At 65.4% G+C, this 56,049-nt stretch carries 54 protein-coding genes, 2 tRNA genes, 1 other RNA gene and 1 pseudogene (2 of these 58 cut by a window edge); 24 read left to right on the top strand and 34 right to left on the bottom strand.

Going from position 1 to position 56,049, the window contains the following annotated elements; genetic code table 11:
• Positions 1–77, top strand: the 3' portion of a protein-coding gene (locus ACTU6U_RS11075) for a trimeric intracellular cation channel family protein (protein ID WP_443469240.1). It extends 556 nt beyond the left edge of the window; the window shows 77 of its 633 coding nt (coding positions 557–633); its start codon lies off the left edge, out of view; its stop codon occupies positions 75–77.
• Positions 74–451 carry a zinc-binding metallopeptidase family protein gene (locus ACTU6U_RS11080; protein WP_443469164.1) on the top strand — a complete coding sequence of 126 codons (378 nt, stop codon included), beginning with the start codon at positions 74–76 and terminating at the stop codon, positions 449–451. Before ACTU6U_RS11075 ends, ACTU6U_RS11080 begins: the two co-directional genes overlap by 4 nt.
• Before the next feature lie 398 nt (positions 452–849).
• Here ACTU6U_RS11080 and ACTU6U_RS11085 read toward each other — a convergent pair whose 3' ends face one another.
• From ACTU6U_RS11085 to ACTU6U_RS11130, 10 genes and pseudogenes are all read right to left on the bottom strand, one after another.
• Positions 850–1,506, bottom strand: coding sequence for an IMPACT family protein (locus tag ACTU6U_RS11085; protein WP_443469165.1), 657 nt, complete (start codon positions 1,504–1,506; stop codon positions 850–852).
• Positions 1,503–2,036: a DUF1697 domain-containing protein gene (locus ACTU6U_RS11090; RefSeq protein WP_443469166.1), complete on the bottom strand. Its 534-nt coding sequence runs from the start codon at positions 2,034–2,036 to the stop codon at positions 1,503–1,505. Before ACTU6U_RS11090 ends, ACTU6U_RS11085 begins: the two co-directional genes overlap by 4 nt.
• A gap of 27 nt (positions 2,037–2,063) precedes the next feature.
• Positions 2,064–2,138, bottom strand: a tRNA-Thr gene (locus ACTU6U_RS11095).
• A 60-nt stretch (positions 2,139–2,198) separates the two neighbouring features.
• Positions 2,199–3,764: an alpha/beta hydrolase gene (locus ACTU6U_RS11100; protein ID WP_443469167.1), complete on the bottom strand. Its 1,566-nt coding sequence runs from the start codon at positions 3,762–3,764 to the stop codon at positions 2,199–2,201.
• Positions 3,761–4,915 carry a DNA polymerase III subunit delta' gene (locus ACTU6U_RS11105; RefSeq protein WP_443469168.1) on the bottom strand — a complete coding sequence of 385 codons (1,155 nt, stop codon included), beginning with the start codon at positions 4,913–4,915 and terminating at the stop codon, positions 3,761–3,763. The genes ACTU6U_RS11100 and ACTU6U_RS11105 overlap by 4 nt, the downstream gene beginning before the upstream one ends.
• A 35-nt stretch (positions 4,916–4,950) precedes the next feature.
• On the bottom strand, positions 4,951–5,577 hold the full coding sequence (gene tmk / locus ACTU6U_RS11110) for a dTMP kinase (RefSeq protein WP_443469169.1): 627 nt from the start codon (positions 5,575–5,577) through the stop codon (positions 4,951–4,953).
• Positions 5,574–8,387 (bottom strand): type I DNA topoisomerase, encoded by a 2,814-nt coding sequence (gene topA, locus ACTU6U_RS11115; RefSeq protein WP_443469170.1) that lies wholly within the window; start codon positions 8,385–8,387, stop codon positions 5,574–5,576. The genes tmk and topA overlap by 4 nt, the downstream gene beginning before the upstream one ends.
• Before the next feature lie 90 nt (positions 8,388–8,477).
• Complete coding sequence (locus ACTU6U_RS11120) at positions 8,478–8,807, bottom strand: helicase (RefSeq protein ID WP_443469171.1); 330 nt, start codon at positions 8,805–8,807, stop codon at positions 8,478–8,480.
• Positions 8,807–9,160, bottom strand: coding sequence for a TadE family type IV pilus minor pilin (locus ACTU6U_RS11125; RefSeq protein ID WP_443469172.1), 354 nt, complete (start codon positions 9,158–9,160; stop codon positions 8,807–8,809). The genes ACTU6U_RS11120 and ACTU6U_RS11125 overlap by 1 nt, the downstream gene beginning before the upstream one ends.
• 10 nt (positions 9,161–9,170) lie before the next feature.
• A pseudogene (locus ACTU6U_RS11130) lies at positions 9,171–9,278 on the bottom strand (DUF4244 domain-containing protein); the annotation flags it as partial.
• Between ACTU6U_RS11130 and ACTU6U_RS11135 the strand changes: the two are divergent.
• On the top strand, positions 9,238–10,023 hold the full coding sequence (locus ACTU6U_RS11135; RefSeq protein ID WP_443469173.1) for a hypothetical protein: 786 nt from the start codon (positions 9,238–9,240) through the stop codon (positions 10,021–10,023). The pseudogene ACTU6U_RS11130 and the gene ACTU6U_RS11135 overlap by 41 nt on opposite strands.
• A 55-nt stretch (positions 10,024–10,078) precedes the next feature.
• Entirely contained in the window at positions 10,079–10,645 is a 567-nt protein-coding gene (locus ACTU6U_RS11140) for a hypothetical protein (RefSeq protein WP_443469174.1), read from the top strand.
• Positions 10,646–10,745: 100 nt separating this feature from the next.
• Here ACTU6U_RS11140 and ACTU6U_RS11145 read toward each other — a convergent pair whose 3' ends face one another.
• On the bottom strand, positions 10,746–11,240 hold the full coding sequence (locus ACTU6U_RS11145; RefSeq protein ID WP_443469175.1) for a hypothetical protein: 495 nt from the start codon (positions 11,238–11,240) through the stop codon (positions 10,746–10,748).
• Between the two features lie 29 nt (positions 11,241–11,269).
• Here ACTU6U_RS11145 and ACTU6U_RS11150 point away from each other — a divergent pair, with 29 nt between their 5' ends.
• Positions 11,270–11,431, top strand: a complete 162-nt coding sequence (locus tag ACTU6U_RS11150; RefSeq protein WP_443469176.1) for a TFIIB-type zinc ribbon-containing protein — start codon at positions 11,270–11,272, stop codon at positions 11,429–11,431.
• A 16-nt stretch (positions 11,432–11,447) separates the two neighbouring features.
• On the opposite strand, the gene ACTU6U_RS11155 is transcribed toward ACTU6U_RS11150, so the two are convergent.
• Together ACTU6U_RS11155 and ACTU6U_RS11160 are read right to left on the bottom strand one after the other, a co-directional pair.
• Positions 11,448–12,554 carry a hypothetical protein gene (locus tag ACTU6U_RS11155; RefSeq protein WP_443469177.1) on the bottom strand — a complete coding sequence of 369 codons (1,107 nt, stop codon included), beginning with the start codon at positions 12,552–12,554 and terminating at the stop codon, positions 11,448–11,450.
• Positions 12,555–12,685: 131 nt separating this feature from the next.
• Positions 12,686–12,958 (bottom strand): hypothetical protein, encoded by a 273-nt coding sequence (locus ACTU6U_RS11160; RefSeq protein ID WP_443469178.1) that lies wholly within the window; start codon positions 12,956–12,958, stop codon positions 12,686–12,688.
• A gap of 187 nt (positions 12,959–13,145) precedes the next feature.
• On the opposite strand from ACTU6U_RS11160, the gene ACTU6U_RS11165 reads away from it, so the two are divergent.
• From ACTU6U_RS11165 to ACTU6U_RS11210, 10 genes are all read left to right on the top strand, one after another.
• Positions 13,146–14,219 (top strand): adenine-specific methyltransferase EcoRI family protein, encoded by a 1,074-nt coding sequence (locus ACTU6U_RS11165; protein WP_443469179.1) that lies wholly within the window; start codon positions 13,146–13,148, stop codon positions 14,217–14,219.
• On the top strand, positions 14,216–15,316 hold the full coding sequence (locus ACTU6U_RS11170; protein ID WP_443469180.1) for an HNH endonuclease family protein: 1,101 nt from the start codon (positions 14,216–14,218) through the stop codon (positions 15,314–15,316). The genes ACTU6U_RS11165 and ACTU6U_RS11170 overlap by 4 nt, the downstream gene beginning before the upstream one ends.
• Positions 15,317–16,066: 750 nt before the next feature.
• On the top strand, positions 16,067–18,118 hold the full coding sequence (locus tag ACTU6U_RS11175; protein ID WP_443469181.1) for an AAA family ATPase: 2,052 nt from the start codon (positions 16,067–16,069) through the stop codon (positions 18,116–18,118).
• Positions 18,119–18,374: 256 nt separating this feature from the next.
• Complete coding sequence (locus ACTU6U_RS11180; protein WP_443469182.1) at positions 18,375–18,650, top strand: hypothetical protein; 276 nt, start codon at positions 18,375–18,377, stop codon at positions 18,648–18,650.
• Positions 18,651–19,248: 598 nt separating this feature from the next.
• Positions 19,249–19,566, top strand: coding sequence for a hypothetical protein (locus ACTU6U_RS11185; protein ID WP_443469183.1), 318 nt, complete (start codon positions 19,249–19,251; stop codon positions 19,564–19,566).
• Between the two features lie 67 nt (positions 19,567–19,633).
• Positions 19,634–19,975, top strand: a complete 342-nt coding sequence (locus tag ACTU6U_RS11190) for a hypothetical protein (protein WP_443469184.1) — start codon at positions 19,634–19,636, stop codon at positions 19,973–19,975.
• 168 nt (positions 19,976–20,143) lie between these two features.
• Complete coding sequence (locus ACTU6U_RS11195; protein ID WP_443469185.1) at positions 20,144–20,443, top strand: hypothetical protein; 300 nt, start codon at positions 20,144–20,146, stop codon at positions 20,441–20,443.
• Complete coding sequence (locus ACTU6U_RS11200) at positions 20,440–20,748, top strand: hypothetical protein (RefSeq protein WP_443469186.1); 309 nt, start codon at positions 20,440–20,442, stop codon at positions 20,746–20,748. Before ACTU6U_RS11195 ends, ACTU6U_RS11200 begins: the two co-directional genes overlap by 4 nt.
• Complete coding sequence (locus tag ACTU6U_RS11205; protein WP_443469187.1) at positions 20,741–21,052, top strand: NUMOD4 domain-containing protein; 312 nt, start codon at positions 20,741–20,743, stop codon at positions 21,050–21,052. Before ACTU6U_RS11200 ends, ACTU6U_RS11205 begins: the two co-directional genes overlap by 8 nt.
• Entirely contained in the window at positions 21,042–22,898 is a 1,857-nt protein-coding gene (locus ACTU6U_RS11210) for a recombinase family protein (protein ID WP_443469188.1), read from the top strand. Before ACTU6U_RS11205 ends, ACTU6U_RS11210 begins: the two co-directional genes overlap by 11 nt.
• Here ACTU6U_RS11210 and ACTU6U_RS11215 read toward each other — a convergent pair.
• A complete protein-coding gene (locus ACTU6U_RS11215; protein ID WP_443469189.1) occupies positions 22,858–23,757 on the bottom strand; it encodes a type II secretion system F family protein in 900 nt (299 codons plus the stop codon). The two genes, ACTU6U_RS11210 and ACTU6U_RS11215, sit on opposite strands and share 41 nt — an antisense overlap.
• Positions 23,751–24,755, bottom strand: a complete 1,005-nt coding sequence (locus ACTU6U_RS11220) for a TadA family conjugal transfer-associated ATPase (RefSeq protein WP_443469190.1) — start codon at positions 24,753–24,755, stop codon at positions 23,751–23,753. Before ACTU6U_RS11220 ends, ACTU6U_RS11215 begins: the two co-directional genes overlap by 7 nt.
• A 352-nt stretch (positions 24,756–25,107) precedes the next feature.
• On the opposite strand from ACTU6U_RS11220, the gene acs reads away from it, so the two are divergent.
• Positions 25,108–27,075, top strand: coding sequence for an acetate--CoA ligase (acs, locus tag ACTU6U_RS11225; protein ID WP_443469191.1), 1,968 nt, complete (start codon positions 25,108–25,110; stop codon positions 27,073–27,075).
• Between the two features lie 36 nt (positions 27,076–27,111).
• On the opposite strand, the gene ACTU6U_RS11230 is transcribed toward acs, so the two are convergent.
• The 3 genes from ACTU6U_RS11230 to sp36 all read right to left on the bottom strand — a co-directional run bounded on the left by ACTU6U_RS11230 (position 27,112) and on the right by sp36 (position 28,463).
• On the bottom strand, positions 27,112–27,720 hold the full coding sequence (locus ACTU6U_RS11230) for a TetR/AcrR family transcriptional regulator (RefSeq protein ID WP_443469192.1): 609 nt from the start codon (positions 27,718–27,720) through the stop codon (positions 27,112–27,114).
• A gap of 63 nt (positions 27,721–27,783) precedes the next feature.
• Entirely contained in the window at positions 27,784–28,242 is a 459-nt protein-coding gene (locus tag ACTU6U_RS11235) for a RidA family protein (RefSeq protein WP_443469193.1), read from the bottom strand.
• A complete protein-coding gene (sp36, locus tag ACTU6U_RS11240; RefSeq protein WP_443469194.1) occupies positions 28,239–28,463 on the bottom strand; it encodes a Sp36 family protein in 225 nt (74 codons plus the stop codon). Before sp36 ends, ACTU6U_RS11235 begins: the two co-directional genes overlap by 4 nt.
• A gap of 92 nt (positions 28,464–28,555) precedes the next feature.
• Between sp36 and ACTU6U_RS11245 the strand changes: the two genes are divergently transcribed.
• The 4 genes from ACTU6U_RS11245 (at position 28,556) to ACTU6U_RS11260 (ending at position 33,017) form a co-directional block, all read left to right on the top strand.
• Complete coding sequence (locus ACTU6U_RS11245; RefSeq protein WP_443469195.1) at positions 28,556–31,120, top strand: transglycosylase domain-containing protein; 2,565 nt, start codon at positions 28,556–28,558, stop codon at positions 31,118–31,120.
• Positions 31,117–32,061 carry a metallophosphoesterase gene (locus tag ACTU6U_RS11250; RefSeq protein ID WP_443469241.1) on the top strand — a complete coding sequence of 315 codons (945 nt, stop codon included), beginning with the start codon at positions 31,117–31,119 and terminating at the stop codon, positions 32,059–32,061. Before ACTU6U_RS11245 ends, ACTU6U_RS11250 begins: the two co-directional genes overlap by 4 nt.
• A gap of 61 nt (positions 32,062–32,122) precedes the next feature.
• A tRNA-Pro gene (locus ACTU6U_RS11255) sits at positions 32,123–32,199 on the top strand.
• A gap of 53 nt (positions 32,200–32,252) precedes the next feature.
• Positions 32,253–33,017 (top strand): HAD-IIB family hydrolase, encoded by a 765-nt coding sequence (locus ACTU6U_RS11260; protein ID WP_443469196.1) that lies wholly within the window; start codon positions 32,253–32,255, stop codon positions 33,015–33,017.
• Here the strand turns inward: ACTU6U_RS11260 and ACTU6U_RS11265 are convergent.
• From ACTU6U_RS11265 to ACTU6U_RS11290, 6 genes are all read right to left on the bottom strand, one after another.
• Positions 33,014–34,294 carry an alpha-hydroxy acid oxidase gene (locus ACTU6U_RS11265; RefSeq protein WP_443469197.1) on the bottom strand — a complete coding sequence of 427 codons (1,281 nt, stop codon included), beginning with the start codon at positions 34,292–34,294 and terminating at the stop codon, positions 33,014–33,016. The genes ACTU6U_RS11260 and ACTU6U_RS11265 overlap by 4 nt on opposite strands.
• A gap of 9 nt (positions 34,295–34,303) precedes the next feature.
• On the bottom strand, positions 34,304–35,029 hold the full coding sequence (locus ACTU6U_RS11270) for a FadR/GntR family transcriptional regulator (protein WP_443469198.1): 726 nt from the start codon (positions 35,027–35,029) through the stop codon (positions 34,304–34,306).
• A gap of 141 nt (positions 35,030–35,170) precedes the next feature.
• On the bottom strand, positions 35,171–35,824 hold the full coding sequence (locus ACTU6U_RS11275; protein WP_443469199.1) for a thymidine kinase: 654 nt from the start codon (positions 35,822–35,824) through the stop codon (positions 35,171–35,173).
• Positions 35,825–35,833: 9 nt separating this feature from the next.
• Complete coding sequence (mqo, locus tag ACTU6U_RS11280; protein WP_443469242.1) at positions 35,834–37,264, bottom strand: malate dehydrogenase (quinone); 1,431 nt, start codon at positions 37,262–37,264, stop codon at positions 35,834–35,836.
• A gap of 117 nt (positions 37,265–37,381) precedes the next feature.
• The gene (locus tag ACTU6U_RS11285; RefSeq protein ID WP_443469200.1) at positions 37,382–38,446 is read right to left on the bottom strand and encodes an aspartate-semialdehyde dehydrogenase; all 1,065 of its coding nucleotides are present in this window, start codon (positions 38,444–38,446) and stop codon (positions 37,382–37,384) included.
• A 132-nt stretch (positions 38,447–38,578) separates the two neighbouring features.
• A complete protein-coding gene (locus ACTU6U_RS11290; RefSeq protein ID WP_443469201.1) occupies positions 38,579–39,865 on the bottom strand; it encodes an aspartate kinase in 1,287 nt (428 codons plus the stop codon).
• Between the two features lie 58 nt (positions 39,866–39,923).
• Here ACTU6U_RS11290 and ACTU6U_RS11295 point away from each other — a divergent pair, with 58 nt between their 5' ends.
• Positions 39,924–40,061, top strand: coding sequence for a hypothetical protein (locus ACTU6U_RS11295; protein WP_443469202.1), 138 nt, complete (start codon positions 39,924–39,926; stop codon positions 40,059–40,061).
• A gap of 26 nt (positions 40,062–40,087) precedes the next feature.
• On the opposite strand, the gene ACTU6U_RS11300 is transcribed toward ACTU6U_RS11295, so the two are convergent.
• The 10 genes from ACTU6U_RS11300 to ffs all read right to left on the bottom strand — a co-directional run bounded on the left by ACTU6U_RS11300 (position 40,088) and on the right by ffs (position 51,932).
• Positions 40,088–41,011 (bottom strand): DMT family transporter, encoded by a 924-nt coding sequence (locus ACTU6U_RS11300; protein ID WP_443469203.1) that lies wholly within the window; start codon positions 41,009–41,011, stop codon positions 40,088–40,090.
• A gap of 34 nt (positions 41,012–41,045) precedes the next feature.
• The gene (gene recR, locus ACTU6U_RS11305; RefSeq protein WP_443469204.1) at positions 41,046–41,639 is read right to left on the bottom strand and encodes a recombination mediator RecR; all 594 of its coding nucleotides are present in this window, start codon (positions 41,637–41,639) and stop codon (positions 41,046–41,048) included.
• A complete protein-coding gene (locus ACTU6U_RS11310) occupies positions 41,639–43,753 on the bottom strand; it encodes a DNA polymerase III subunit gamma and tau (protein WP_443469205.1) in 2,115 nt (704 codons plus the stop codon). The genes recR and ACTU6U_RS11310 overlap by 1 nt, the downstream gene beginning before the upstream one ends.
• 76 nt (positions 43,754–43,829) lie before the next feature.
• Positions 43,830–46,313: a glycoside hydrolase family 65 protein gene (locus tag ACTU6U_RS11315; protein WP_443469206.1), complete on the bottom strand. Its 2,484-nt coding sequence runs from the start codon at positions 46,311–46,313 to the stop codon at positions 43,830–43,832.
• Entirely contained in the window at positions 46,310–47,071 is a 762-nt protein-coding gene (locus tag ACTU6U_RS11320; RefSeq protein ID WP_443469207.1) for an HAD family hydrolase, read from the bottom strand. Before ACTU6U_RS11320 ends, ACTU6U_RS11315 begins: the two co-directional genes overlap by 4 nt.
• Before the next feature lie 97 nt (positions 47,072–47,168).
• Positions 47,169–48,392, bottom strand: a complete 1,224-nt coding sequence (locus ACTU6U_RS11325) for an acetate/propionate family kinase (protein ID WP_443469208.1) — start codon at positions 48,390–48,392, stop codon at positions 47,169–47,171.
• Complete coding sequence (gene pta / locus ACTU6U_RS11330; protein ID WP_443469209.1) at positions 48,389–50,518, bottom strand: phosphate acetyltransferase; 2,130 nt, start codon at positions 50,516–50,518, stop codon at positions 48,389–48,391. Before pta ends, ACTU6U_RS11325 begins: the two co-directional genes overlap by 4 nt.
• Positions 50,519–50,573: 55 nt before the next feature.
• Positions 50,574–51,167, bottom strand: a complete 594-nt coding sequence (locus ACTU6U_RS11335; protein WP_443469210.1) for a hypothetical protein — start codon at positions 51,165–51,167, stop codon at positions 50,574–50,576.
• Positions 51,164–51,766 (bottom strand): rhomboid family intramembrane serine protease, encoded by a 603-nt coding sequence (locus ACTU6U_RS11340; protein WP_443469211.1) that lies wholly within the window; start codon positions 51,764–51,766, stop codon positions 51,164–51,166. Before ACTU6U_RS11340 ends, ACTU6U_RS11335 begins: the two co-directional genes overlap by 4 nt.
• A 69-nt stretch (positions 51,767–51,835) precedes the next feature.
• Positions 51,836–51,932: signal recognition particle sRNA small type (gene ffs, locus ACTU6U_RS11345), an RNA gene on the bottom strand.
• Between the two features lie 115 nt (positions 51,933–52,047).
• Here ffs and ACTU6U_RS11350 point away from each other — a divergent pair.
• The 3 genes in view from ACTU6U_RS11350 to ACTU6U_RS11360 are tightly spaced (at most 4 nt apart) and all read left to right on the top strand, a layout consistent with a single transcriptional unit that may run on beyond the window.
• Entirely contained in the window at positions 52,048–53,019 is a 972-nt protein-coding gene (locus ACTU6U_RS11350; protein ID WP_443469212.1) for an AAA family ATPase, read from the top strand.
• Between the two features lie 4 nt (positions 53,020–53,023).
• Positions 53,024–54,223, top strand: a complete 1,200-nt coding sequence (locus tag ACTU6U_RS11355; protein WP_443469213.1) for a DUF58 domain-containing protein — start codon at positions 53,024–53,026, stop codon at positions 54,221–54,223.
• Positions 54,210–56,049 carry the 5' portion of a transglutaminase TgpA family protein gene (locus ACTU6U_RS11360; RefSeq protein ID WP_443469214.1) on the top strand. The gene runs 410 nt beyond the window's last position, so 1,840 of the gene's 2,250 nt are visible here — the first part of the coding sequence; it begins with the start codon at positions 54,210–54,212; its stop codon lies off the right edge, out of view. The genes ACTU6U_RS11355 and ACTU6U_RS11360 overlap by 14 nt, the downstream gene beginning before the upstream one ends.

Raw genomic sequence — 56,049 nt, forward strand, 5'->3', positions numbered from 1 at the left:
GTCTGCTGTCGTTGCACTTCCATTGGCGCATTCCGCACGCCAAGGGTCAGCCGAAGAGAGGTCGGGTATCCGAATGAGCACCATCGCCGGCATCCTGCGAGGCGGCGACGGACCGGCAGAGGAGACCGGAGATGGGGCACGAGGGATGCTGGCGGACGGACTCGCCAACCTCATCCCGAAGCCCGACGTCGCCCTCGCGCAGCATGTCCTCCCCGGACCATCCGGCACGGTGCTGACGCGCCCTGGCCCCGTGCTCTCGAGCGCCGACGGAGCCACGGAGAACGACCTGGATGCCACGGCACGCATCGCTCGTGCATTCGCTGAGCATTTCGGCGCCGGTGCGCTGCCGATGGAACTGCAGACCGCGAGCAAGGACTTCAGCGATGTGCCCCGCGCGCTGGGTGTGCCGTACACGTACTGGTGGGTCGGAGTTGGTTCAGGAAGCGGCTAGACTCTGATGCGCGGGCCTCTAGCTCAGTTGGCAGAGCATCGGACTTCAACAAAAAATAGGAGCGCCTCGGGGGAAACTCCGAGGATGACACCACTCAAAGTCGGGGAACCCTTCCTGGGAAACCAGATGGCAATCCCGAGCCAAGCCGGTCGAAAGTCCGGAAGGTGTAGAGACTGGACGGGTGGCACCTACAGCGAAAGCCAAGGTGAAGGGACAGTCCAGACCACGAACGCCCTTTGGGCGGCGGCGAAAGTCGAAGTGGCATGTTAATCCGCGGGTCATGGGTTCGAGCCCCATGGGGCCCACCGCAAATCATTGTCTGACGTCGACGGTACTTTCGTGCCATGGATCTCCTGCGCCCTGAAGAGGCGCGGCGGACATCGTCCCAGCGCGCTCGCTCAGGATGCGCTGCGCGGCACGTCGACGATCTTCTCCACGCCCGTCGGGGTCGCCGTGACCGCGCCGGCTGATGCGGCGGCGATCTCCGCGCTCAGAGAAGGCACCGCAGTCGTCGGGGTCCACAGGACGAACGTTGCCTGGGCTCCGTACGTGGGTTCGCCGAGAATCGCATCGTGTACGGGCGCCCAATTGCGAAGGAGATTATCGAAGCGACCAGCATCCGCATGGCCCACCGCCATGGTCACTTCAGCGAGCACCCGTCTGTCGACGAGCTCCGCCAGATCCAATGCTTCGGACACGGCAGACGAATAGGCGCGCACCAGGCCACCGGCGCCGAGCTTGATGCCACCGAAGTACCGGGTGACGACCGCGACGACGTCAGTGAGCTCGCGCCGCCGCAGCACCTCGAGCATCGGAATCCCTGCCGTGCCTGACGGTTCCCCATCATCCGAAGAGCGCGCCCGCTCCCCCCGCACACCCGTCACCTGAGCCGAGCAGTTGTGTCTGGCATCCCAGGCGCGCTTCTTGACTGCGGCGCTCACCGTATCTGCGTCCTCGGGCGAGGCGACCGGGGCGATATGCGTGATGAAGCGCGACTTCTTGATCACCAGCTCATGGTCCACTGCTCGCGCAATCGTGGCCGGATACGCGGTCATGCCGTGAGCTCGACGAGCTTGCGCACGGTGCGGAGGTTTCGTGCGGTCCCGGAGACCCCCAGCGCGCGGTCGAAGACGGCTTTGGTCAGCTTGGACGCGTGCACGCCGTCGGCGCTGAAAGTGATCCACAGTTCACGTCCGATCAGCGCGAGCTTCTCCCCCGGCACGAGTCGCGTTTCGAGCGCCTCGACAGCTCCCGCATTCGGCTCGCCCTCGAGGAACATCGCATGCACGAGCCTCTCGATCCCACCCTCGAACGGACACGTCTTGAGCGCGGCGGCGAGCTCATCATGCGTGCGCGAGACGACAGGCGTCTCGACGCCGAACTCCGTGTGGATCAGCTCGCGTACGCGCGCACGCGCGGATGCAGCATCGGCGGGCGCATCGCAGATGATGTTCCCGCTCGCAATGTACGTCGAGACGTTCTGCAGGTCACTCTCGGAGGCGAGCACCTCGCGAAGGTCAGCCATCGGAACCCTGTTGTGGCCAGAAACATTCACAGCCCGCAACAGCAGGACACTGCGCATCATGCTTCGAGAGTACCTCGCGTGAAGAATTGGAGCCCCGAGTCAGGATTGAACTGACGGCCTTCCCATTACGAGTGGGATGCTCTACCACTGAGCTATCGGGGCGTGACCTGACGGGTCAGGCACGAGAATCGATATTACCCTGTCCGTGCCCTCACCGCGAAATCACTCGCACTTCAGATCAGCATCCGGAACCTCATCGTCGAGGAAGTAGGCGTCAACGGCGTTATCCACGCACACGTTGCCCTTGTTGTACCCCGTGTGCCCCTCGCCCACGCGGGTGATCAGCACACCCTCTTCGAGCTGCTCGGCGAGGGCTACCGACCACTCGTACGGCGTTGCCGGGTCGTTGGTCGTGCCGACGACCAGGATGGGGCCGGCCCCCGCGGCATGGATCTCCCCCCGGGTCCCGGTGGGCGGGTACGGCCATACTGCGCAGGAGTCAGGACCTGACCAGTACGGCGCGATCGTGGGGGCGCCCGCCGCCACCTTCGCGTCTGCCGCGTCTTGCGCTGACTGGTCGTCCTCTACCGGGTAGTCCATACAGTTGTAGGCGCGGAACGCCTCGCTGGAGTTGTCCAGGTAACTGCCGTCCTCGCGAGCGTTGTAGAAGTCGGCCAGAACGAAGGCGATGTACGGATCGCCTTGCAGCGCGCCGTCGAGCGCCTGAGTAAGGTAGCCCCAGCTGTCCTGCGAATAAAGGGCGGCGATGATGCCGGTCATCAGCGAGTCCGCACCGAGCATCCTGCCGTCATCGTTCTTCAACGGCGTCCGGTCGACCGCGGCCAGCAGCGCGCTGAGGTCTGCCATCGCTTCGTCGACTGTGCCGTTGAACGGACACGAACCGGAATCGAGACAGTTCTGCATGTAGGCGCGCAGCGCCGACTCGAAGCCGAGCGCCTGCGTCGTGCCGACATCGATGCCGGAAACTGCCGGGTCGATCGCACCGTCGAGCACCAGACGCCCCGTCTTCTGCGGATACAGCTCGGCATAGGTCGCGCCGAGGAAGGTGCCGTATGAATAGCCGAGGTAGTTCAGCTGCGTGTCGCCGAGCACCGCACGGATGAGGTCCATGTCGCGCGCGGAGTTCACCGTCGTGATGTAGGGAAGGATGCCGTCGCTGTTCGCCTCGCACGCTTCCGCGAAGGCGGTGTTGCGTTCGGTGAGTTCTGCTTCCCACTCGTCAGTACCGCGTGGAGAAGCCGGGATGTCGTACAGGTACGCATCCATCGCCGTGGCATCGAAGCAGGCGACAGCGGTCGAATCTCCGACACCCCGCGGATCGAAACCGATGACGTCGTAGTTCTCGGCGAGGTCTGCGCTGACCGCATAGCCGACGCTGTCGAGGATGAAATCGCGTCCGCTCGCGCCGGGTCCACCGGGGTTCGTCAACAACGATCCCATCGGCTGCCCAGCAGCCTGGTGGCGCACCACGGACAGTTCGATCGTGCCCTCGCTCGGGTTCTCCCAATCCAACGGGGCCGTGACATACGTGCAATCGAATGCCGCGCCACCGCGATCGCAGGCTGCCCAGTCGAGCGTCTGCTCATAGAACGGCAGAAGGTCGGCCGATACGCCATCGCTGTCGGGGGCGTTCGTGGCAGAAGGGCGAGGCGCTGCACCCTCGGGGATCATCGCGTACAAGCATCCGCTGAGCATCATGGATGCCGCAGCCAGACCCGCAGTGATCGTCACGAGCCGTCGCAGGCGAGAAGTCTGTCTGGTGTTCACGGTTTCCTCCCGCTCGCGACGGTCACGAGCAAACTCTCCAGAGCAAGCGTCGGTGCAACGTTGCGCTCCAGTGATTCACGGGTCTCGGCAAGATGGTCGAGCACGACCAGAGTACGTTGCACAGGCCATACGGTCGCGAGCGCGGTGAGATCTTCACTGAGTTCACGGTTGATGAGGTCATCGCCTCGTCCGTACTGCAGCATCACGACATCACGGAACATCGACTGCAAGTCGGTGAGCACACGGTCGATGCCATCGCGCAGACTGCGGGTGGCCCGCTTCTTCTGGTCGTCTTCGAGCGCTGAGATCTGCGTGCGCAGTGCCGGCGGCACTGCCTGCCCCTCTGCGATGCCGACAATGCGCAGCAGTGAGGCCCGTTCGGCGGCATCACGCTCTGCGGTGAGAGACTTCGCATCGTCTGTCGCGGCCTGGATGATCCCACCGGCGACCTCGACCGCACTGCCCACGCCGCGCACAGACAACACCGACCGCAGCGTCGTGTCACGACGGCGCCTGGCCGCGTCATCGGTCGCGAGGCGCTGCGCCATGCCGATGTGCCGCTGCGAGAGCCGCGCCGCCTGTTCAGCGATCGCGAGGTCGACACCCGTGCGCTCCACGATCAGTCGCGCCACATCGTCGACGTCGAGTTCCCGCAGTCGCAACGGGCGGACCCGCGAGCGAATGGTCGGCAGCAAGTCGGCTTCGCTCGGGGCACAGAGCACCCAGACGGTGTTCTCCGGCGGCTCTTCGAGTGCCTTCAGCAGCACGTTGGAGGTGCGCTCGACCATGCGGTCGGCATCTTCGACGACGATGACGCGATAGCGCCCTGCAGAGGGAGCGAAGTACGAGCGCTCGACGAGTGCGCGCGCCTCTTTGATCGTGATGATGACTTTGTCTGTGCGCAACGCCGTGACGTCGGGGTGAGTGCCGGCGAGCACCTGGCGCATGGTCTGTTCATCGTCGGGGCTATCGGCGATCAGCGCGGCCGCGAATGCATAGGCCAGCGTGGAACGACCAGAACCCGGTGGACCGGTGATCAACCAGGCATGTGAGAGCGACGCCGGATCGGACGCTGCCTGCCGAAGGGCAGTGACTGCATCATCCTGCCCCCAGACATCCGTCCAGGGGAACGGAGCGAGGGTCGCGGTCATGCACTCAGCCTAGCTGCCACCGCTGACACCGCCGCTCAGAGAATTATCGATACGCGGTCGCGGATCTGCTCGGCGATGCGCTCGGGAGACGCCGAGGCATCCAAGACGAGAAAACGTTCGGGCTCTGCCTTTGCGAGGGTCCGGAATGCCTCGCGGACGCGCGTGTGGAAGTCGAGCTTCTCGGCTTCCAGCCGGTCGAAGGGCTTGTCGGCCGAGTCGAGGCGCACGCGTGCCGCGGCAGGGTCGAGATCGAGCAGCAGAGTCAGGTCGGGCAGTGCGCCCTCGGTCGCCCAGAGAGAGAGATCGCGCACCTGAGAGCCGTCGAGCACGCGCCCTGCCCCCTGATAGGCGACCGAAGAATCGAGGTATCGGTCCTGCAGCACGATCTCGCCGCGATCCAGCGCAGGCTGCACCACAGTCGCGACATGATGCGCACGATCAGCGGCGTAGAGCAGCGCCTCGGCACGAGGAGCGATTTCGCCTCTGTGATGGAGGACGATGTCGCGGATCAGCTGGCCGACCTCACTCCCACCGGGTTCACGGGTGCGAAGCACCGTGTGACCGGTGCCTGCGAGCCAGGACTCGAGCAACCCGGCCTGAGTCGTCTTGCCCGAGCCATCGCCTCCCTCGAGAGTGATCCACAGCCCGGGCCGTGAGCTCACGCGTCCGCCTTCTTCTTCGCAGCGTTCGCAGCGCGCGTCGCCGCGGCCTTCTTCGCCGCAGCCGATCGGGCCGCAGCCTTCTCAGCATCCGTCTTCGGCGCGGCAGTCTTCTTGGCCGGAGCCTTTTTGGTAGCGGCCTTCTTCGCTGGAGCCTTCTTCGCACCGCGCTTGGTGGCAGGGCCCTTCGCACGCTTGTCGGCGAGCATCTGCACGGCGATCTCGAAGGTGATGTCCTCGGGCTTCTGCCCGCGCGGAATCGTCACGTTCGTCTCACCGTCGGTGACATACGGGCCGAACCTGCCGTCACGCACCCGGATCGGCTTGCCGCTGACCGGGTCGGCCTCGAACTCGGCGAGCGCGCTGGACGCACGACGCGAGCCTGCGCCGTACTTGGGCTGAGCGTAGATCGCGAGTGCCTGCTCGAGCGTGACGTCGAAGATCTGCTGCTCGCTTTCGAGCGAGCGAGAGTCGGTGCCCTTCTTCAGGTACGGACCGTATCGGCCGTTCTGCGCGGTGATCTCATCGCCGGACTCCGGATCGGCGCCGACCACGCGCGGCAGGCTCAGCAGTTGAAGTGCCGTGTCGAGATCGATCGTGTCGACCGACATCGAGCGGAACAGCGAGCCGGTGCGGGGCTTGGGAGCGTCCTTCTTGGCCGCCTTCTTCTTCTTCGGCGCCTCGACGACCTCACCGGTCTTCTCGTCGACGACGGGAGCGTCCTCCGGCAGGTTCTCCTGCACGTAGGGGCCGTACCGACCGTCCTTGACGACGATGACACGGCCGTTCTCGGGGTTCTCACCGAGCACCCGGTCTCCGGCGACGGGAGCGTCGATGAGCTCCTGAGCCTTCTGTGCGGTCAGCTCGTCGGGCGCCAGGTCCTCAGGAACGTTGACGATGCGTCCGCGCTCTTCAGGGTTGGCCGGGTCGACGACCTCGAGGTACGGACCGTACTTGCCGAAGCGAAGGGTCGCGGTGTCGGTGATCTTCGTCGAGTTCAACGCGCGGGCGTCGATCTCGCCGAGGTTGTCGACGACCTGCCGCAGGCCCACGTGCGCGTCAGAGCCGTAGTAGAACGACTTCAGCCACTCCACGCGCTTCTGCTCGCCGCGGGCGATGGCATCGAGGTCATCTTCCAGCGCTGCGGTGAAGTCGTAGTCGATGAGCTCAGCGAAATGCTCTTCGAGCAGACGCACGACGCTGAACGCCATCCAGGTCGGGACGAGCGCCTGGCCGCGCTTGGTGGCGTAGCCGCGATCGATGACGGTGCCGATGATGCTGGCGAACGTCGACGGACGCCCGATGCCGTGCTCTTCCAGAGCCTTGACCAGCGATGCTTCGGTGTAGCGGGGCTTCGGTGTGGTCTTGTGGCCCTTGGCCTCAGCATCCGACATCGCCAGCTCGTCGCCGACGGCGACGGCGGGCAGGGACTGATTGGTGGCAGCGTCGGCGTCGCTGCGCTTCTCGTCCTTGCCCTCTTCATAGGCGTCGAGGAAGCCCTTGAACGTGTAGACCGTTCCGGATGCCGTGAATTCGACGCTCTTGCTGTCCGCCTGGACCGCGATGGTCACGGTGGTCGTCTCATACTTCGCGTCTGCCATCTGGCTGGCGACGGTGCGCTTCCAGATCAGGTCGTACATCCGCAGCTCTTCGCGGTCGAGCTCGCCCGAGACCGACGAGGGCTTGCGGAAGTTGTCACCGGATGGGCGGATCGCCTCGTGAGCCTCCTGCGCGTTCTTGCTCTTGGACTTGTAGACACGGGGCTTCAGCGGCACAGCACTGTCGCCGTAGAGCGCAACGGCCTGGCTGCGCGCCGCCTGCACGGCCTGGGTGCTCAGGGCGACCGAGTCGGTTCGCATATAGGTGATGAAACCCTTTTCGTACAGGCGCTGAGCAACGCTCATGGCCTGCTTCGCACTCATCGAGAGCTTGCGACCTGCCTCCTGCTGCAGCGTCGAAGTCGTGAACGGCGCATAGGGGCTGCGCGTGCCAGGCTTTGCCTCGACCTTGGTGACGGTTCCGGCGCCTGCCGCATCGACCGCGTTGGCGAGGGCAGTGGCGTCCCTCTCGGAGAGGATGACGACGGCCTTCTTGAGCTTTCCGGTGTCGTCGAAGTCGGTGCCGCGGGCGAGCTGTCCGCCATCGACGCGCACCATGCGCACGCGGAAGGCGCTCCCGGATGAAGCGGATGCTTCGACATCCCAGTACTCGGCGTTCACGAACGCCATGCGCTCGCGCTCCCGCTCGACGATCATGCGGGTGGCAGCGGACTGCACACGTCCTGCGGACAGACCGGTCTTTACCTTGTACCAGAGCACAGGCGAGACATCCCAGCCGTAGAGCCGGTCGAGGATGCGCCTTGTCTCCTGCGCGTCGACGAGTGCGAGATCAAGCTCGCGGGTGTTGCCGACGGCGGCCTGAATGGCGTCCTTGGTGATCTCGTGGAACACCATGCGCTTGACGGGCACCTTGGGCTTGAGGGTCTCGAGCAGATGCCAGGCGATCGCCTCGCCCTCGCGGTCCTCATCAGTTGCGAGCAGGAGCTCGTCAGCGCTCTTCAGCGCGCGCTTGAGTTCGGCGACGGTCTTGGTCTTGCGATCAGAGACGACGTAGTAGGGGTCGAAGCCGTTATCGACGTCGATCGAGTACTTCCCGTAGGCCTGCTTGTCCGCAGCCGGGATGTCCTTCTTATCTGCGAGGTCGCGAATATGGCCGACAGAGCTGAGTACCTCGTAGCCATCGCCGAGGTACCCCTGAATCGACCGCATCTTCGTCGGAGACTCGACGATGACGAGCTTCTTGCCTTCAGCCAAGGGTGCGTCCTTTCTTCGAAGCACACCATACACACCACGGTCGTGGTGTGCTCACAGCATTGCCGCGAGCGGAGCCTCGGGGTGTCGCCGTCAGAATCCCTCGGGTGGCCCGGCACGGGCTCGGGAGACGGCAGCAAGTCCAGCGTACGCCGCCTCGACCCGAACAGTCGCCACAAAACCATCGATTGCGCATTCCACGAGCACGGTCCCGGATGCCGCGGCCGCTCTGGCGGCGAGCGCGCAGGGTGCCTCTTCGGTGATGATCGCACCGGAGGCGGCATCTGCCGCGGCCAGCGCCGCAGCATCCGCCGCCCCGGCTGCCCGCTGCGCCGTGACGGCTGCGCCGCCCGCAGTGGCGAGCCCCGCTGCGAGAGTCGCGGCGACGGCGAGGAGGCTGGCAGACAGCGCGGTCCCTGCCATCAGAGTCCCCCGGCGAGCGCGCAGCTGGATGCCGCGAGTGGGATGCTGATGAGTCGGCCGATCTGCGCATCGATCTGCGCGTGCACGCAGACGAACTCGCCCCGCGCTTCGCTGGACACGATCGCCTCGCCCACCGATGCCGCCACGGCGGCACGCGCTGCCCCTTCGCTCTCGCCGCGGCCGAGCAAGCGCGCAGCATCTGCGGCACCGTCCTGCAGCGACACGAGCTGTGCCGCAGCGCCCAGTGCGCCCGCACCCAGCAGCAGAGTGAGGATGACCGCGGGAAGCGCGAGGGCGAGTTCTGCGGCCACCGAGCCGCGCTCGGCATCGCCTCGCAAGCCAGCTTTCGGCATGGTCATGTCCTCATGAAACGGTCAGCGCCCGGCGAACGAGGTCGGTGAGAATACCGCGGACCTCGTCGGATCGCATGATGACGACCAGCAGGCCGGCAAAGGCAACCGCCGCCATCGTCCCCGTAAGCAGAGTTACGCGGGATTCTTACCTCCCTTCGAGTTCCAGATCGAGGAACGGAGGGTCGCATGAAGACCTGTACGAAGTGCGCCCAGACCGAGAGGGAACAGACGACATGAAACCTGGGAACGAAGAGGGCTACGCCGAGCGCCTCGCGCGCTTGGACGCCGACGCCGAGTACGACCGGTTGCTGACCGAGCAGCGCGAGCAGATCACCGCCGCGCGCCGGGACGGTACACCCGAGCCGCCATCATTCCGCCGCAAGGACGGCGAGGTGGTCTACAGCAAGAAGACCACAACGGAGGTTCGGCTCAGAGCCGCACAGCGAGCGGCCACTGCCGCCGAGATGAAGGCGCACCGCTACTCGTGGGAGACCATCGCGCAGACGCTTGGTTACAAGAACGCAGCCGTGGCACGCAAGTCGGTTGAACGGTACATCGACCGGCTCCCGCAGGAGTCGATGGAGTTGCTGCGGGCACAGGAGTTGGCGGACCTTGACCACGCGGAGGCGACGCTCGCCGACCGCATCGGGCAGGGCGACGTCCAGGCCATCGAGTCGATGTTGAAGATCAAACACCACCGAGCCCGCATCACCGGGTTGTACGACCGGACGTTGAGCGCGGCGGGCACTGAGATCGAGCTGGTGGTGGTGCAGACCACCCACGAGGTCGCGCGCATCGTGAAGGCCGACCCTGACATGCCCGTTGAGCAAATCATCGCGGCGATCTCGACGGCCACCAACTAGACCACCGCGCCGGGCGGTTTCTCCTCGGCACCACAACCAACGGAAGGAACACAAGATGGCAAAGTCAACACCCGCAGGGGTCGAGCGCGAGCTGGAGTCGGCGCTGGGCCGGTTCAAGGAGCGTGCGGCCTCGGTGAAGGACTCGCACCGCTCGGCGCGTCAGAAGATCCAGGACGACCCGATGCTGTCCGGCCTCGCGAAGCAGACCCGCATCGCTGACTTGGACAAGGAGACCAAGGGCAAACTCGATGCGATCAAGGGCGAGCAGGAGTCCAAGGTTCGCGACGTCCGCACTCGGCTGGAGCGGGAGCTGCTCGGGGATCAGCCTTCGGATGCTTCTAGTGTGCTCCTGCGTCGGGATGCGGCGGACCGTGCGCGCCGGATTTCCGATGAGGCCGACGCGCTCGCGGTGCTCGGTGACGCTGTCCGTGGTGGCGATGACTCCCTGGCGCACGCCGTCGGTAGCCGTGCCCGTCAGTCAGGGTGGGTTGACACGCTAGACGCGTACCGGGAAGCGCACCCGGGGTCCGCAGATTCGGCGGTAGCGCTCGCGTTCGTGGAGGGTCTGGCGAGCGACCCGGGCCAGAACCTCGCGAACGGCATCACCTACTCCGCGCCCTGAGCACCGCGCGTCTTCGGCGACCTGGAGCCCCGGCACCCCTCCCGGAGGGCGTCGGGGCTCCGTTGTGTCCAGGAGGGCCCCACCGGAGGCCGGGGCGGTCCTACTCCGCCGGTGCTGGTACCTCCGGACGGTGCCGGATGCGTGTCGCTGCCTCTTCCGTGGTCAGTTTGTCCCGCCTCCACAGCGCGAGAGTGTCGGCGGCGTTGTCCCTGTCGAGCTCGCGTTGGTTGTCACTCGGCTCATCCTTCGCCGTGGCCAGCTCGTAAGCGGCTTCGAGAGGTGCACTGTCCGCAACGTTTGCCGCCATCTGCGCAACCCGAATCGAGGTCAACAGCCGCGCGTTTGCCACGTGCGGAGTTTCAACTGCGAGGTTCGCCTTGGGCCCGTATGCGAACGGGAACGCCCTCACCGCTCCGTTTAGTCCGCCGAAATTCTGAATGACCTGACCGACCGCGTCGTCGAGGCCCTGTTTATAGGCGCGCTTCTTGTCCCGCCGTCCCAGATCCAGCGCGAATCCCCATGCGGCGAGCGCGCCCACGAGCGCACCACCAAGCGCGCCCCACATGGTGGCCCAAAATGTGTCCCAGAAGTCCATGCTCGAACCTTATCGAGTAGCCTCCTGGCATGGACGATCTATCCCGCCAGCGGCAATTACGGCTGGAGCGTGACGCACTCGCGATGGACGTGCCGAACTGTCCGGCGTGCCTGCACCAGATGGAGCCCGCCGAGGCGAATGGCGAGTACATATGGGAATGCCACGAATGTGGCGCGACGCGCTTTCCATGACTACGCGAGCTCGAATCTACTGGCGCAGGATGTCCATGTAGGTCGCCGTTGTCTCTCGCGACTCCCATGCCGCCTTGATGTGCTCAGCCAGTTTGTCCACGTCACGGACCACAGTGCTGGGCCAGAGATTTGGGCTGTAGTCTTCCACACGGAGCATGTGATCGACGTCGAAGATCGCTCCGGTGCCGGTCGCACGAACCAGCGCTGTAGGGAGACCCGAATGCAGGCGCATCCCGAGTTCAAACAACACGTTCGGGTTGTGTTCGGTGAGGTCCACCACCACGAGGTCGGCGTCCAGTAGTTCATTGACGATGGTTCGCTGAATTACGTCTGATCCTTGACGCTTGGCCGTTCGAACGATGAAGCCAGCCTTGACAATCGCTGGGCTAAGGACCGCGCTCATCACCTCGTCGAAGAACCCCTTGGGGTGCGCCGGGTCGCGCTCGCTAAACGGCATCGCGACGAAGCAGACCGGAGCGTCCCCGTTCTTCCGCTTGGGGGCCGCGACGACTTCCGTGCGGCCCGCGTCAACAGCCGCAGGTGCGCCCTCGACTTCGCCTTCGTCGTAGTCGACGAACCGACAGTTCTTCCGGAACAGGTCCACGAAGTCCGCCACGAGCGAGCGGTCAATCTCGTACACGTCGCTGAGCGTGTTGGAGAGGAAGGGTTCTTCGGGCAGGTTGTTCCCTTGATAGTGCTCGAAGACTTTACGGAAGAGGTCGACTTTGAAGAACGCTTCCCGTAGGGCGGGTTGGTAGTCAGCAGGGTCAGTTGGAGACACGATCCGTCGCCCGAGCGACGTCAGGCTGACTTCCGGGGTGTCGCGCGTGCCCTCAGTCATGCCGTAGTCGCGCGAAGCTGTCGTGAGATAGTAGAAGTTCCCGGACTTCGGGCCGAGCTTCACGGCGGTGGCGACCTCGCTCGGGGCCCACGGGTTGCTGCCGTTCTTCTCCTTGATTACAGACGGCACGCGGATAGCGTCTTCAAGCGTCTTACGCGGGAAATCACGCGGCACACTCGGCGCGCGCTTCCTCTTCGTAGAGCCGCCGCCCTCGTCGGCCTGTTCGGTCGCGTCGATGACTTCCGCCTCGTCGGGCTCGGTGAGATCGTCGTCGGTTGCCATCGTTCTACCCCCAGAAGTCATGTCCACGGATCAGTCCATGGGCTAAGCCTCAGTCTACGAGAAGTTGTCGACACTACGGAGGCAGAAATCTGCCGGTCGTCACGGCGTTTCCTGGTCGGGTTAACACACCCCTACAGGTTGCTCTTGAGCCAAGCGTTCAACTTGTCCGAGAGACCGTGTGTCGCCCAGCCCTGCCCGCCTACTGTGACCACCACTACGTCGTCGTTGGCGTCGATGTGTTGCTTGATCTTGTCGCGAAGCTGACCGGCGGTCAGCGACGTGTTGACGAAGAAGCTGCTCTTGAGCGGCTTCGCCCAGCCGTTGTGTGACTTCAGGTAATCAATCAGTTTCGTGTAGTCCTGACCAGACTTGTTGAGGTCGTAGTTGACCCAGTGAACCGCCATGTATGCCTCCTCGGGTACGCGGGAGCGGACGCTTCAGAGAATACGTGCGGCCACGGACATTGAACTGGTGAACTGCCACGCCTGCCTCGGTGTCGCGTGCAGCCAACGTCCGTGCCCGCCCGTAGGATCAAGACATCGCCGGGCCGACCCGTGCGCTTCTCTGAAGGAGTGATCAACCCTCGTGTCCTTGAACAGCAATCTCAGCGCCGCGAAGACCGCGAAAGAGGATGAGTTCTACACTCAGCTCTCCGACATCGAACGCGAGCTGAAGCACTACAAGAAGCACTTCGAAGGCAAGGTTGTCTACCTCAACTGTGACGACCCCAGGGTGAGCAACTTCTTCCACTACTTCAGCTACAACTTCGAGAAGCTCAAGCTGAAGAAGCTCATCGCAACGTGCTATAAGAACCAAGACGTCGACCTCTTCAGTCAGAACGACGCCGAAGAAGCGATCTACCTGGAGTACGAAGGCGACAAGAGCGGGAACGGCGTACCAGACCTCGAAGAGATCGGCATCAAGCCGCTGAAGGGTAACGGCGACTTCCGGAGCGCGGAGAGCATCGAGCTCCTGAAACAAGCGGATATCGTGATCACCAATCCGCCGTTCTCCCTCTTCCGCCAGTACATCGCCCAGCTGATGAAGTACGAGAAGCAGTTCCTGATCGTAGGCAACCAGAACGCGATCAGCTATAAGGAAATCTTCGCGCTCATCAAGAGCAACAAGCTCTGGCTCGGCAATCACAATGGCGACATGAGCTTCAAAGTGCCTGACTACTACGAGCCTCGCGCCACCCGATTCTGGGTAGACGAGGACGGGCAGAAATGGCGGAGCCTCGGCAACGCATGTTGGTTTACGAATCTTGACTTCAGTAAGCGCCACGAGGACCTGATCCTCTACAAGACGTACGCCGCGGAGGAGTACCCGACCTACGACAATTACGATGCCATCGAGGTGTCTAAGGTCGCGGACATCCCGGCAGACTACGACGGCGTGATGGGTGTACCACTCACATTCCTCGGCCAGTACAACCCCGACCAGTTCGAGATCCTCGGACTGAGCGGTACCGACTACCCGGTCACCAAACGCTATGGCAAGAAGGAACGCGTCGTGGACGGGAAGCGCCAGAAGTCCAACACGGGAACGTTGGGCTGTGTGGTTCGAACCGACTCGTTCGGTCCGGGGACTCACTTCGATGTTGGCTACCCCGTCAAGGGAATCTATCGACGACTGTTCATCCGCCGCAAAGGAGCGACTGCATGAAGATCGAACCGCGAGAGATTAGCGTCCGCGAACTCACAAAGGACTACGAGGACAACGACGAAGGCGGCGTGGTCGGATTCGGCGGGAAGCTCGACATCCGCCCGCCCTACCAGCGTGAGTTCGTTTACAAGGACAAGCAGCGAGACGCGGTGATCGACACTCTCGTCAAGGGTTACCCGCTGAACGTCATGTACTGGTCGGTGCGCGACAACGTGGAGGAAGACGACGAGCGCGCATACGAGGTCATGGACGGTCAGCAGCGCACTATCAGCGTCTGTCAGTACGTCGAAGGTGACTTCGCCTTTGATGGTCGTTACTTTCACAACCTCCAGGCCGACGAGAAGGAGCAGATCCTCGATTACAAATTGACTGTCTATCTCTGCTCTGGCACAGACAGCGAGAAGCTCGCGTGGTTCGAGACGATCAACATCGCTGGGGCTGAACTCAGTGAGCAGGAGCTCCGGAACGCGGTCTATTCGGGACCATGGGTCACGGACGCGAAGCGTTACTTCAGCAAGCGGAACTGCCCTGCACACGGCCTCGCCGAGAAGTACATGGCTGGAGAGTACATCCGCCAGAAGTACCTTGAAACCGTCGTCAAGTGGATCAATGGCGGCGACATCAAGGGTTACATGGCTACCCATCAGCACGACCCGAACGCGAACGAGCTTTGGCTTTACTTCCAAGCAGTAATTGCGTGGGTGAAGAGCACCTTCCCGACGTATCGAGCGGAGATGAAGGGGCAGCCGTGGGGTGAGTTGTACAACCAGTTCAAGGACAAGCCGCTCGACTCGGCGAAGCTCGAAGCCGAAGTCACTCTTCTCATGCTCGACAATGACGTGGAGCGTAAGCGCGGCATTTACAGCTACGTCCTCGACCGGCAGGAGCGCCACCTCAACATTCGCGCGTTCTCCGACAAGGACAAGCGCGAGGCCTTCGAACGCCAAAAGGGTGTCTGCGTGAAGTGTGGCGAGACGTTCGCCATCGAAGAGATGGAACCCGACCACATCACGCCGTGGAGCCAGGGTGGCAAGACGATCGCGGCGAACTGTCAGATGCTCTGCATCTTCGACAACCGGAGCAAGGGCGCAAAGTAGCGCGTTCCGCACGGGGACCGACGCCCCCATAGGAAACGGATCGATCAATAGCGAAACCTACTGGTCAGACAGTAAAATTGGATCTGTCGATCCGGCGTGTACCCCGGTAGACCTTGGGGCCCCCGGCGGATTCGCACCGCATCCGGGGGTCCCGCTCTGTTGAGGGGACCATCGCGACACGTCGGGAGGACTCAATAATTGACAGGTGAGGCTGGGTACTGTAATGTCCCCCCTGAAATTGAAGAGCGACACAGGATCAGGGCTAGCGAAGCCCCGATCTGAGCAGGGAAGTGGTACACAATGTCCCTGCCGGTGAGCAAAACCTACTAACGCGCACCGTATCCCAATGAGGGTGGAAGACCCGTCGAGTATCGACGGGAGGATGAGGTTTCGACCTCAGGCATCCCCTCCCCACCGCCCCGGCGGTGGGTCTGGATACGGGGTGCGTTTTGTCGTTCTTGGCACCCCCTTTCTAGAGGGAAGTGCACGGTGGCTATTACACCGATTACACACTGGGAAGCCGAACGGCTTCCTGATGAGGACATCGCAACCCTGTTGAGGTTGCTGTTCTCACCGATCGCCGACGCCGGGCAGGTGGCGGCGTGACAACCATTCACCGCGCGCAGCGGCTCCGCAGTCACCTGCCGGCAAGCTCGACGCCGACACCGCATTCTGGCTCACTGCCTGCAGCACCGCATGGATGTTCGGCATCGCCGTGGCCGCTCTCGCCGTTCAGGTGGTGAGCTTCTGATGGTTCGCCTCACTCCTGACATCGCGCAACGGCTGGAGACCCCAGACGACCCCGAGGTCATCACCAAAGCTCTCGGATGGGCCGACCGCGGGTGGCCAGTCTTCCCACTCCGTCACAACGACAAGACCCCCGCGATCCCCAGTGCACACAAGGGCCAGAAGGGTCCGAAATGCGACGGTCGCTGTGGCAAGCTCGGTCACGGCGTCCTCGACGCCTCGACTGACCCCGAGACGGTCCGGCGGCTGTTCGCCGCGTACCCGAACGCCAACATCGGTGGTGCGGCAACCGACCGAGTGGTCTTCGACTTCGACGTCCAACACGGGGCCGACCGCCTCGATGTGTTCCCGAAGTCCAGAGAGCACCTGAGCGGTCGCGGTAACGGGAACGCCCACCTGATCTACCGGGTCGGCGGCGACCTGGCCCGCATCGTCAAGCCAGGAGCCCACGTCCTCGGCAGAGGCATCGACATTCGCGCCACCCACGGCGCGTACGTGGTTTTGCCGCCATCGACCCACCCGGAGACGCTCAAGCCCTACATCGTGGCGGACGAGGCAGTGCCAGAGCACGTCCTGACCGACGACGAGCTGCGCGCGATCTTCGCCGCCTACGGCGTGCCGGTGCCAGGCGAGCGGAAGAGCCCCAGCGCGGGCTCTCCGTCGTCTTCCTTTGAGCTCCCAGCGGGTGGGGTGCGTCTCGGTGGCCCGACGATTGCCGACCTCCTCGGCAACCCGCCCGTGCGGCAGGAAGGCCAGACCAACGACTGGCTGACGAGGGTGGCCGGGCATTACGCCAACCAATACCGCGACAAGCGCGACCTCTACGAACTTCACGTTCGACGCGCAGCGGGGATGGTCGATTCCGGCTACGAGGACATCGAGACCGTCCTGGAGTCGATCTGGGGCAGTGAGCAGGCAAAGCCGATCCCCGAGGACGAGCGCCAGCAGCGAATCGCCGAGCGGGTGGAGTCAAAGCTCGTCGAACACGAAGCCAAGATCGCCTTCGGTCGAGCCCTCGCCGAGCTTGACCCCGCCGCACCATTCGACCTCGGCACGCTGGAAGAAGTACTCGCGCGCCCGGAGCGGGAACAGTTCCGGATCGAAGGGCTGATGCTCGCCGACGGGTTCACTTCGATCGTGGCGCAACGCAAGACCGGCAAGACCACGCTCAACCTGAACATGGCCGATGCGCTGATCTCAGGTCGTGACTTCCTCGGCAGGTTCCCGGTGACGCCCATCGACGGCACCGTGGCGATCCTCAACTACGAGGTGAGCGGCCACCAGCTCGGGCTCTGGGCTGACAAGGTGGGCGTCGATCGCAAACGACTCATCCTGGTGAATCTGCGCGGTCGTCGGAACCCGTTGGTGCACGAGCAGGACCGCGCCGGGCTCGTCGCCAAGCTGCGCGCCTACGACGTCGAGTCGCTGTTTGTCGACCCGTTCAGTCGGGCGTTCTATGGCGAGTCGCAGCAGGACAACACGCAGGTGCAGGCGTTCCTCAACGACCTGGACGTGTTTGCCCGCTCCGAGGTCGGCGCACGAGATGTGGTCCTCAACGTCCACGCAGGTTGGAACGGGAACCGGTCACGCGGTGCGTCCGCTCTGGAAGACCACCCGGACTCGATCGTCTGGCTTCGCAAGAACGAGGACGACGGCGACAACGGGCCGCGATTCCTCTCCGCACTCGGTCGCGATGTCGATGTGGACGAGGACCAGCTCGGGTTCGACCATTCAACACAGCGACTCAGCCTCACTGGGCTTGGGTCGCGCCAGCAGGCGAAGCGTGAGCAGAAGGTCGCCGACCTCGAACCACGCATCGCACGGATCGTGACAGCAGAGCCCGGCATCAACACGGCAGGGGTCACCGACGCGCTCCGACGGAGCGGCATCCCGTTTCAGAAGGGCGACGAGACGCGCACCCTTCGGGACATGCGCGAAGGCGGGCGTATCGGTTGGGCGAAGGGCCGGAACAATGCCCAGCGTTGGTACCCCTCTGGGCACCCGGACGCTGAGACGAAAGCCCCTCTCGCCGGTATCGCGCAGGAGGAGTTCTGATGCAATCTCCCCGGAATCTCCCCACGATTACCTCCCCGGAATCTCCCCGACCGGTTCTGGCCCGTCATGACGGGATCTCCCCGAATCTCCCCGAGCCTCCCCGACAGTCTCCCCACCCAATCTCCCCGACCCCCTTTAGGGGGCGGGGAGACGGGGAAACTCGCGGGGACACCCAGCCGGGGCAACCAGACGCAAACGCCAAAACAAACAACCTCTCACGTTTTCCCAACGTCTTCGCACGTAAGGAGCGCCTCTCATGAACGACATGACAGCAGTAGACACGGCGCAGGTACGCCGGATGGTGCCGCGCATCCGACGAATGCTTGCCGAGTCCTCGGAGGGGGTGGCCCGTGCGGCGCTCCGTCGCCGACTGAACAGCCGCGAGAAACACCTTTACGACGCCGCGCTCGACCTCCTGATCGCGGTGGGCGACGTCGTGGCCGAACCGACCACGGTGCACGGCGGCACCCGCTACAAGCTCACCGCCGCTGCCGAGTTGGAAGACGGACGACGGGAACGGAACGAACGATGAACAGTCAAGGCAGAGCACCCGTGGTCAAGTGCGGCATGTGCAGCAAGCCGATTCCCGCCAGCGCCTCGCACTACGTCATCGAGCACGACAGCGGCGGTTGGGACGTGTGGTGTTACCCCTGTGCGGCCAGTCCGACGGCTCACCAGAGGGTCGCGCCGAGGTGTGGGGACGCCGACCGGTGCGACATCTGGTTCCCGCACCCCGGTTTCAAGCTCGTCATGTGCGAGACGCGGGCGGCGTACCGCCGATATGTCCGCGAGCGTGGAGGTGTGGCGATGCAGGCATCTGCCCGTGGGCGCTCTCCGGGACTCGCGACACACAGACCCCCGGAAGTGCCCGCCGGAGCCCCCGAGGTCACGGGAGATGTCGCCGGGGGCTCACGGTGATCGCTTCCTGCCAGGCACTGGCACCGAGTCGACCTGATCGGGTTCCAAACGAGCAGCTGCGGATCTTGACCTGCCGTCACGATGCCTGCGTGACCGCCCGGAACGAGAAACACCAGGTCGTGCGAGCGTCCGACTGCGCAACAGCCGCCGCGCGTGCACCGCCGCGCCGTCCCGCGTTTGACAACCACCAACACCAACCAAGGAGAACAGACATGACCACCACCCACCCATACAAGACCGCAGTGCAGTTGCTGGCAGAGCACAACCCCGACCACGTGCAGGCGCGACTCCTGGAGACGAAGCAGAGGCGCAACCGCGCCGAGGCGGCCTTCGAAGGTGCGAAGCACTCCGCGATGGAGACCTTCATCTACGTACCGGGATCAGTCGCAGGCGAAGGCCCCTTCGCGGGGCTCAAACCTGGCGAACTTGAACTGCTCCGCGCGGCTCGTGTGGAGCGAGCTCAGCAGGCATGGGTTGAGTACCTCGACGCGACGTCCGACTTTGACTTCTGCAAAGCCAACTACGCCTGACCGGGCCCCGGTGCTGCCGCGCCGCCTGGGCTTTCGACCATCACCAACACCATTCAAGGAGAACAACATGACTACCAACAACAACGACATGACCGTCGACCAGTTCGAAGCCGAGGCTACGGACAGTGGGCACTACGACGTCGAAACCGCCGAGCTGGCTTACGCCGCCGCATGGAGCGAGTATGAGGCCGCACGTTCGCGCTTCATGGACATGATGCTCAACGGTGGCACCGAGGTTCCGCTCGACCAGCGGCTCGGCCTTGACGACATCACCGACACAGAGCGCGAGTTGATCCGTGCCGACCGCCTGATGCACGCTCAGTCTGCTTGGGGCCTGTTCCAAGAAGCCGAGGGCGACTACATGAACGCAGTTGATTTGGACGACGTGCCCGAGCAGCGCCTGCCCTGACCAATCCCGCCGGGGGTCGCCGAGTCTTCTTCGCCGATCCCCGGCACTGTCCACCGCAGACGCGCGACACGTCCGGACTGCATCACCGTCTTGACGCGATATATCTCGATACATTTTACTGGAAGCGAAGCCAGAAAACACCTGGTCAACCATCAGATCGGATACCCCATGAGCGCCAAGGCAACCGCCACCCAGATCCCCCTCAACACCTGCGCATGCGGCACCTGCCACGAGCAGGTCGGCCCCAAGGCGATTTACCGCCCCGGCCACGACGCCCGGCACGTCTCCGCGCTGCTGGGCGGGCTCATCAACCTGCACGCGGACGGCGGCAAGGTCACTAAGGCCCTGATCGCCACCGAAGCCCGGAACCTCCCGAGCGAACGCCTCCAGGCGAAGTTCATCCGCGCCGCCGAGCGCCTCGTGGCCAAGCAGGCCGACGCCGACGCCAAGGAGGCGAAGGTAGCGTGAATGCCGAAGACTTTTGGCCCGCGCATCTCGCCGTGCTCTCAAGAGTGCGTCGGGAGCGCCCCCGCACGTTCGAGGCAGTGAAAGCGATCCTCGACACCTTCTCTCCGCCGAGTCGGGGCGAAGCGTTCTTCCCGGACGGCGGTTTCGACAACCTTGCCGACGCGCTGCTCGCCGCCGGGTGGGGAGTCGAGTTCGACGAAGCCACCCACGCCTTCCGCGCCTGGCACCCCGGCGACCACGATGGGCTGATCTACGACCACGGCGACATCCGCAGGTGTTCGACGTCGGAGGCGACTCATGACTGAGTGGCGACCCGTCCCCGGCTACGAGGGGCTCTACGAGGTCTCGGACTCCGGGCGAATCCGCAACGCCCGCGCGACCCAAGGACGCCCCGCAGGCTACGTCCTGTCCACGCCCGTCAACCGGGTCACCGGATGCGCCGTCGTGCGCCTCTACGGACCCCAGGGCGGCAAGACACTGGCAGTGCATCGACTTGTGGCCCGCGCGTTCCACGGAGAGCCGCCCGCAGGAGCGAATGCCAAACACATCAACCGAATCAAGGCCGACAACCGCGCCGACAACCTCGAATGGCTACGTCATGAACGCTAAGCGCGCATCGGTCATCATCCGCGTGTCCACCGAGGAGCAGGTGGACGGCACGTCACTGGCCGACCAGGAACGCCTCTGCCTCGCGCTGATCGAGGGGCGCGGCTGGAAGTTCACCGGCAAGATCTACGCCGACCGTGGCGTGTCCGGCACCGCCGAAAACCGCCCCGGACTGACCGAAGCCCTCAAGGACGCCGCCAAGGGCGACTACGAAGTGCTCGTCGCGCTCAACATGACCCGCCTGTCCCGCAAGCTGCACATCAGCGCGAAGGTAATCGACGACCTCAACGAACTCGACGTAGCTTTCGTGTCCGTCCAGGAAGCTTTCATCGACACGACCACCTCGGCGGGGCGCGGCATGGCGGGAATCTTCTCATCGTTCGCCCAGATGGACCGCGACTCCATCGTCGAGAAAACAGCACGCGGTCAACGTGCCAAGGGTGAGGCCGGGCTGTGGCCCGGTGGCCACCCGCCGTTCGGCTGGCGACTCGAAGGCCACAAACGCACCGCGCACCCTGTCGCCGACGCGCGGGAACGTGAGGTGCTCGCCGAGGCATACCGGCTCCTGGTCACCCGGCGCTTGAACGCCTTCCAGGTAGCCGCGCGACTCAACGACGCCGGGATGAAGCCACGTAAGGCCGACGTCTGGAACCCCGAATCACTGCGCCGCGTCCTCGCCAACGAAACCATGTCGACCGGCGTTCTCGTGTGGGGTGCGCCGACGAGCGGCGGGCTGTACCCGAGGGCCCACAAGACCAAGGTCAAGCGTGACGGCACGCCCCGCTACGGCGACCCGATCCACCTGCAACTGCCGGAACCACCCTTCACCGCGTCCCAACATCGGGCGATCATTCGGGCGCTGTCGAGCCGGTCGAGCCGTGGCAAGGCGGCATCGCCGATCTCCCGCCCACTCACCGGTCAGGTGCGCGGCGAATGCGGCAAGCCGTATTACGGCGTGACGATCAAAGGCAAAGCCCCGGTGATGCGTTGCACCGGTCGTCGCCATCTGGCCGGTGACGCGAAGTGCACCTGCAAGCAGGTCGCATGGGAGCCCCTGGAATCCCGCGTGTGGGCGGCGGTGGTCGGGTTCCTGTCTGACCCGGCACGCCTTGAAGCCATGGCGCGGCAATACCTTGAACTGCCGACCGACGTGGGCGACGGCTCGCAGGATGCCACACTGCTCGCGGCGGTAGAACGGCAGATCGTGAAGCTGGAGCGCGCGCAATCGAACGCCGCACGGGAGGTGCTGCTGACCGATAACCCGGCCCCGATCCGCGAGGCGCTCGCGCAGGTCGAACGCGACCTGGTGGGGCTCAGGGAGCGCCGGGAGGGGTACCGGGCGCTGGCGTCGTCGGTGCAGGAGAAGGGCGAGGCGCTCCGCGACCTCGCAGCGCTGGCCGAGCGGGCACGCGGCAACCTGGACCAGCTGACCGAGGATCAGCGCCGCCAGGTGTACGACATCCTCCGGGTCCGCGTACAGATGACCGGTCCGATTGCGGGCGGCGTCGAACGTGTGGCGCAACCTGATGGTTTGAGCGTTTCAGGTGTCCTTGACCCTCGCCTGTGGGGCGAGGAAGGCCGCGACGGCGATTCGGGTGGAGGAAACCGCGACTCGGGCCCCCGCCCCCTGCCGAGCTTCCCCGTGCCGAGTAACTCGGAAGCGTCGGAGGATCGTCGTAATAGCGTATTCCGCCGTCGCGGCACCGGATTCGTCGGTGAACAGCGAGGCGGCACGCCGCGTCGTGAGGGTGGGGAGAGTGTTCATGTGTTCCTTCTTTCTTGTCGTTTTCTTCTTCGGGAGACCGTCGTCAGATCGGCAACGGCGTGGATGAGAGGACCGCGAGGATGAGCGGCGCGACGCCGAGCAGGAGAAAGGCGGGCAACGTGCAGACGCCGAGCGGGATCAGCAGATTCGAAGAGAGCTTCGCCGCGCGCATTCGGCCTTGCACCCGCGCATCATGGCGGTCCTGTGCCGCAGCGGCCCGCAGCAGTTCGCCCGCAGGCACACCAGCCGCACGAGAGAGTTCCAGCACCTCTCCCGTGCGCGCGCGACCGATCAGCCCCTGCGCCGGGCTGTCGTCGACCAGACGCAGAGAACGATCGATGGACGTGCCGCCGGAGAGCGCGACCGCCACCAGCTCTGCGTGCATTCCGGGACTGCCTGACGCAGGCCGCGCGCGGCGCAGCAGACGAGACGTCCACAGCCGCGCACAGAGCACGAGGAGCAGGCCTGTCACCAGGCAGCCCGTCCCGATCGGGTTGGTGACGAACACTCCCACTGTGTCGAACCCGAGCGCGAACCCGAGCAGCAGACCGGCGAACGGCATCCACAGCAGCAGACGCGCCGTCCCGGCGGGTTCGGCGAGTGCGATCTGAACGTCATCGGCTGCAGCGGCGGTATCCCGCATGGTTTCGGCGAGCGACCTGAGAACCTCGGCCAGGGGCGCGCCGACCGTCGACGCGACTTCCCATGCTGCGGCGACATCGCACCACGCCGCGCCTTCTGCTTCGATCGCCATCACCAGAGGCACGCCCTCGTCGCATCGGGCGACAACGCTTCGGGCGTGCTCGTCCCCGGAGTCCGCCAGATGCCGCCAGGCGTTCAGCGGCGCGGATCCTGCCTGCAGCAGCACGGCCAGCGTGCGGATCGAGACGGCTGCGGCCTCTGCTCCGCCGTCTCCCGTCGACCGCCTACGGAGCCTCACCACGGCCGCACCTCTTCGATATCGAGCCGATCGTTGTTCAGTCGGAAGCATCCCGCCTGAGCGAGCCGACGCACTCCGTCTGCGCCGCGGGCAAGATGCAGCACCACGGTGAACGCGCTCACCGCTTGGCGTGCGAGAGCGGTGGCATCCATCCCGGCGAGTGCACCCAGCGCTTCGAGCCGGGCCGGGACATCTGCAAGACCGCTGGCGTGCAGTGTTCCCGCACCCCCGTCATGCCCGGTGTTCAGCGCCGACAGAAGCTCGCGCACTTCTTCGCCGCGGCACTCCCCGACGACCAACCGGTCAGGGCGCATCCGCAGGGACTCCCGCACGAGCCGCGCGAGAGTGATGGAGCCAGCGCCCTCCAGATTCGACTGGCGCGTTTCCAGCGCGACATGGTGCGGATGTCTCGGACGAAGCTCTGCGACATCTTCGATCGTCACGATCCGTTCGCGCCCTGGCACCGCATGCAGCAGCGCCGACAGCAGGGTCGTCTTGCCCGTGCCCGTCCCGCCGGTGATGAGTATGTTCGCGCGCTCGACCACCAACCGCTCCAACCAGGCGCGTTGCGGAGCATCGAACGCTCCGAAGACTGCAAGGGCCTCCAGATCGATGGCACGTATCCGCGGAATGCGGATGGACAGCGCCGTCCCTCCCGTGGAAACCGGCGCGAGTACCGCATGAATGCGGATGCCGGATGCCAAGCGCACGTCCACACACGGCGACTGATCGTCGAGGTGACGGCCTCCCGCACCGATGAGCGCGACGGCAAGGTCGCGCACTTCCTTCTGCGAGGCGGCCCACGACGTGATGCGCTCCGCCCCTTCTCCTCTATCGATGAAGAGGCCACCGGCACCGTTGACGAAGACGTCTGTCACCTGCGGGTCGACGCAGTACTCGGCGAGGGGTCCCAACGCGCTGTCCACGTCCCTGGGCCCAGCCTCGCGGGAGTCCGACGCGAGCGAGCCCGCACGCGGCTGAATGATGAACGGCTGTGGCATCCCCCGACGCTATTGGCCGTGGCGTCCGCCCGATGGGTGTAAACCCACGTCCTGTGAGCAACTCACACGATCGCCGAAAGGTGGAGGACGACTGCCCGCAGGCACAGAAATGGGCGGCACCTCACGGGGGGAATGAGATGCCGCCCAATGACGCACCGCAGTCAGATGATCGGGTGCGCCCAGGCCGGAATGATTTTCGGCTGTCGTCGAGTGTACGAGGTGACGCCCGCTTCACAAAACCCACCGCACTACCTACTTTCGGCAGTATTGACGAGAGTGAGCGGAGGCTAGATTCACTCTGTCCGGGTCGTGCCGTGTGCATGACCCATTCCGCCGCAAAGGAGCGCACGCTATGAGCAGCCAGATCGACCATCTCCTCGATGAGACGCGGCAGTTCGCGCCGTCCGCAGAGTTCGCCGCCCACGCCGTCGCGAAGGCCGAGCTCTACGATCGCGCCAAGGCCGACCGTGAGGGGTTCTGGGGCGAGCAGGCCCGCGATCTGCTGCACTGGCACAAGCCGTTCACCGAAGTTCTGGACTGGTCGGCACCGCCGTTTGCCAAGTGGTTCGACGATGGAGAACTCAACGTCGCCTACAACTGTCTCGACCGCCATGTCGAAGCAGGCAATGGCGACCGCACAGCTCTCCTCTGGGAGGGCGAACCCGGTGACTCACGCCGCGTCACATACGCAGAGCTGACCGATGAGGTCAAGCGCACAGCCAATGTGCTCGAGGGCCTCGGCATCGGTGCCGGCGACCGCGTGGCGATCTACCTGCCCATGATTCCCGAGGCTGTCGTCTCGATGCTTGCGGTGGCGCGTCTCGGCGCGATCCACTCCGTCGTCTTCGGCGGGTTCAGCGCCGACAGCCTGCGCTCCCGCATCGACGATGCCGGAGCCAAGGTCGTCATCACTGCCGACGGCGGATACCGCAAAGGCCGGGTCTCCGCGCTCAAGCCGGCCGTGGACCAGGCGCTCAGCGACCGCGGCGACGGCGCACAGCAGACCGTCGAGCATGTTCTCGTCGTCAAGCGCGGCGAGAACGAGGTCGACTGGACGCCCGGCCGCGACCTCTGGTGGCACGATGTCGTGCCCGCGGCATCCGCCGACCATGAAGCGCAGGCGTTCCCCTCCGAGAACCCCCTGTTCATCCTCTATACCTCCGGCACGACCGGAAAGCCCAAGGGCATCCTGCACACCTCAGGCGGCTACCTCACACAGGTCGCGTACACGCACAAGAACGTCTTCGATCTGAAGCCCGAGACCGACGTGTTCTGGTGCACGGCTGACATCGGCTGGGTCACCGGCCACAGCTACGTCACGTACGGCCCGCTTGCGAACGGTGCAACCCAGGTTCTGTACGAGGGAACCCCGGACGCCCCGCATCCCGGTCGCTGGTGGGAGCTCATCGAGAAGTACAAGGTCTCGATCTTCTACACCGCACCGACCGCCATCCGCTCGTTCATGAAGTCGGGCCGGGCGATCCCGCAGAAGTTCGATCTCTCCTCGATCCGCCTGCTCGGGTCAGTCGGAGAGCCCATCAACCCCGAGGCGTGGATGTGGTACCGCGAAGTGATCGGTGACAACAAGGCTCCGATCGTCGACACGTGGTGGCAGACCGAGACCGGCGCGATCATGGTCTCCCCGCTTCCAGGGGTGACGGCCACCAAGCCAGGATCCGCGCAGGTTCCGGTTCCCGGCATCTCGCTCGACGTCGTCGACGAGTCAGGTCAAGAAGTCGGCAATGGCAACGGCGGCCTACTGGTGATCACGGACCCCTGGCCCGCCATGCTGCGTGGCATCTGGGGCGACCCGGAGCGCTACAAGGAGACGTACTGGGACAAGTTCGAAGACCAGGGCTACTATTTCGCCGGCGACGGCGCGCGCCTGGACTCAGACGGCGACCTGTGGCTGCTCGGACGTGTCGACGACGTGATGAACGTCTCCGGACACCGCCTGTCGACGGCCGAGATCGAATCCTCTCTCGTGGCGCACGAGTCGACCGCCGAGGCTGCTGTGGTCGGAGCATCCGATGAGACCACCGGCCAGGCCGTCGTCGCCTTCGTGATCATCAAGGAGAGCTACCTCGCCGCGCACGACGCCGCAGGCCTCGCCGCGCTGCTGCGCGGCTGGGTCGGCGAGCAGATCGGTGCGATCGCACGCCCGCGGGATGTCTACATCGTCGGCGAGCTGCCCAAGACCCGCTCGGGCAAGATCATGCGCCGCCTGCTGCGCGACGTCGCAGAGGGTCGTGAGGTCGGCGACACGACGACGCTGGCCGACACCGCGGTGATGAGCATCATCTCAGCTCAGGTGAAGTGAGCCCGCTCTCGCGCCTCCCGTGCGGAGGCGCGAGAGTCACTCTGCCAGGCGACTGACCTCGGCGAGCTGCATGCGGATCTTCTTGAACAGTTTCGGGTCGATCGGGAACTCCTCGCCCCCGTGTCGCTGCACCTCATCACCGAGTGCGATCGCGAGCCCGACCGTCAGCCGCGCTTCAGCGATGTGATCGGAGGCCGTCAGCCGCGCGTCGGACGGGTGCGCGTCGAGCCACGCGGTGATCACGTCGACCAGCCGACCTCGGCTGACGCCGCTCGTCCAGGACACGGAACTGGTGACTCCCGGTTCACGCGCGAACAACGCGAACCTGCGCCGGGTGAGGTCGTCTTCGGCCTGGCCGCGAACGGACTCCATCACGATGAGGGATGCTGCCACGACGAGATCCTCCGAATGCTTCGCGAGGATCCGTTCGGTCGCCTCCGGGTCGTATTCGAGGGCTCCACCGAAGATGGCCTGTCCGAGACTTGAGAAGTAGTTGAAGAAGGTGCTGCGCGACACCATCGCGGCATCGCACACGCGTTCCACCGTGACGGCCTGCACACCTTCTTCATAGGCGAGATCGACAGCGGCGCGCTCCATGGCGAGGCGCGCCGCGCGTCGCTTGCGCTCGCGCAGTCCGCCCGTCACGATTCCTCCTTCGCCGCTCTCCCGATCACCATACTCAGCCGAACTGCGGTCATGGTCCGCCGCTCAGGCGAGCGTGAAAGTGACTTCGACCTCGACGGGGCTGTCCAGCGGCAGCACTGCGACACCCACAGCCGCACGAGCGTGTCGTCCAGCATCCGCGAAGATCTCGCCGAGCACTTCGCTGGCACCGTTGATGACGCCGGGCTGTCCCGTGAACGACGGGTCGGATGCGACGAAACCGCCCACCCGCAGCACTCCGCCGATCTTCTCGAGTCCGCCGGCGGCATCGGCAGCAGCGGCCAATGCATTCAACGCGCAGGTGCGCGCATAGCCCTTGGCGTCTTCAGCGCTGACCTCTGCACCGACTTTTCCGGTCGCAGGCAGCGCGCCCGCCGCGAAGGGCAGCTGGCCAGAGGTGTAGACGAGTCCGCCGTGCACTGCGGCGGGGATGTATGCGGCCACGGGGGCTGCAACCTCGGGGAGCTCGATTCCAAGCTCTTCCAAACGCGTGGCGATGCTCATGCGGCACCTCCTTCGAACTGACGCGAAGCCTCGGCGGCAGCGGCGAGACCTGCACTGTTCGATCCGTCACCCGACGCGGGCCGCTTGAAGTAGGCCACAAGGCCGCCTTCGGGACCCTGCACCACCTGTACGAGCTCCCAGCCCTGCTTTCCCCAGTTATTGAGGATTGCAGCGGTGTTGTGGATCAGCAACGGGGTGGTCAGATACTCCCACGTGGTCATGGCTCTCCAGACGGTCTTGTCACGGATACCGAAGACGCTGACAACGTCGACGTCAAAGGCGGTATTCAGGGAACTCCCCTACGATCTAGCGTATGCCTCAGAAGAATCGCACGGCGACAGGTGTGCTCGGCGGTCTCCTCGGACTCGTCGGGCTCAGCGCCATCGCCGGCATCCTGGTGACTGCCACGGTGACCCCCGCGCTGGCCGTCGCAGGTGCCGCAGGATCCCAAGCCCTCGACCTGTTCGAGAAGCTGCCGTCGTACCTCGAGATCGACGCCCCCATGGAGCCGAGCACGATTTACGCGATCGGCGGCGACGGAAACCCCGTGCCACAGGCGACGTTCTTCGACCAGAACCGCACCCAGGTCACCTTCGACCAGGTCAATCCCGTGGTCTATGACGCGATCCTCTCCAGTGAGGACAAGGGCTTCTACGAGCACGGCGGCATCAACCTCGGCGCCACTGTCAAGGCCCTCGTAGACAACGTCCGCGGCACCTCCACGCGTGGTGCGTCAACGATCAGCCAGCAGTACGTCAAGAACGTTCTCGTGCAGCAGTGCGAGCAGGGCGTGCTTCCAGGAGCCGAGGACTACTCCGACAAGATCGCGCAGTGCTGGCTGGACGCCACCAATGCCACCGGCGCCGACGGCGTCGAGCGCAAGCTGCAGGAGATGCGCTACGCGATCCAGATCGAGAAGGACTACTCGAAGAACGAGATCCTGCTCGGATACCTAAACATCGCCAGCTTCGGCGGAACGGTATACGGCATCGAAGCCGCGGCGAACTACTACTTCAGCACCACCGCTGCGAACCTCACGGTCGCACAGGCCGCGACCCTCGCCGGCATCGTGCAGAACCCGAACACGTACCGCATCGACCGACCGGGCGGAACGCTGACCAACAGCGAGGGGGCCGCCGTCAACGGTGCTGACGACGGCTACAGCCTCACGCTTCAACGTCGTGACTACGTGCTCGGCCGCATGCTGACCGACGGAAAGATCACCCAGGCGCAGTTCGATGAAGCGGATGCTTCGCCGATCACACCCGCCATCACGCCGCCGTCGCAGGGCTGTACCGCAGCGAACAACAACGCGTACTTCTGCCAGTACGTCAAGACGGTCGTGCTCAGTGATCCGGCATTCGGCGACACCCCTCAGGAGCGCACTAAGGCCCTCTACCGCGACGGCCTGCAGATCTACACCACTCTCGACCTTCGCGTTCAGGACCCGGCAGTCGCCGCTCTGCGAGACCGCGTTCCGCCGAACTACGACAACCAGTACTTCGGTGCGGCTGGCGTCACCATCGAGCCGGCCACCGGCCGAATCCTCGCGATGACGCAGAACACGATCTTCCAGGAGACCGCGACCGACGACCAGGCCTACACGAGCCTCGTGTTCGCCTCAGACGCCGCGCACGGCGGTTCCGCTGGATTCCCGGTCGGGTCGTCCTACAAGATCTTCACCCTGATTGACTGGCTCGAGACGGGCCACTCCGTCAACGAGTCGATCAACGGCCGCAACCAGACGATGAAGATGAAAGCGTCCTGCACCGGCTCCAAGTGGGACTTCGACACTGAAGAGGTCGGAAACTTCAACGGCGTCTCCGGGTACACCGGCACCCCCATGCGCTTCACCCGCGACTCGTTGAACTCCGGATACTTCGCGATGGCATCCAAGCTCGACATCTGCGACATCAACAAGGTCGCCGACCGCATGGGAGTCACCCTCGGCAACGGCGGCAAGACGACGGATCAGAACGTTCCCTTCGACGTGCTGGGTTCGAAGTACATCTCGCCGCTCGACATGGCCGGCGCCTACGCCACGGTCGCGAACAAGGGCGTCTACTGCTCCCCGGTCGCGATCGACCGCGTGCTCAACCAGAAGGGCGAGGAACTCCCGGTTCCGACGACGTCCTGCTCGCAGGTGATCTCTCCCGAGGTCGCTGCCACCGCCGCCTACGCTCTCCAGGGCGTGATGGAGCGTGGCGGAACGGGTGCGGATGCCAACCCTTGGGACGGCACTCCCCTGCTCGGCAAGACCGGATCGCACAATGAGTACTCGACGATGATGATCGAGTCCAGCACCAAAGCCGCAACCGCCGTGTTCGTCGGCCGCTGGCAGGGTGACGCCAACATCTGGGGCGAATGGTTCAACGGCAACGAGCTGCAGAACATCCGTTACGACGTAGCCCGCGATATGCAGGCCGCAGCTGATGCCCTGCTCGGCGGCGGAGACGAATTCCCTGCCCCCGACCAGAACCTCATCCGCCGCGTGCTCGTGGATCTCCCTAGCGTGGTCGGACTGCCAGTGGAGGACGCGACCAGCACGCTGGAGCGCGCAGGTTTCTCGGTGAACGTCGGCGCTCCTGTCGACAGTGATCTCGCCCCTGGCATCGTCGCTGCACAGGACCCAGGTGCGGGTCAGGTCAGCGCGGGCACGAGCGTGACGATCTCGCCGAGCAACGGTCAGGCCGCAGCGCTGCCCGACGTGGTCGGCCAGAAGGCGAAAGCTGCCGTGGATGCTCTCCACGCGGCCGGATTCAACAATGTGAGCCAGCATCCTTCTTGCAATGCGGACGACGCGAAGATCGTCTCGATGTCGCCAGCCGCTGGTACCGCCGTGAACAAGACGGCGACCGTGGCCCTCACGTGCACGTGACGCCCAACCGCACACCCCACCCTGCCCTCATCGCGCTCGGCGCAGTGGGGGCAGTGGGGGCCGCGTGCGCCGTGTGGGGATTCGGAATCGAACGCTACCTGTTCACGGTCCGAGAGGTCACCGCTGCAGCGCTCCCGCCTGGTTCTGCACCGCTGCGCGTTCTGCACCTCTCAGACGCGCACATGGCCCCGTGGCAGCGTCGCAAGCAGGACTGGTTGGCATCGCTCGCCCCCCTCGAACCGGATCTCATCGTCAACACGGGTGACAATCTCGGCCATCGCGACGGGCTTGACGGCATCCGCCGGGCGTTCGAGCCCTTCGCCGGCATTCCCGGCGTGTTCGTCCACGGATCCAACGATGTGCACGGCCCCACGCCGCGCAATCCGTTTCGGTACTTCTCCGGGCCCTCTGCTCGACATGCAGAACCAGAACGACTCGACACCGATGCGCTCGACGCATTCCTCCGCGACGAGCTCGGCTGGGCAGATCTGAACAATGCCGCCGCACGGGTGCGTGTCGGCGATCGCGACGTCGACGTCTTCGGCGTCAACGATGCCCATCGCGATTGGGACGATCTGGACGTTCTCCCGACCGCCATCGCGGCCCTCGGCAGCAGGGATGCCGCAACTCCCCTGCTCGGTGTCACCCATGCCCCGTACCAGCGCGTGCTGAACCGGTTCACCGACCTCGGCGCACAGGCGATCTTCGGCGGGCACACGCACGGCGGGCAAGTCTGTCTGCCGTTCTACGGCGCACTGGTGGCGAACTGCGATATTCCGTTGAAGCAGGCCAAGGGTCTGAGCACGTGGAGTCACAGCGGACACAGCATCCCGCTCAATGTCAGCGCCGGTTGCGGCCACTCGATCTACGCGCCCGTCCGTTTCGCCTGCCGCCCAGAAGCCACTCTTCTGACTCTGACTGCACGGGACACGCCCACCTGATCTGAGCACTCCCCTCGATTCGGTGCAGCGAGTTTTTCCCTGTAGACTCAAACGGTTGCAACGGGGTGTGGCGCAGCTTGGTAGCGCGCTTCGTTCGGGACGAAGAGGCCGCAGGTTCAAATCCTGTCACCCCGACCAGTTGCAAGAAGGCCGCCCTCCGGGGCGGCCTTCTTCCATATCCTGGAGGAATCATGAGCATCCCCCGACTTGTCGCATTCGACCTGGACGATACGCTCGCGCCCTCCAAGAGTGCGATCTCTCCTCGCATCGCTGCCCACCTGCGCGCACTCCTGCGTGTCGTCGACGTCGCGATCATCTCCGGAGGCAACGAGACGCAGTTCCGCGCACAGGTGATCGCGCAGCTCGGTGACGCGAGTCCGACAGAACTCGCACGTCTGCACCTGCTGCCCACCTGCGGAACCCGCTACCTGCGCCACGACGGCTCTGACTTCACCGCGATCTACGCTCACGATCTCTCCGAAGAGGAGAAGTCCTCCGCCCTCGGCGCACTGCGCGAGGAGGCAGAGCGCCTCGGCCTGTGGGAGTCGAACCCATGGGGCGACATCCTCGAGGACCGCGGCTCGCAGATCACGTTCTCGGCGCTAGGCCAGCAGGCCCCTGGCGATGCGAAGCACGCATGGGATCCCTCCGGTGAGAAGCGCCTGCGCCTTCGCGATGCTGTCGCCGCCCGCGTCCCCGCTCTCGAGGTGCGCGCAGGAGGCTCAACCTCGATCGACATCACCCGCGCTGGCATCGACAAGGCTTACGGCATGACGGCTCTCGCCGAGCACACCGGTATCCCGCTCTCCGACATGCTGTTCTACGGCGACCGGCTCGACGTCGGCGGCAACGACTACCCGGTGCGCGCGCTCGGCGTCCGCTCGATCGCCGTCACCGGCTGGGAAGACACGGCCTCAGAGCTCGACGGTCTGCTGCCGACGCTGCAGCTCGTCTAGCGAGAGGCGACGTCCGCGGCGACCCTGGCGACCGGCGTCAGCCGCTGCAGCTGGGTGACGTGCGAGGGCTCGAGCTCGGCGAGTGAGGCAACGCCGAGCAGACGCATGGTCCTCTCGATCTCAGAGCGCAGGATCTCGATCGCGCGATCGACACCCTCTCGCCCGCCCGCCATCAGACCGTACAGGTATGCGCGGCCGATCAGAGTGAAGTCTGCGCCGAGTGCGACAGATGCGACGATGTCAGCGCCGTTCATGATTCCGGTGTCGATCATCACGGTGAATTCGTCGCCCACTGCCCGCCGCACCGATGGCAGAAGATGGAACGGGATCGGGGCGCGGTCGAGTTGACGGCCGCCGTGGTTCGAGAGGACGATGCCGTCGACGCCCTCATCGCGCAGGCGCACGGCATCCTCGACGTTCTGCACGCCCTTGATGACGATCTTCCCTGGCCATAGATCCCGGATGATGGCGAGGTCTTCGTAACTAATCGTGGGGTCCATTGCGGCATCGAGCAGCTCACCGACTGTTCCGCCAGTGGTGCTGAGAGATGCGAACTCAAGCGTGGGCGTTGTGAGGAAGTCGAACCACCACCACGGACGCGGAATCGCATTGATGATCGTGTTGAGAGTGAGCTGCGGCGGAATGCTGAAGCCGTTGCGCTTGTCGCGCAGCCGGGCGCCGGCGACCGGGGTGTCGACGGTGAAGTGCAGGGTGTCGAAGCCAGCGGCGGCTGCACGGCGAGTCAGTTCGTAGGAGATCTCGCGATCGCGCATGACATACAGCTGGAACCAGTTTCTCGGCGGAACCGATCCCTGAGGCTCTCGAAGGGTCGCCGCTTTCACACCTTCGATCGAGGTGGTGCCCAGCGTCGACAGGGTGAACGGGATGCCAGCGGCCGCTGCTGCTCCCGCACCCGCGATCTCCCCCTCGGTCTGCATCAGTCGCGTGAATCCGGTGGGCGCGATGCCGAACGGAAGCGCGCTGGGCCCGCCGAGGATCTCGACGCTCGTGTCGACGTCGGGTGCGGGCCTGAGGATACCGGGGTGAAACTCCACATCCTCGAACGCCTGCCGAGCGCGAGTGAGCGAGATCTCTCCCTCCGCAGAGCCGTCGGTGTAGTCGAAGGCTGCCTTCGGCGTGCGGCGCTTGGCGATCGTGCGCAGGTCGTTGATGGTGAGCGCACCCTGCAGGCGTCGCCTTCGCCCATTGAGCTCGGGCTTTTTGAACTTCATCAGTTCGAGGAGCTCTGCAGGATTCGGGAGCTGTCGCTGGACCATGAGTGCCTTTCAGTCGTTCTTGCCCGTGCTCGCGGTCATACCGCTCGCCCGGTAGTAAGTCGTGATGTGGTCGCGGACGCGACGGCGCGCAGCATCCGCATCTGCTGCCTCGAAAGCCGCGACGATGTCGCGATGTTCGGCGCGCAGGCGCGCCGTCATGGCATCCCAGCCATCGATCCGGGTAGAGGCGTCGAGCACATACGACTCGATCGCCGTACGCAACCCCGCCATCATCGCCGTGATCACGACGTTCCCGCTCGACTCCGCGAGAGACAGATGGAACTGCGCGTCAAGAGCAAGGAAGTCCTCGGCGCTCAGGTCATCGGCATCCATTGCGTCGAGGAGGCGACGCGGCTCAGACAGGTCCCTGATGTCGTTCGATGCGAGAGACGCCGCAACGGCATCCTCGAGCACGAGACGTGTCTGCACGACATCTGCCAGCGGGAAGGCCCGTGCGGCCACCTGCAGTCGCATGAGCACGGAGAGGCCGTCTGAGGGCGTAGCGATCACGATCGCCCCAGATGAGGGCCCGGAGCCGCTCGACGTGCGAATCAGCCCGATGATCTCCAGAACCCGGAACGCCTCGCGGACGCTCGAGCGCCCCACCCCCAGCTGGGCCGCGAGCTCGCGTTCTGAGGGGAGCCGGTCGCCGGGCCCGAGCCTGGCGTCGAGGAAGCACTGTTCGATGTGCTCAAGAACGAGCTGCCATGCTCGTTGCTCTGCGTTTGCGGACATGCGATGCTCCTGTGGTCAGACCACAGCGTACAACGTGTGGTCTGACCACGCAAGAAGGGTGCGCTTCGGCGTTCGAGTCGCGAAAGACGCCGCTTACGGACGCCCATACCGGCATAAATTGCGACCTGAAGGTGCGCTGGCTCAGCCCAGGCGTCCGCCGGACTCCTCGAGGTAGCAGTGCCCGCAGAGAGACTCGTAGGTGACCACGTCGGCCGGGGCTCCCCCAGCCGCTGCCTCATCGATCGCGACCTGGTCGCCGTCGAAGACGAAGCGCCCGCCGACGACACGGCCGTTGAACACCGCCTTGCGTCCGCAGCGGCAGATGGTCTTCATCTCTTCCAGCGAGTGCGAGATCGCCAGGAGCCGCGCCGAGCCGGGAAAAGCGTGGGTGCGGAAATCATTGCGGATGCCGAACGCTATCACTGGGATGCCGTCGTCCACCGCGATGCGGAACAGATCATCGACCTGACCGGCAGTGAGGAACTGCGCTTCGTCGATGAGCAGGCACGCGACATCGACGGGGTCCGCGGCGCTCGCGTCTTCGGCAGCGCTCTGCTGCACCCGCTGTCGTTCGCCATCGAAGAGCGCGCGGGCATCACCGCCCGAGGGGATCAGAAAGTCGACTTCCCGGGTCATGCCCAAGCGGCTCTCGATCTGCGAGGCACCCTTGGTGTCGATCTCAGGCTTGGCGAGCAGAACGCGCTGGCCCCGCTCCTCGTAGTTGTAGGCGACCTGCAGCAGTGCTGTGGACTTGCCGGAGTTCATCGCCCCGTAGCGGAAGTAGAGCTTCGCCACTGCCCTCGATCACCTCGAGATATCGAGGGCGGCAGCCGTCTGCGACATCGACTCATCAGCCACCGCTGGGTTGTCGTTGAGCGTCTGACCGTACGTGGGGATGAGGTCGCGCAGCGTGGGCTCCCAGCCCGAATACTGCTCGGGGAAGCACTTCTTGAGCAGTCCGAGCATGATCGGCACTGCCGTCGATGCGCCGGGGGATGCGCCGAGGAGGCCTGCGATCGAGCCATCAGCAGCAGAGACGACTTCAGTGCCGAACTGCAGCACGCCGCCCTTCTTGGCATCCTTCTTCATGACCTGTGCACGCTGGCCTGCCTGGATGATCGTCCAGTCCTCGTCCTTCGCCGTCGGCATGAAGATGCGCAGGCTGTCGACCTTCTTGCGGTGAGTCTTCGTCAGCTCGCCGAGGAGGTACGTGATCAGGTCGGGGTTCGCAAAGGCGACGCGCAGCATGGGCCACAGGTTGTGCGTGCGCACCTGGGAGACGATGTCGAGCATCGAGCCGTTCTTGAGGAACTTCGGACTGAACGTCGCGAAGGGTCCGAACAGCAGAGAGGACTCACCGTCGACGACGCGGGTATCGAGGTGCGGCACAGACATCGGCGGGGCGCCGACGGATGCCTGCGAGTAGACCTTCGCCTTGTGCTGAGCAACTACGGCGGGGTTCGAGGTCTTCAGGAACTGACCGCCGATCGGGAAGACGCCGTAGCCCTCGATTTCGGGGATTCCAGAGTTCTGCAGCAGTTTCAGAGCCCAACCGCCCGCACCGACGAAGACGAACTTCGCGTTGATGCTGCCTGGAGTGCGTCCGAGGCTGTTGCGGTACTTGATCTGCCAGCTGCCGTCCTTCTGCTTCTTGAGCGAGCGGACCTCGTGGTTGGTGCGCAGCTCGACCCCAGCATCCGACAGATGACCGAAGAGCTGGTGCGTGAGCGCGCCGAAATCGACATCGGTGCCCGCGGGCACCCGCGTGGCGGCGAAGGGCTCGCCCTTGCGTCGCTTCTGCATGAGCAACGGCGCCCACTGGTTGATGACACGCGAATCGTCGCTGTACTCGATACCCTCGAAAAGAGGTTCCTTCTTCAGAACCTCGTAACGGTCCTTGAGGTAGGCGACGTCCTTCTCACCGCGCACGAAGGTCATGTGCGGGGTGGCGTTGATGAACGTGGAGGGCGTATCGAGCACGCCCTTCTCGACCAGGGACGTCCAGAACTGACGACTCTGCTGGAACTGCTCGTTGATCGAGATCGCCTTGGCGGGGTCGAGCGGCCCATTCTCGTTCTTCGGCATGTAGTTCAGCTCGCAGAGCGCCGCATGACCGGTGCCCGCGTTGTTCCACGGGTTCGAGCTCTCCTGGCCGACATCGGAAAGCCGCTCGAAGGCGACGATCTTCCAATCCGGCTGCAATTCGTGCAGCAGAGTGCCGAGCGTGGCACTCATGATGCCACCACCGATGAGGACGACGTCGACGGATTCAGTCACCCGACCATCCTAGTTCGCCTATCGCGATCCCCCGAACCGGCGCTGGACGCCGCGTCCGCGCCGGTTTTCGAGGTATCAGGATGCGAGGCGCTCTGCGACGATCTCGGCGATCTGCACAGCGTTGAGCGCTGCACCCTTGCGAAGGTTGTCGTTGCTGACGAACAGCACGAGGCCCTTGTTCTCGGGCGCGGACTGATCGGCGCGGATGCGGCCGACGAAGCTCGGGTCCTTGCCTGCCGCATACAGCGGGGTCGGCACTTCTTCGAGGACGACGCCGGGCGCGGATGCCAGGATCTCACGAGCCTTCTCGGGTGTGATGTCGTCGCGGAACTCCGCGTGGATCGACAGCGAGTGGCCGGTGAAGACCGGCACGCGCACGCAGGTGCCTGCGACACGGAGGTCGGGCAGCTCGAGGATCTTGCGGCTCTCGTTTCGGAGCTTCTTCTCTTCGTCGGTCTCGTTGAGACCGTCATCGACGACAGCTCCCGCCAACGGGATGACGTCGAAGGCGATCGGGGCGACGTACTTGTCGGGCTCGGGGAAATCGACCGACGAGCCATCGTGAACCAGGCGCAGAGTGTCGCCCTGAGCGAGGACTCCCTCGACCTGACCGAGAAGTTCCTGGGCGCCTGCCAGTCCGGACCCTGAGACCGCCTGGTAGGTCGAGACGATGAGTCGCTCAAGCCCCGCGGCGACAGCGAGGGGTCCGAGGACCGGCATGATCGCCATGGTGGTGCAGTTCGGGTTCGCGATGATGCCGCGAGGGCGCTCATCGATCGCGTGCGGATTGACCTCGCTGACCACGAGCGGAATCTCGGGGTCGCCGCGCCATGCGCTGGAGTTGTCGATCACGACGGCTCCGGCCGCCGCGAAACGGTCTGCATACGCGCGGCTCGCGGTCGCACCCGCCGAGAACAGCGCGATCTCGATACCCGCTGGGTCAGCTGTCTCGACATCTTCGACGATGACCGAGGTGCCGCCGAAATCGATCGAGGTGCCCGCAGAGCGCGCCGACGAGAACAGCCGCAGCTCGCGGATCGGGAACGAGCGCTCAACAAGAATCTCGCGCATGACGGTGCCTACCTGGCCGGTGGCGCCGACAATGGCGACGGAGTGTCCGCTATCGGAGATGCGAGTCATAAGAGTGTCCTTGGCGTCGTGCAGTGATGCAAGCAAGACACAAGGCGCGACATCGGGGTGCGGATGCCGCGCCTGGCGTCGATGTCAGGGTTCCGGCGAGTCTACCGCTACCCGTGCTCCAGGGTCGAAACCTCAGCGACCGGTGCCCGCGTGGACGACGGCCTCGTCCTCGGAGTCCAGTTCGTACGCGGTGTGCACGATGCGCGCAGCGTCGGCAAGGTCGGTGTCGCGCAGCACGACCGAGATGCGGATCTCAGACGTCGAGATCATCTCGATGTTGATGCCGGCGGTCGACAGCGCTTCGAACAGCGTCGCTGAGACTCCGGAGTGCACGCGCATGCCCGCCCCGACCACCGAGAGCTTTCCGATCTGGTCGTCGTGGATGAGGCTGCCGAAGCCCACCTCGGCCTGTTCCGCGGCGAGCGCCTTGAGCGCTGCGGAAGCATCCGCCTTGGGAAGCGTGAACGAGATGTCGGCGCGGCCGGTCGCTGCAGCCGAGACATTCTGCACGATCATGTCGACGTTCGCACCGGACTTCGCCACGATCTTGAAGATCTCGGCGGCCTTGCCCGGCACATCGGGGACGCCGACAACGGTGATCTTGGCCTGGCCCTTGTCGGTGGCCACTCCTGCGACGATCGGTTCTTCCATGATTTCTCCCTCAGCTTCGCGCGGGTTCTTCATGCCCTCGCCCAGAACGTAGGTGCCTTCACTCGACGAGAACGTCGAGCGTGCGTGGATGAGCACGCCGTGGCGGCGTGCGAACTCGACGGCACGGATGTACAGAACCTTGGCACCGTTGGCCGCGAGCTCGAGCATCTCTTCACTCGAGACGTGATCGAGCTTCTGCGCGCGCGGGATCACGCGCGGGTCGGCCGTGTAGATGCCGTCGACGTCGCTGTAGATCTCGCAGACATCGGCGTTCAGCGCCGCTGCGAGAGCGACAGCCGTCGTGTCGGAGCCGCCGCGTCCGAGCGTCGTGATGTCGCGGGTGTCGCGGTTGAAGCCCTGGAAACCGGCGACGATGACGATCGCGCCCTCGTCGAGCGCTTCGCGCAGCCGGACCGGCGTGACATCGACGATCCGTGCCGACCCGTGGTGGTCGTCGGTGATCATTCCGGCCTGGCTGCCGGTGAACGAACGCGCATCGAACCCCATCGAGTGGATCGCCATGGCCAGCAGCGCCATCGAAATGCGCTCCCCGCTCGATAGCAGCATGTCCATCTCACGCGGAGCGGGGATGGGAGCGACCTCGTTCGCGAGCTCGAGCAGCTCGTCGGTCGTATCCCCCATCGCGCTCACTGCGACGACGACGTCGTGCCCTGCACGTCTGGTGTCGACAATGCGCTTGGCGACGCGTTTGATACTCTCAGCGTCGGCGACGGATGAGCCGCCGTATTTCTGCACAATGAGGGCCAAAGTCACTCCCGGGGATTTCGGGCATTTCCGCCCAAGCGCCATTGTACTTTCGACACGCATGCCCGCGCCCGCATGTGACCGCCGCGGCTCCTCAGAGCAGGCCGAGCCTGCGCGCTTCACTCGCCGTACCAGCGCCGACGCAGGGTTCGTCCTGCTGCTGCTCGCGCTGTCCTCCCGCATCCGCAAAGACAGCTGACCGGAGCTCAGGGCATCTGATCGGGCTCAGGGGGTCTGAACCGGAGGCATCGATTCTCTGCGCGTGCGCAGCCGGCCGCCGGTTGCGGCGAACCAGCATCCGAGGATGATCAGGGGGAAGCCGATCAGCAATCCGGGCGTGATCGGCTCGGAGAGGAAGATCGTGCCGAGCACGATCGCGACCACAGGATTCACGTAGGTGAACAGCGGCGCTCGCACCGGACCTACTTCACGGATCAGCGCGAAGAAGGCGACGAACGCGACCGCCGTGCAGATCACGCCGAGCAGGAGAAGCGATACACCAGAGCGAAGCGTGGGCAGTTCATGCTGGGTGAGCATCGCAGCGGGGAGGTAGCCGATTCCGATCGCGAGCAGGGCCAGCGTGATCGTTCCGATCGAGGGAACGTCTGCGAGTTTGTGGGCGATGATGAACGGCGCGATCGCGTAGAGCAGCGCGGTGAGCATGATCTCGCCGATCGCGAAGGCGCTGGCGGGCCCACTGGGAAAGAGGCCTGGGCCCACGACGACTATGGCGACACCCACGAATCCGAGTAGCAGCCCGCCGAGGCGCACCGGTGCGAGCGCCGTGCGGTCTCCGCGCGTGAGGGCGATGATCACGGCGAACAGCGGCACAGTCGCCACCAGGAGTCCGGTCAGGCCCGAGGGCAGCTGCGTCTCGGCGTGGCTGAGCAGCAGAAAGGGTCCCGCCATCTCGACCAGCCCGAACGTGAGTACCCACGGCCAGTGCTTCCACGCGGCCTTCAGCGCGCCGCTGCGGATCGCGAACGGCAGCAGCACGAGTGCGCCGAGCAGAGTACGGCCGGCAACGACAGCCGGCGGTGTGATCGATTGGACGGCTTCTTTGATGAACAGGTAGGTGATTCCCCAGACGATCGCCATGACGGCGAAGAGAATCCAGCCTTTCTTGCTGAAGCCTCCCTGGGCGCTCATGCCGTCACGACACTGCGACGAACGCGAGGGAACGTCACAGTGTGCGCCGCCCCTCGAATGCGCGACCGAGGGTGACTTCGTCGGCGTACTCCAGGTCGCCGCCGACGGGAAGACCTGATGCCAGGCGCGACACCGTGATCTGCATCGTGAGCAGCAGTCGGCTGAGGTAGCTTGCGGTTGCTTCGCCCTCGAGGTTGGGGTTGGTCGCGATGATGACCTCTTGCACTGTGCCATCGGCGAGCCGTGACATCAGCTGCGCGATGCGCAGATCATCGGGGCCGACACCGGCGATCGGGCTGATCGCTCCGCCGAGCACGTGGTAAAGGCCGCGGAACTCCCTGGTGCGCTCGATCGCCGAAACGTCTTTCGCGTCTTCTACGACACAGATCAGCGCAGGGTTGCGACGGGGGTCGCGACAGATGCCGCAGCGATCCTGCTCGGAGACGTTGCCGCAGATCTCACAGAACCGCACCCGTGCGCGGACGTCGGTGAGCAGCTCCGCAAGGCGTGCGACGTCGAAGGACGGCGTCTGCAGGATGTGGAACGTGATTCGCTGCGCTGATTTCGGGCCGATGCCGGGCAGGCGCCCGAATTCGTCGATGAGCTCTTGGACGATGCCGTCAAACATCAGGCGAACCTCGTCGGGGGCTCGTAGGGCTCTTCACGGACGAATGTCGCGCCGAGTACCTGGCGGACGACAGCTTCTCCGTAGCGCTGGACACCGCCGGGCGAGCGCCCTGTCACGGCAGGCGCCGAGTACGACCGCGCAGATGCCTGCGGAGCCGCAGCGGGTCGCGCTGCGGGAGCAGCGGAAGGGGCGGGAGCAGCGGAAGGCGGCGCCTGGTAGGGAGGCTCATCCTCTGGCGGTGCGTCATCATCGCTGGGAAGCGGCGCATCCTCGGTGTCGACGAGCCCATCCCGAGGAGCGACAGGGGCGGATGCTTCGACCTCTGCGGGCTCTTCATCGACGGGGAACTGCGGCTGCGGCGGGGCCGGAGTGGCAGCCTCCGGCATGGTCGGAATCGACGCGACCGCCCAGTCTGTGACGGGGCCAGCCGGCGCAGACTGCGCTGTCTTCTGCGGCTGCGGGGGCGCCGTGCGGACCGGGGCGGGAGCCGCTGCCTCGGATAAGGCCGCCGGCGGCAGCTGCGCCGGCCGGTACTTGACCTTCACGCCGAGCTCGCGCTCGATGGCCGCCCGCAGGTGATCAGAAGGGCCGTTGCCTGGAACGGCGCCCTTGAACTTCTTGAGGTCCTGCTCGCTGGTGAAGCCGACGGTGAGCACATCGGTGCTCGCGTCGAAGTCGAGCGGCTGTACGGCCGTCACCAACAGCCACGATGTGCGGCTGACACCCTCGAGGTGGGTGAGAACGGCAGACCACGCCGCGCGGATGCGGTCGATGTCGACGGGGCCGGTGGAGGCCGGAGTCTGGGCGACAGGAGCCGGAGCGGGAACCTCCACTGCCGCAGGCTCTGGCACCGGGGCTGATTCCGCAGTCGGAACCGGCTCTGCCGGGGGTGTTGGCTCTGCAACCGGTGCCGTGTCAGCGACGGCAGCCGGGGCCGGGGCGGCCGCCGCCGCGGATGCGGGCGCGGATGCCGCCGTGGATGCGGGCGCGGCGTGCACGGGGGCTGCGCCCTCCCCTGCGGCGCTCAGCACGCGGGCGATCATGAGTTCGAGGTGCAGACGCGGAGACGTGGCCCCGGTCATGTCATCCAGCGCGGCGCTGACGACATCAGCCGTGCGGGAGAGTCGTGCGGTGCCGAACGCCACTGCCTGAGCGCGCATGCGGGCGAGTTCGTCTTCGGCAAGACCCCGCAGCACGGCCGAAGCCCCATCGCCCACCGCGGCGATGACGATGAGGTCGCGAAGACGCTCGAGCAGGTCGTCGACGAATCGACGAGGGTCTTGACCGGTCTGCACGACGCGGTCGATCGCCGGGAACGCGGCTGCGGCATCTCCTGCGGCGAGCGCGTCGACGATCTCGTCGAGCAGCGCACCGTGCGTGTAGCCGAGCAGCGATACTGCTCGCTCATACGCGACGTGATCCCCATCAGAGCCTGCGATGAGCTGGTCGAGCAGCGACAGGGTGTCACGCGGTGACCCCCCACCTGCGCGAACGACCAGCGGCAGGACGCGCTGGGCGACTTTGACGCCCTCTTCGTCACAGAGTTTCTCGACGTATTCGAGCATCGCAGCCGGCGGAACCAGCCGGAACGGGTAGTGATGAGTGCGCGAGCGGATCGTGCCGAGAACCTTGTCGGGTTCAGTGGTCGCGAAGATGAACTTGACGTGCGCCGGAGGTTCTTCGACGAGCTTCAGCAGGGCGTTGAACCCCTGTGGCGTCACCATGTGCGCCTCGTCGAGAATGAAGATCTTGAAGCGATCACGGCTCGGGGCGAAGGTCGCGCGCTCGCGAAGATCGCGGGCATCGTCGACGCCGTTGTGGCTGGCGGCGTCGATCTCGACGACATCGAGGGAGCCTCCGCCAGAACGCGAGAGCTCCACGCAGCTCGGGCAGGTGCCGCACGGCGTATCGGTCGGGCCTTCTGCACAGTTCAGGCAGCGGGCGAGAATGCGAGCTGACGTGGTCTTTCCACACCCACGCGGGCCTGAGAAAAGGTACGCGTGCCCGACCCGGTCACCGCGCAGCGCAGTCATCAGAGGTTCGGTCACCTGCGACTGCCCGATCATCTCTCCGAAGGTTTCGGGGCGGTAGCGGCGATACAGGGCTGTGGTCACCTGAACAGCCTACGGCGTACCGCCGACAATGGCCTTCCCGGCGCAGGTCGCTGTGGACGCAGAGCAGCCGTGGGGATCAGTCCTCGACGAATCCGATGATCGGCATCGTGGTGGTCACCACGGGAAGCGATGCCGAGATCCGGGTTCCGTCATCACGCCGCGACTCCTCGATCTGCCCCAGCGTCGGGCGTCCAGGAGCCACGGGACCCTGATCTGCCAGCGGCACAGTGACCTCGGCATCCCTCGTCGCCACATATCCGACGCCGCGCACCGAGAACGGCACCGGCGCCCCCGTGCGCACCTGGACCCGCAACTCGCCCGGAGTGATCGTCACCTGCAGTGCAGAACCCTGCCACTGCAAGGGGAACGACAGCGATGGCCAGCTCACCGGAAGACGCGGGTCGAAGCTGAGTTCTCCTGCGTGATCACGCATGCCGCCGAATCCGGACACGAGCGCGCTCCAGACCCCGCCTGCCGAAGCCACGTGCACTCCGTCGGCGGCGTTGTGGTGCAGATCGCCGAGGTCGACGAACAGCGACTGCTCGAAGTACTCCCTGGCGAGGTCCTGATAGCCGACCTCTGCGGCCAGGATCGACTGCACAACAGCGGAGAGCGTGGAGTCTCCCGTCGTCAGCGGGTCGTAATAGTCGAAGTCGGCCTTCTTCTCAGCCGCGGTGAAATGGTTTCCCTGCAGGAAGAGCGCCAGCACCACGTCTGCTTGCTTGAGCACCTGGAACCGGTAGATCACCAGCGGGTGGAAGTGCAGCAGCAACGGCCGCTGATCATCCGGGGTGTTCTCGAGATCCCACAGCTCCCGCTCGAGGAACATCGCATCCTGCGGGTGGATGCCCAGGCTCTCGCTGAACGGGATGTGAATCGCCTCGGCCGCCCGGTCCCACGCATCCGGCTCTCCTGCATCCAGCCCTGTGCGCTCGACGATCCTGTCGTACGCCTGCGGATCATCCTTCTGGATCTCGCGCACGACGCGCGATGCATAGCGCAGGTTGTAGCGGGCCATCACGTTGGTGAACAGGTTGTCATTGACGACCGTGGTGTACTCGTCGGGCCCCGTCACGCCGTGGATATGGAAGCTCGCATCCCCGTTCGACCCGCGCCAAAAGCCGAGCGTCGCCCAGAGCCGAGCCGTCTCCACGAGGATGTCGGCGCCCTCGCTGCGCATGAAGTGCTCGTCACCGGTCGCTCGCACGTACTTGCCGAGCGCAAAGCTGACGTCGGCGTTGATGTGGTACTGCGCGGTGCCTGCGGCGTAATAGGCCGATGCCTCTTCGCCGTTGATGGTGCGCCACGGGAAAAGCGCTCCGGCTTCGTTGAGCTGGGCGGCACGACGCCGGGCAGCGGGAAGCATGAGCACCCGGGCGCGCAGGGCGTTTCGCGCCCACTGCGGGCTCGTGTACGTCAGGAACGGCAGCACATAGATCTCGGTGTCCCAGAAATAGTGCCCGCTGTACCCGGAGCCGGTGACGCCCTTGGCAGGCACCCCTGTGCCGTCTGCGCGGGCCGCGGCCTGAGCGAGCTGGAACAGACACCAGCGGATCGCCTGCTGCAGATCGTCGCGCTCTCCGATCACGACGTCAGAGCGCTCCCAGAACGCGTCAAGCCACTCTCGCTGACGCTCGAACTGGGCGGGAACGCCCTCGACAGCGGCACGGTCAAGAGACCGGCGGCACCGATCGACCAACTCGTGTGCCGGAACGCCGCGTGAGGTGTGATAGCTGACGAGCTTCGTGATCGCGATCGGGATGCCGGCCTTCGCCTGCACTCGGAAGACGTTCTTGGCGATGTCCGATTCGACGAGCGCACGAGCGCTGAACTCGTTGTCTGTCGTGATCATGTGATCTGCGACGACCGCGAGCGTCATCCCGGAATCGGCGACCTGGTACGAGAGCGCCGAGCGCAGACCGTCCTGCCAGAATTCTGCGGGCAGCAGCACGCGCTCGGTGATCTTCTCGGTCCTGCGCGGATCGAAGCCGGCCTTCTGCGTCGCCGTCGGCGCCCCGCCGTAGACATCTCCGCCGTCCTGACGGTTCAGGAGCTGGCAGCTCACCGTGACCGGAGCATCCGCGTTCTCGACCGTGATCTCCAGCCGAACGATGGCCAGGTGACGCTCTTCGAAGCTCACCATGCGCTCATCGCAGACGCGGATCCGCTTGCCCGAGGGCGTCTCCCAGGTGAAGCTGCGAGTGAGGACGCCGGTGCGCATGTCTAGCGTGCGCTCGTAATCACGCACCTCCGCCTCATCGAACGAGATCGGCTCATCATCGACGTAAATGCGCATGATCTTGGCATCGGGAGCGTTGACAATCGTCTGCCCCACCTCGGCGAAGCCATAGGCCTGCTCGGCGTGCCTGATCGGCCAGGTCTCATGCAGCCCGTTGATGAACGTGCCGTGCTCGTGCGCTCCGCGACCCTCGATGTGGTTTCCACGCAGACCGAGGTAGCCGTTTCCGACGGCGAAAAGCGTCTCCGAGACGCCATCTTGCGAGTAGCGCGTATCGGTGAGGCGCCAGGGGTCCACGGGAAAGCGTTCGCGATCGATCATGCGGTCTCCAGAGTGTCGTCGGGCGACGAGTCGAACAGCAGCTGGGCGAGGTCATCGACGATAACGGTGGCGCCGGCCTCGCGGAGAGCTGCAGGCCCCACCCCGCGATCGACGCCCACGACGGTGGTGAAGCCTGCGGCGACCGCAGAGGCGACACCGGCGAGCGCGTCTTCGATCGCGACACTCTCGGCAGGGTTCACGCCGAGAGCGAGAGCCCCGGCACGGAACATGTCGGCGGAAGGCTTCGATGCGAGGCCATCGCGTTCAGCGACGCGGCCATCGACAACGACGGTGAAGAAGTCGCGGATGCGAGCGATCCCGAGAACTTCCTCAGCGTTCTTCGAGCTCGAGACGACCCCCTGCGGGATACTGTGCTCCTGCAGCTGTTGAATCAGCGCGAGCGACCCGGGGTAAGGGGCGATGCCCTCTGCCTGCAGGGATGCTGCGAACGCTGCGTTCTTGCGGTTGCCGATACCGCAGATCGTCTCGACCTCGGGCGGATCGCTGATCTCTCCCCACGGGATCTCGACGTTTCGACTGTGCAGGAGGCTGGCAACGCCGTCATATCGCTTCTTGCCGTCGACGTACGCGTAGTAGTCGTCGTCGGTATACGGCGGGGTGATGCCCCACCGTGCGAACACAGCATCGAAGACCGCCTGCCACGCACGCATGTGTACCTCGGCCGTGGGGGTCAGGACACCGTCCAGATCGAACAGCACACCTTCGGCGCGGCGCAGGTCGGGCAAGCTCTCAGGCACTCAGCACTCCAGAGGTCGAGAAGGAGAATCGGTCCGGCATCTCTCCGTGCCGGTCTCCCAGCGTAGTCGCGGAATCTGGCCGCGGACACCCACCGATTCAGGCGAGGCTGTACGCCTGCCTGGCGATCTCGAGTTCTTCATCTGTCGGGACGACGAGGACCTCGACGGTGGAATCATCAGTCGAGATCCGGCGGATGCCGCCGCCGCGGGCTTCATTGCGCGCCGGATCGATCTCGATCCCGAAGAAGCCGAGGGTCGCCATGGCCTCCGCCCGCACTCGTGCGGCGTTCTCGCCGACTCCCGCGGTGAAGGAGATGACATCAACGCCGCCGAGCTGAGCGATGTACGCGCCCGCGTACGCGCGCAGTCGGTGAATGTAGACCTCGAACGCGAGCGTCGCCGCCTTTTCGCCCGCATCGACACCGGCGAGGATGTCGCGCATGTCGAGGCGTCCGGCCATTCCGAGGAGTCCGCTCTTCTTGTTCAGCAACTCATCGATCTCGCCTGTGCTCATCTGCGCGACGCGGCTCAGGTGCATGACGACGGCCGGGTCGATGTCGCCGGAGCGCGTGCCCATCACGAGCCCCTCCAGCGGGGTCAAGCCCATCGACGTCTCCACAGAGCGGCCGCCGTCAACGGCGGTGACCGATGCACCGTTGCCGAGGTGGAACACGATCTGCTTGAGAGCGGCGAGGGGCCGATCGAGGAAGATCGCTGCCTGCTCTGAGACGTGCTTGTGGCTCGTGCCGTGGAAGCCGTAGCGGCGGATGCGGTGCCGCTCGGCGATCTTGCGATCGATCGCGTACGTGTAGGCCGCGGGCGGGAGCGTCTGATGGAAGGCGGTGTCGAAGATCGCCACGTGCGGCACATCGGCGAAGGCGCGTCGTCCGGCGCGGATACCCGCGACCGCACCGGGGTTGTGCAGCGGTGCGAGGACCGAGAGATCCTCGATGTTGATCTCGATGAGGTCGTCGATCAGGGTCGGGGCGAAGAAGCGCGCACCGCCGTGGACGACGCGGTGACCGACAGCGACCGGCGGATGCTCCGCAAGCTGTGGGCCGTGCTCGGCGAACTGCTCGAGCATCACGGCCATCGCCGCATCATGATCGGGGATCGGCTGTTCACGGTGATAGGTGCTGTCGAGCACTGTCGGCGACGGCTCCCCCGGCTCAGCCACCCGGCGCACGGTGTGCGAGATCGCACTCGTGTCCTGACCGATCCGCTCGATCAGTCCTTCCCCGATGGGAACCTCGCGCTCCATGTCCATGAGGCTGTACTTCAGCGACGATGAACCGCTGTTGATGACGAGCACAACGCTCATGCGACACTTCCCTGGGCCTGGATCGCCGTGATGACGACGGTGTTGACGATGTCATCGACGAGCGCGCCGCGCGAGAGGTCGTTGATGGGCTTGTTGAGGCCCTGCAGCACGGGACCGATCGCCACGGCGCCCGCCGAGCGCTGCACGGCCTTGTAGGTGTTATTGCCCGTATTGAGGTCGGGGAAGATGAACACCGTGGCGCGGCCTGCCACTGCAGAGTCCGGCAGCTTGGCCGCCGCAACGGCAGCGTCCGCTGCGGCATCGTACTGAATCGGTCCTTCCACGAGCAGCTCTGGCACCCTCTCACGCACGAGAGTCGTCGCCTCGCGGACCTTGTCGACGTCAGCTCCGGAACCGGACTCCCCCGTCGAATACGACAGCATGGCCACTCGCGGATCGATTCCGAACTGTCGCGCTGTCTCTGCGGACGAGATCGCGATATCGGCGAGCTGGACACTCGTGGGGTCGGGCACGACTGCGCAGTCGCCGTAGACGAGCACCCGATCGGCGAGGGCCATCAGGAACACGCTGGAGACGACATCCACACCGGGCTTGGTCTTGATGATCTCGAAGGACGGCCGGATCGTGTGTGCGGTGGTGTGCGCCGCCCCGGACACCATGCCATCGGCGAGGCCGAGGTGCACCATCATCGTGCCGAAGTACGACACGTCGGTGACGGTGTCGGCCGCCTGCTGCACGGTGACGCCCTTGTGTGCGCGAAGCCGCGCGTACTCTTCGGCGAAGCGTTCCACGTACTCGGGGTCGGTCGGGCTGATGATGCACGCTGCAGTGATATCGACACCGAGCTCCGTCGCGCGGGCGTGGATCTCGGCCTCGTCTCCGAGGATCGTGAGATCCGCGGCATCCCTCGCGATCAGCGTGCCAGCGGCACGCAGAATGCGGTCATCCGTTCCCTCGGGCAGAACGATGTGCTTGCGATCTGCGCGAGCGCGCTCGATCAGCCCGTACGCGAACATCAGCGGTGTGACCACCGTGGACTCAGCGAGGCCCACCTGCGTGGTCAGCTCAGTGAGATCGACGTGGGTCTGAAACAGGCCGAGCGCGCGCTCGTAGCGGTTGCGGGAGTCGGCCGCGAGGCGGCCTCGTGCTCCCATCACCCGCACGGCGGTGTCGTACGTGCCGTGATCTGTGGCGATGATCGGCACTCGCGATGCGAGTCCGTCCAGCAGCCGCTCGATGGGCTCAGGGAGCGGGAACGGTCCATTGAGGATGATTCCGGCGATCGACGGGAAAGTTCCGGATGCATCGGCGAGAAGCAGCGCGAGCAGCACCTCGGTACGGTCGGCAGGCACCACGATCACGGCGTCTTCGGTGAGCCGGGGAAGGACGTTGACCATCGACATTCCGGCCACGACCACGCTCAGCACTTCTCGCGTGAGCAGATCGGGATCGCCCTTGATCAGCGTGCCGTCGACCGCCGCGATGACTCCGCGGATGGACGGTGCGACGAGCATCCGGTCTTCGGGAATCGCCCACACCGGCCTCGCCTGCTCGCGGTTCACACTGTCCTTGACGGCGCGGACCGCATCGATCGTCGCCGGCAGCGCATCGGGATCCGCCCTGTTGACGATGACGGCGAACAGCTCGGCGCGCTCAGTCTGCAGTTCCGCCAGGGCAAGGGCTGCGATCTGACCGACCGTCGCAGGAGTGCGCGCGGTGGAGGTGCCCAGCTGCTCGGCGCGAGCCTGCTGGTCTCGCCCGCCGAGCACGAGCAGCACGGGTGCGCCCAGGTTCGCGGCGATGCGCGCGTTGAATCCGAGCTCGGCGGGGCTTGCGACATCGGTGTAGTCGCTGCCGACGATCACGACGGAGTCGCACTGGGTCTCGACCGCTTTGAAGCGCGAGACGATCTTCGCCAGGGCCCGCTCCGGGTCATCGCGCAGCTCATCGTAGGTGACGCCGACGCAGTCGTCGTAGTCGAGGTGCACGCCGTCGTGAGCCAGGAGCAGCTCGAGCACGTAGTCGCGTTCCGCGGAGGATCGCGCAACCGGGCGGAAGACTCCCACCCGCGGTGTCGCGCGCATCAGCGCGTCGAGAACACCCAGCGCAATGGTGGACTTGCCGGAATGACCTTCGGCCGAGGTGATGTAGATGCTCCGTGCCACGATGTCAGTTTAGACGCGCGCCGCAATGATGCATCACTTCGGAGAGCGGAAGTAATCAGAGCGGGCAGACGCCGGAGAGTGCATCGACGATCTCGGCAGCATCCGTCTCGAACCGCGAGTAGTGGTCAGGGTCCGAATTGATCTGCACCCGGTGGATGGCCTGCGTCGGCTCCATTTCCTGCCAGCCGTCCACCCTGACCAGCCGCGCGTAGAAGAGTCCGGCAGCTGTCGCGGGATCCATCCGCTCCTGCGGGCTCCCCCACCAGTCCTGCTGCTGGAAAAGGCCGATGCTGCTGGTGCGCTCACCGTCGGGGTTCGTGACGCCCGACGTCTCCCAGTCCCCGTAGTCGATGTTGCGCAGGCTGCTCTCCCCCATCGCCGTCATGACTCCGAGGATCTGCCCGTCGCGCCCGATCCCCTGCGCCGTCGCCGTGCTCACGATCACGGCGGCATTGCGCAGCTGTTCGCCCTGCCATCCCGCGACGCCCGATTCCGGGAACGATGCGGGTTCCGATACACAGAGGGCGAGGGGCATCCGGGATGCCGCAATCGGCACGAGGACGGCGAGGAGAGCGGCGAGCGTGAGCCCGCCGATCAGGATGCCGGGGAGCCAGCTCTTCCGGCGACGCCCGCGGGAGCGGTCTCTCACGCGTCCAGCGCCTTGCGGCGCCGCGTGCCCAGCAGCGCCGCGACCACACCGCCGACCGCGCCGAACAGGTGCGCCTGCCAGGAAACCCCTGGGCCCGCCCCGATGATGCCGGTGAGGATCGACCCGCCGTAGAGCACGATGACGAACAGAGCGATCAACGCATAGGCGATGCGGTGCGCGACCGGACGCGGCGAGAAGATTCTGACGACCACGTAGGCGAAGTATCCGAAAACGAGAACGGATGCGCCGACGGTGAGCGTCCCCGGCGCATTGATGATCCAGGTCCCCGCGCCGCCGATGGCGGCAGTGACCACGGTGACCAGCCAGAACCGGCCGGCGCCCTCGACCGCCACCAGACACCCGAGCACCAGCAGCGGTAGCGTGTTGCCGATCAGGTGCGACCAGCTCGCATGCAGAAGCGGCCCGACGATCAATGCCGGAAGACTACCGAGATCCCACGAGCGAAGCCCGAAGCCGGTGAATGAGCCGGGGAGGATCGCATCCACGATCTGGATCGCCCACATCAGCGCGACGAGCGCAACAGGAGATGCGAAGCGCGAGAGCTGTCGGGGACGTTCGGAAGCGACGGGGCTGGTCACTCCACGATCTTCGCAGGTGAACCTGGGCGGCATCCGGTTTCCGACCTCCTGGCGCCGCCATCTGGGCAAAGAAAAGACTCTCCGCGCACCCAGCAGAGCCCGGTTACCCTTGCTACGTTTCCGTCCTGGGGGAATTGGCCTGGATGCCGTCACGCGGAGAGCCGTCGACAAGTCTACCTGCCCGCGAGAGCGATCGAGAACGGGACGCCGTTCCGAGCCCCCGCCGCGTCGCCAGCGGGACTACGATCTAGAGACACCCGATGGTGGGCGAGAGGGAGCGCATGGACGACACCCGATATACGTCTGAGCAGTTTGCGGCGCGGACGTCAGCGATCATGTCTTCCATCACCGAGGTGATCGATGGCAAGGCAGATGCCGTACGCAGCGCGTTGGTGTGCCTTCTGGCCCAGGGACACCTGCTCATCGAAGACGTCCCCGGCGTCGGCAAGACCATGCTGGCCCGCGCGCTGGCCGCGAGCGTGGACGCCACGGTCCGCCGCATTCAGTTCACCCCCGACCTGCTGCCTGGCGACGTCACCGGTGTGAGCGTCTACAACCCGGTCGATCGCGAGTTCGAATTCAGGCCCGGTGCGGTGTTCGCGCAGATCGTCCTCGCCGATGAGATCAACCGCTCATCCCCTAAAACGCAGTCCGCGCTCCTCGAGGCCATGGAAGAGGGACAGGTCACCGTCGACGGACGCACCCACACGCTGCCGGATCCTTTCCTCGTGGTCGCCACCCAGAACCCGTTCGAGATGGAGGGCACGTACGCGCTTCCCGAAGCGCAGCGCGACCGATTCATGATGCGCATTTCGATGGGGTATCCGGATGCTGCGGCCGAGGCGCTCATGCTCCGTCAGCGAGACGTCAAGAATCCGCTCGCCTCGATCGCCCCGGTCGCCGACGCGAACGACATCTCGCAGATGATCGCTTTCGCACGGTCAGTGCATGTCTCACCGGCCGTGGAGGAGTATGCGGTCGCTCTCGCGCACGCGACCCGCAGCGATCCGAGCCTGCACCTGGGTGCCAGCCCGCGTGCAACCCTGCAGCTGGTGCGCGCCGCGAAGGTGTGGGCGGCTTTGGAAGAACGCGATTTCGTCATCCCCGACGACCTGACTGCTCTCCTGGTTCCGGTGTTCGCGCATCGCCTGCTTCCGGCTCGGGGTGTGCACCGCGCGGGCGCCCAGCCGGTCGAGGCTGCACTCGAGCAGATCATGGAGCGCGTGCGGGTTCCGCTCACCGCCCGTTCGTGAGACCATGCGTTCCCGTCGCCCCCTGACGTCCCGCGGCCTGGCCGCGTTGCTCTCCGGTCTCGGGTGCGCGATCGCGGCGAATCTGCTCGCCGCACCGATCCTGCTCTACGTTGCGGTCCTGCTGTTCGCTCTCGTCATCACCACGGTGATCATCGTGCACGCGCCACGGCGAAGCGGGACGGTGACCCGGCGCATCTCCACCGATCTCCTCACCGTCGGCGAGCAGTCAGAGGTCGCCGTGCGGTTCGACCTGCGCGCACTGCGGGTTCCGTTCGGGACCTGGGAGGATCTGCTGCCGGATGCGGTGGCAGGACAGGCTGCGGGGGAGTTTCCCACCGACAACGGTACGCACATCCGGTACTCGATCACGGGTTCACAGCGCGGAGTGTGGCCGGTCGGGCCGTTATCGCTTCGCACGATCGATCCCTTCGGGCTGGCCCAGCGCGTACAGGAGTTCGGCGACAGCCGCACTGTGATCGTCGTGCCGGAGGTCACCACTCTGGCTCCCATGACGAGTGTCGCGGGAATCGCCGGCGGCACAGCGCACACTGCGTCATCGCGCCTCGGCCAGGGCAGCGACAACCTGTCACCGCGACTGTACGTCTCCGGCGACTCGATGCGCCGCATCCATTGGCGTGCGACCGCGCACCGCGGCGACCTCATGGTGCGGCAGGAGGAGGCAGAGTCGAGCCCGGATGCCGTGGTGATCCTCGACCGGACGGCGCGCCGCTGGGAGCGGCGCAGCTCCCACCCGGATGCGGATTTCGAGAACGCTGTCTCTGCGTGCGCGTCGATCGCGCTGCACCTCGCACACGAGGGATACAGCGTGGATGTGCGCGATTCTGCGGGGACGGTGCTGGGCGCCCTCCGCGGGCAGGAGGATGAGCGCGACACTCTTCTGGTCGCGCTCGCGATGGTCAGCCCGCAGGGTGAGAGAGGTGCGCTCACCGCACTTTTCGACGGAGCACCTCCTGGTCCTCTGGTGATGATCACGGGAAAGCTCGACGAAGAGGATGCCGCGTCGCTGCGCCACGGCGGCGCTTCGGCGCCCGTGCTGCTGATGACCGGGCCTGGGCTGGGCGCGATCGAGACCGCGGGTGCGCTCGGGTGGTCCGCCGGGCCGCTGAGCGACGACATCGCTGCGGCGTGGGAAGACGCGCTGTCCGAGAACGTCGCGCCGGGAGGCGGACATGTTCCGCGTTGAGCCGCGATCAGCATCGCGGCCACCACTCACGCCGGCCGCGAGAGCTGCCGAGAGAGACCTGCGCCTGGCCGAGCGCGAAGGTACATTCGCCGCAGCGCTTCTGACCGTCGGCAGCGCGATCGTGGCGCTATGGCCGTACACCTCGGTCGTTGTGCCCGGCGCGTGGTCGATCATCTCCGTGACGGTGGTCGCCTTCATCGCGCTGACCGGGTTCGCCGTTCGCCAGCTGTACACCCGCCGCTTCGCACGCAGGATCATTCCTGCACTCGCGCAGATCGTCGTCTCGATCCTGACGCTCACCCTGATGCTCTTCCCGCAGGGCGCCCTGCTGGGGGTCATCCCGACCGGCACCACTTTCTCCACCGTCGGCAGGCTCGCCGCACAGGCTGTCGAGCAGGTGCAGTTCGGCGTCGCACCGCTGGAGGACACGCCTGCCCTCACCGCGATGCTCGTGATCGGGTTCGCCGCCGTCTCGATCCTGATCGATCAGGTCATCGCCACACGCGTTCCCCTCTCCGCGGTGATCATCATCGCGGCCATCGGCGCTCTGCCGATGGTCGTGACGATGGGCGGCGCGAACCTGCCGTGGTTCGTCCTGTTCGCCATCCTGACGCTGCTCCTGCTTCGACACGGCACCCGTCACGGCGACGCCTCCCCGAACCGCACATCGGCGGGGCTCGTTCTCGGTACCGGCGCGGCAGCGATCGCCGCCACCCTGGTGATCACCCCGGTCCTCCCTCTGTCGACGACTTGGGCGGGCGCGGGAACCAGCGCGCATCTGGACCCTTCGCTGAGCCTGGGCGATGATCTGCGCCGCCCCACCCCCTTCACCGTCATGACGATTGCGACGAACGCTCCGACAGCCCCCTATCTGCGAATCGCGAGCCTCTCCGAGTTCGATGGCTCGACGTGGGAACCCGACAGCGGAGATCTGCAGACGGCAGCTGAGGGATTTGGCGCCCCCGACTGGTCCGATGACATTGCGACGTCGGAGCGCCGCACGTCGATCCGGATCACGGGAATCTCTGGTTCGTGGCTGCCCGTGCCGTACGCTGCGACGAAGATCGTCGGCGCCTCATCCGGATGGCAGGCGATGCGCTTCAACCGCACCGTCACCTCCGAGAACCGGGATGCGGCGGAGGAGGACTACACCGTGACCTCCGTCGTCGCCCAACCCACGCGAGAGCAGATCCAAGCAGCGAGCGCGACCAGGGCCCCTGGTATGGACGTACCGGAGTTCGTCGCGCAGACCGCACGGGATGTCACTGCGGGTTCGGCCAGCGACTACGATCGCCTGATCGCCATGCAGAACTGGTTCCGCTCACAGTTCACGTATTCACTCGATGCTCCAGTCGACGGCGATTTCGACGGAACCGGCGCGGATGCCGTCTCCGAATTCCTTCGAGAGCGCTCTGGGTACTGCATCCATTTCTCGGGGGCCTTCGCGCTGATGGCACAGTCGCTCGAACTGCAGGTGCGGATCGTCGTCGGATATCTCCCCGGTTCGCTCACCGATGAGAAGCGCGGCGACGAGTCGATCTACACCGTCGACAGCGACCAGCTGCATGCCTGGCCGGAAGTGCACTTCGAGGGCATCGGCTGGGTTCCGTTCGAACCGACTGCTTCGCTGGGAACGCCGACCAACTTCCAACCCACCCAGGCCGGCGGCGGCTCGTCGACCGGCGAGATCACCCCCGGTGAATCCACCGCGCCATCGGCCGCGCCGACGAGAGGCCCCGAGCTCGACGAAGACCAGGGCGGATCATCATCGGACGGGTCAGAGACGCTCCAGCGGCTGAATCCCGCCCCCGTCGCACTGATCACCG

Source organism: Microbacterium zouquanmingi, from assembly GCF_052266695.1.
Lineage (GTDB): Bacteria > Actinomycetota > Actinomycetes > Actinomycetales > Microbacteriaceae > Microbacterium.

What these genes read in the sequence shown, in the direction of transcription:
- ACTU6U_RS11080 (WP_443469164.1), top strand. Translation starts at nt 74, where the DNA reads ATGAGCACCATCGCCGGCATCCTGCGAGGCGGCGACGGACCGGCAGAG.
- ACTU6U_RS11085 (WP_443469165.1), bottom strand. Translation starts at nt 1,506, where the DNA reads ATGACCGCGTATCCGGCCACGATTGCGCGAGCAGTGGACCATGAGCTG.
- ACTU6U_RS11090 (WP_443469166.1), bottom strand. Translation starts at nt 2,036, where the DNA reads ATGATGCGCAGTGTCCTGCTGTTGCGGGCTGTGAATGTTTCTGGCCAC.
- ACTU6U_RS11105 (WP_443469168.1), bottom strand. Translation starts at nt 4,915, where the DNA reads ATGACCGCGACCCTCGCTCCGTTCCCCTGGACGGATGTCTGGGGGCAG.
- ACTU6U_RS11120 (WP_443469171.1), bottom strand. Translation starts at nt 8,807, where the DNA reads ATGGCAGGGACCGCGCTGTCTGCCAGCCTCCTCGCCGTCGCCGCGACT.
- ACTU6U_RS11125 (WP_443469172.1), bottom strand. Translation starts at nt 9,160, where the DNA reads ATGCCGAAAGCTGGCTTGCGAGGCGATGCCGAGCGCGGCTCGGTGGCC.
- ACTU6U_RS11135 (WP_443469173.1), top strand. Translation starts at nt 9,238, where the DNA reads ATGACGACCAGCAGGCCGGCAAAGGCAACCGCCGCCATCGTCCCCGTA.
- ACTU6U_RS11140 (WP_443469174.1), top strand. Translation starts at nt 10,079, where the DNA reads ATGGCAAAGTCAACACCCGCAGGGGTCGAGCGCGAGCTGGAGTCGGCG.
- ACTU6U_RS11145 (WP_443469175.1), bottom strand. Translation starts at nt 11,240, where the DNA reads ATGGACTTCTGGGACACATTTTGGGCCACCATGTGGGGCGCGCTTGGT.
- ACTU6U_RS11150 (WP_443469176.1), top strand. Translation starts at nt 11,270, where the DNA reads ATGGACGATCTATCCCGCCAGCGGCAATTACGGCTGGAGCGTGACGCA.
- ACTU6U_RS11155 (WP_443469177.1), bottom strand. Translation starts at nt 12,554, where the DNA reads ATGGCAACCGACGACGATCTCACCGAGCCCGACGAGGCGGAAGTCATC.
- ACTU6U_RS11160 (WP_443469178.1), bottom strand. Translation starts at nt 12,958, where the DNA reads ATGGCGGTTCACTGGGTCAACTACGACCTCAACAAGTCTGGTCAGGAC.
- ACTU6U_RS11170 (WP_443469180.1), top strand. Translation starts at nt 14,216, where the DNA reads ATGAAGATCGAACCGCGAGAGATTAGCGTCCGCGAACTCACAAAGGAC.
- ACTU6U_RS11175 (WP_443469181.1), top strand. Translation starts at nt 16,067, where the DNA reads ATGGTTCGCCTCACTCCTGACATCGCGCAACGGCTGGAGACCCCAGAC.
- ACTU6U_RS11180 (WP_443469182.1), top strand. Translation starts at nt 18,375, where the DNA reads ATGAACGACATGACAGCAGTAGACACGGCGCAGGTACGCCGGATGGTG.
- ACTU6U_RS11185 (WP_443469183.1), top strand. Translation starts at nt 19,249, where the DNA reads ATGACCACCACCCACCCATACAAGACCGCAGTGCAGTTGCTGGCAGAG.
- ACTU6U_RS11190 (WP_443469184.1), top strand. Translation starts at nt 19,634, where the DNA reads ATGACTACCAACAACAACGACATGACCGTCGACCAGTTCGAAGCCGAG.
- ACTU6U_RS11195 (WP_443469185.1), top strand. Translation starts at nt 20,144, where the DNA reads ATGAGCGCCAAGGCAACCGCCACCCAGATCCCCCTCAACACCTGCGCA.
- ACTU6U_RS11205 (WP_443469187.1), top strand. Translation starts at nt 20,741, where the DNA reads ATGACTGAGTGGCGACCCGTCCCCGGCTACGAGGGGCTCTACGAGGTC.
- ACTU6U_RS11210 (WP_443469188.1), top strand. Translation starts at nt 21,042, where the DNA reads ATGAACGCTAAGCGCGCATCGGTCATCATCCGCGTGTCCACCGAGGAG.
- ACTU6U_RS11220 (WP_443469190.1), bottom strand. Translation starts at nt 24,755, where the DNA reads ATGCCACAGCCGTTCATCATTCAGCCGCGTGCGGGCTCGCTCGCGTCG.
- acs (WP_443469191.1), top strand. Translation starts at nt 25,108, where the DNA reads ATGAGCAGCCAGATCGACCATCTCCTCGATGAGACGCGGCAGTTCGCG.
- ACTU6U_RS11235 (WP_443469193.1), bottom strand. Translation starts at nt 28,242, where the DNA reads ATGAGCATCGCCACGCGTTTGGAAGAGCTTGGAATCGAGCTCCCCGAG.
- sp36 (WP_443469194.1), bottom strand. Translation starts at nt 28,463, where the DNA reads ATGACCACGTGGGAGTATCTGACCACCCCGTTGCTGATCCACAACACC.
- ACTU6U_RS11245 (WP_443469195.1), top strand. Translation starts at nt 28,556, where the DNA reads ATGCCTCAGAAGAATCGCACGGCGACAGGTGTGCTCGGCGGTCTCCTC.
- ACTU6U_RS11260 (WP_443469196.1), top strand. Translation starts at nt 32,253, where the DNA reads ATGAGCATCCCCCGACTTGTCGCATTCGACCTGGACGATACGCTCGCG.
- ACTU6U_RS11265 (WP_443469197.1), bottom strand. Translation starts at nt 34,294, where the DNA reads ATGGTCCAGCGACAGCTCCCGAATCCTGCAGAGCTCCTCGAACTGATG.
- ACTU6U_RS11270 (WP_443469198.1), bottom strand. Translation starts at nt 35,029, where the DNA reads ATGTCCGCAAACGCAGAGCAACGAGCATGGCAGCTCGTTCTTGAGCAC.
- mqo (WP_443469242.1), bottom strand. Translation starts at nt 37,264, where the DNA reads ATGAGTGCCACGCTCGGCACTCTGCTGCACGAATTGCAGCCGGATTGG.
- ACTU6U_RS11285 (WP_443469200.1), bottom strand. Translation starts at nt 38,446, where the DNA reads ATGACTCGCATCTCCGATAGCGGACACTCCGTCGCCATTGTCGGCGCC.
- ACTU6U_RS11295 (WP_443469202.1), top strand. Translation starts at nt 39,924, where the DNA reads ATGCCCGCGCCCGCATGTGACCGCCGCGGCTCCTCAGAGCAGGCCGAG.
- ACTU6U_RS11300 (WP_443469203.1), bottom strand. Translation starts at nt 41,011, where the DNA reads ATGAGCGCCCAGGGAGGCTTCAGCAAGAAAGGCTGGATTCTCTTCGCC.
- recR (WP_443469204.1), bottom strand. Translation starts at nt 41,639, where the DNA reads ATGTTTGACGGCATCGTCCAAGAGCTCATCGACGAATTCGGGCGCCTG.
- ACTU6U_RS11315 (WP_443469206.1), bottom strand. Translation starts at nt 46,313, where the DNA reads ATGATCGATCGCGAACGCTTTCCCGTGGACCCCTGGCGCCTCACCGAT.
- ACTU6U_RS11325 (WP_443469208.1), bottom strand. Translation starts at nt 48,392, where the DNA reads ATGAGCGTTGTGCTCGTCATCAACAGCGGTTCATCGTCGCTGAAGTAC.
- ACTU6U_RS11350 (WP_443469212.1), top strand. Translation starts at nt 52,048, where the DNA reads ATGGACGACACCCGATATACGTCTGAGCAGTTTGCGGCGCGGACGTCA.
- ACTU6U_RS11355 (WP_443469213.1), top strand. Translation starts at nt 53,024, where the DNA reads ATGCGTTCCCGTCGCCCCCTGACGTCCCGCGGCCTGGCCGCGTTGCTC.